Origin of the sequence: Cupriavidus cauae, assembly GCF_026210475.1 — a bacterium.
Lineage (GTDB): Bacteria > Pseudomonadota > Gammaproteobacteria > Burkholderiales > Burkholderiaceae > Cupriavidus > Cupriavidus cauae.
This window is the reverse complement of record NZ_CP080293.1, coordinates 2,893,082-2,950,752: the sequence shown is the minus strand read 5'-3', so window position 1 is coordinate 2,950,752 and position 57,671 is coordinate 2,893,082. Positions and strand designations below refer to the sequence as shown.

The 57,671-nt window shown below is 68.2% G+C and carries 46 protein-coding genes, 1 tRNA gene and 1 pseudogene (2 of these 48 running past the window's edge); 36 read left to right on the top strand and 12 right to left on the bottom strand.

The window, feature by feature from the left end:
* The 8 genes and pseudogenes from der to KZ686_RS13150 all read left to right on the top strand — a co-directional run.
* A protein-coding gene (gene der / locus KZ686_RS13185) for a ribosome biogenesis GTPase Der (RefSeq protein WP_226108660.1) crosses the window boundary here: on the top strand, window positions 1-1,085 show its 3' portion. It extends 259 nt beyond the left edge of the window; 1,085 of the gene's 1,344 nt are visible here — the last part of the coding sequence; its start codon lies off the left edge, out of view; the stop codon is at window positions 1,083-1,085.
* A 230-nt stretch (window positions 1,086-1,315) separates the two neighbouring features.
* Entirely contained in the window at window positions 1,316-1,555 is a 240-nt protein-coding gene (gene hfq, locus KZ686_RS13180; protein ID WP_006577126.1) for an RNA chaperone Hfq, read from the top strand.
* Window positions 1,556-1,728: 173 nt separating this feature from the next.
* Window positions 1,729-2,898 (top strand): annotated as a pseudogene (hflX, locus tag KZ686_RS13175) (GTPase HflX); the annotation flags it as partial.
* Window positions 2,899-3,246: 348 nt separating this feature from the next.
* Window positions 3,247-4,605 (top strand): FtsH protease activity modulator HflK, encoded by a 1,359-nt coding sequence (gene hflK / locus KZ686_RS13170; protein ID WP_149319158.1) that lies wholly within the window; start codon window positions 3,247-3,249, stop codon window positions 4,603-4,605.
* Window positions 4,606-4,618: 13 nt separating this feature from the next.
* Window positions 4,619-5,509 (top strand): protease modulator HflC, encoded by an 891-nt coding sequence (hflC, locus tag KZ686_RS13165; RefSeq protein WP_265632600.1) that lies wholly within the window; start codon window positions 4,619-4,621, stop codon window positions 5,507-5,509.
* 201 nt (window positions 5,510-5,710) lie between these two features.
* On the top strand, window positions 5,711-6,862 hold the full coding sequence (locus KZ686_RS13160) for an ATP phosphoribosyltransferase regulatory subunit (protein ID WP_265632599.1): 1,152 nt from the start codon (window positions 5,711-5,713) through the stop codon (window positions 6,860-6,862).
* 96 nt (window positions 6,863-6,958) lie between these two features.
* Window positions 6,959-8,299 (top strand): adenylosuccinate synthase, encoded by a 1,341-nt coding sequence (locus KZ686_RS13155; RefSeq protein WP_149319155.1) that lies wholly within the window; start codon window positions 6,959-6,961, stop codon window positions 8,297-8,299.
* A gap of 131 nt (window positions 8,300-8,430) precedes the next feature.
* Complete coding sequence (locus KZ686_RS13150) at window positions 8,431-8,994, top strand: phosphoribosyltransferase (protein WP_006577131.1); 564 nt, start codon at window positions 8,431-8,433, stop codon at window positions 8,992-8,994.
* A 171-nt stretch (window positions 8,995-9,165) separates the two neighbouring features.
* Here the strand turns inward: KZ686_RS13150 and KZ686_RS13145 are convergent, their stop codons facing one another.
* The 4 genes from KZ686_RS13145 to KZ686_RS13130 form a co-directional block, all read right to left on the bottom strand.
* Window positions 9,166-9,786 (bottom strand): NAD(P)-dependent oxidoreductase, encoded by a 621-nt coding sequence (locus tag KZ686_RS13145; RefSeq protein ID WP_149319154.1) that lies wholly within the window; start codon window positions 9,784-9,786, stop codon window positions 9,166-9,168.
* 109 nt (window positions 9,787-9,895) lie between these two features.
* On the bottom strand, window positions 9,896-10,330 hold the full coding sequence (locus tag KZ686_RS13140) for an Rrf2 family transcriptional regulator (RefSeq protein WP_149319153.1): 435 nt from the start codon (window positions 10,328-10,330) through the stop codon (window positions 9,896-9,898).
* A gap of 49 nt (window positions 10,331-10,379) precedes the next feature.
* Window positions 10,380-10,970: a hypothetical protein gene (locus KZ686_RS13135; protein ID WP_265632598.1), complete on the bottom strand. Its 591-nt coding sequence runs from the start codon at window positions 10,968-10,970 to the stop codon at window positions 10,380-10,382.
* Window positions 10,930-11,016: transfer RNA gene (locus tag KZ686_RS13130), tRNA-Leu, on the bottom strand. The genes KZ686_RS13135 and KZ686_RS13130 overlap by 41 nt, the downstream gene beginning before the upstream one ends.
* 70 nt (window positions 11,017-11,086) lie before the next feature.
* Between KZ686_RS13130 and rnr the strand changes: the two genes are divergently transcribed.
* From rnr to KZ686_RS13115, 3 genes are all read left to right on the top strand, one after another.
* Window positions 11,087-13,732 (top strand): ribonuclease R, encoded by a 2,646-nt coding sequence (gene rnr, locus KZ686_RS13125; RefSeq protein WP_149319152.1) that lies wholly within the window; start codon window positions 11,087-11,089, stop codon window positions 13,730-13,732.
* Between the two features lie 110 nt (window positions 13,733-13,842).
* Window positions 13,843-14,589, top strand: a complete 747-nt coding sequence (rlmB, locus tag KZ686_RS13120; RefSeq protein ID WP_149319151.1) for a 23S rRNA (guanosine(2251)-2'-O)-methyltransferase RlmB — start codon at window positions 13,843-13,845, stop codon at window positions 14,587-14,589.
* Between the two features lie 26 nt (window positions 14,590-14,615).
* On the top strand, window positions 14,616-15,359 hold the full coding sequence (locus tag KZ686_RS13115; RefSeq protein ID WP_150084103.1) for an SIR2 family NAD-dependent protein deacylase: 744 nt from the start codon (window positions 14,616-14,618) through the stop codon (window positions 15,357-15,359).
* A gap of 121 nt (window positions 15,360-15,480) precedes the next feature.
* Here the strand turns inward: KZ686_RS13115 and tal are convergent, their stop codons facing one another.
* Window positions 15,481-16,434 carry a transaldolase gene (gene tal, locus KZ686_RS13110; protein WP_149319150.1) on the bottom strand — a complete coding sequence of 318 codons (954 nt, stop codon included), beginning with the start codon at window positions 16,432-16,434 and terminating at the stop codon, window positions 15,481-15,483.
* 262 nt (window positions 16,435-16,696) lie between these two features.
* Here tal and rpiA point away from each other — a divergent pair, with 262 nt between their 5' ends.
* Window positions 16,697-17,383 (top strand): ribose-5-phosphate isomerase RpiA, encoded by a 687-nt coding sequence (gene rpiA, locus KZ686_RS13105; protein WP_149319149.1) that lies wholly within the window; start codon window positions 16,697-16,699, stop codon window positions 17,381-17,383.
* Window positions 17,384-17,507: 124 nt separating this feature from the next.
* Here the strand turns inward: rpiA and KZ686_RS13100 are convergent, their stop codons facing one another.
* Complete coding sequence (locus KZ686_RS13100; RefSeq protein ID WP_149319148.1) at window positions 17,508-17,780, bottom strand: oxidative damage protection protein; 273 nt, start codon at window positions 17,778-17,780, stop codon at window positions 17,508-17,510.
* A gap of 185 nt (window positions 17,781-17,965) precedes the next feature.
* Window positions 17,966-19,315, bottom strand: a complete 1,350-nt coding sequence (argA, locus tag KZ686_RS13095; protein WP_187829255.1) for an amino-acid N-acetyltransferase — start codon at window positions 19,313-19,315, stop codon at window positions 17,966-17,968.
* A 215-nt stretch (window positions 19,316-19,530) separates the two neighbouring features.
* On the opposite strand from argA, the gene hrpA reads away from it, so the two are divergent.
* The 6 genes from hrpA to KZ686_RS13065 all read left to right on the top strand — a co-directional run bounded on the left by hrpA (window position 19,531) and on the right by KZ686_RS13065 (window position 28,969).
* Complete coding sequence (gene hrpA, locus KZ686_RS13090; protein ID WP_265632597.1) at window positions 19,531-23,841, top strand: ATP-dependent RNA helicase HrpA; 4,311 nt, start codon at window positions 19,531-19,533, stop codon at window positions 23,839-23,841.
* A gap of 257 nt (window positions 23,842-24,098) precedes the next feature.
* Window positions 24,099-25,079, top strand: a complete 981-nt coding sequence (locus tag KZ686_RS13085; protein WP_149319146.1) for a YVTN family beta-propeller repeat protein — start codon at window positions 24,099-24,101, stop codon at window positions 25,077-25,079.
* An 88-nt stretch (window positions 25,080-25,167) separates the two neighbouring features.
* The gene (locus KZ686_RS13080; protein ID WP_407648489.1) at window positions 25,168-25,998 is read left to right on the top strand and encodes a polysaccharide deacetylase family protein; all 831 of its coding nucleotides are present in this window, start codon (window positions 25,168-25,170) and stop codon (window positions 25,996-25,998) included.
* Window positions 25,998-26,972, top strand: a complete 975-nt coding sequence (locus KZ686_RS13075) for a sterol desaturase family protein (protein WP_265632596.1) — start codon at window positions 25,998-26,000, stop codon at window positions 26,970-26,972. Before KZ686_RS13080 ends, KZ686_RS13075 begins: the two co-directional genes overlap by 1 nt.
* A 286-nt stretch (window positions 26,973-27,258) precedes the next feature.
* Window positions 27,259-28,131 (top strand): EI24 domain-containing protein, encoded by an 873-nt coding sequence (locus KZ686_RS13070; RefSeq protein WP_006579613.1) that lies wholly within the window; start codon window positions 27,259-27,261, stop codon window positions 28,129-28,131.
* 13 nt (window positions 28,132-28,144) lie between these two features.
* A complete protein-coding gene (locus KZ686_RS13065; RefSeq protein WP_265632594.1) occupies window positions 28,145-28,969 on the top strand; it encodes a competence/damage-inducible protein A in 825 nt (274 codons plus the stop codon).
* A gap of 116 nt (window positions 28,970-29,085) precedes the next feature.
* On the opposite strand, the gene KZ686_RS13060 is transcribed toward KZ686_RS13065, so the two are convergent.
* The gene (locus KZ686_RS13060) at window positions 29,086-29,550 is read right to left on the bottom strand and encodes a rhodanese-like domain-containing protein (protein WP_265632593.1); all 465 of its coding nucleotides are present in this window, start codon (window positions 29,548-29,550) and stop codon (window positions 29,086-29,088) included.
* A gap of 531 nt (window positions 29,551-30,081) precedes the next feature.
* Here KZ686_RS13060 and KZ686_RS13055 point away from each other — a divergent pair.
* From KZ686_RS13055 to ntrC, 4 genes are all read left to right on the top strand, one after another.
* The gene (locus tag KZ686_RS13055) at window positions 30,082-31,497 is read left to right on the top strand and encodes a 3-hydroxylaminophenol mutase (RefSeq protein ID WP_149319140.1); all 1,416 of its coding nucleotides are present in this window, start codon (window positions 30,082-30,084) and stop codon (window positions 31,495-31,497) included.
* A gap of 138 nt (window positions 31,498-31,635) precedes the next feature.
* Window positions 31,636-32,265, top strand: coding sequence for a DUF4124 domain-containing protein (locus tag KZ686_RS13050; RefSeq protein WP_265632592.1), 630 nt, complete (start codon window positions 31,636-31,638; stop codon window positions 32,263-32,265).
* A gap of 10 nt (window positions 32,266-32,275) precedes the next feature.
* The gene (gene glnL, locus KZ686_RS13045) at window positions 32,276-33,427 is read left to right on the top strand and encodes a nitrogen regulation protein NR(II) (protein ID WP_226108672.1); all 1,152 of its coding nucleotides are present in this window, start codon (window positions 32,276-32,278) and stop codon (window positions 33,425-33,427) included.
* Window positions 33,428-33,639: 212 nt separating this feature from the next.
* The gene (gene ntrC / locus KZ686_RS13040) at window positions 33,640-35,295 is read left to right on the top strand and encodes a nitrogen regulation protein NR(I) (protein WP_265632591.1); all 1,656 of its coding nucleotides are present in this window, start codon (window positions 33,640-33,642) and stop codon (window positions 35,293-35,295) included.
* 78 nt (window positions 35,296-35,373) lie between these two features.
* Here the strand turns inward: ntrC and KZ686_RS13035 are convergent, their stop codons facing one another.
* The gene (locus KZ686_RS13035) at window positions 35,374-36,075 is read right to left on the bottom strand and encodes a fumarylacetoacetate hydrolase family protein (protein ID WP_265632590.1); all 702 of its coding nucleotides are present in this window, start codon (window positions 36,073-36,075) and stop codon (window positions 35,374-35,376) included.
* Between the two features lie 32 nt (window positions 36,076-36,107).
* Window positions 36,108-36,239, bottom strand: a complete 132-nt coding sequence (locus KZ686_RS13030; protein WP_265632589.1) for a hypothetical protein — start codon at window positions 36,237-36,239, stop codon at window positions 36,108-36,110.
* A 192-nt stretch (window positions 36,240-36,431) separates the two neighbouring features.
* On the opposite strand from KZ686_RS13030, the gene KZ686_RS13025 reads away from it, so the two are divergent.
* Together KZ686_RS13025 and KZ686_RS13020 are read left to right on the top strand one after the other, a co-directional pair.
* A complete protein-coding gene (locus KZ686_RS13025) occupies window positions 36,432-37,499 on the top strand; it encodes a Bug family tripartite tricarboxylate transporter substrate binding protein (protein WP_265632588.1) in 1,068 nt (355 codons plus the stop codon).
* A gap of 114 nt (window positions 37,500-37,613) precedes the next feature.
* On the top strand, window positions 37,614-39,434 hold the full coding sequence (locus KZ686_RS13020; RefSeq protein WP_265632587.1) for an IlvD/Edd family dehydratase: 1,821 nt from the start codon (window positions 37,614-37,616) through the stop codon (window positions 39,432-39,434).
* Between the two features lie 142 nt (window positions 39,435-39,576).
* Here the strand turns inward: KZ686_RS13020 and KZ686_RS13015 are convergent, their stop codons facing one another.
* Window positions 39,577-40,473, bottom strand: coding sequence for a LysR family transcriptional regulator (locus tag KZ686_RS13015; RefSeq protein WP_265632586.1), 897 nt, complete (start codon window positions 40,471-40,473; stop codon window positions 39,577-39,579).
* 279 nt (window positions 40,474-40,752) lie between these two features.
* Here KZ686_RS13015 and KZ686_RS13010 point away from each other — a divergent pair, with 279 nt between their 5' ends.
* The 3 genes from KZ686_RS13010 to KZ686_RS13000 all read left to right on the top strand — a co-directional run bounded on the left by KZ686_RS13010 (window position 40,753) and on the right by KZ686_RS13000 (window position 44,614).
* Window positions 40,753-41,721 (top strand): dihydrodipicolinate synthase family protein, encoded by a 969-nt coding sequence (locus tag KZ686_RS13010; RefSeq protein ID WP_226108682.1) that lies wholly within the window; start codon window positions 40,753-40,755, stop codon window positions 41,719-41,721.
* Between the two features lie 125 nt (window positions 41,722-41,846).
* A complete protein-coding gene (locus KZ686_RS13005; protein WP_265632585.1) occupies window positions 41,847-42,881 on the top strand; it encodes a Bug family tripartite tricarboxylate transporter substrate binding protein in 1,035 nt (344 codons plus the stop codon).
* A 185-nt stretch (window positions 42,882-43,066) separates the two neighbouring features.
* Window positions 43,067-44,614, top strand: coding sequence for a UxaA family hydrolase (locus KZ686_RS13000; protein ID WP_265632584.1), 1,548 nt, complete (start codon window positions 43,067-43,069; stop codon window positions 44,612-44,614).
* 130 nt (window positions 44,615-44,744) lie between these two features.
* On the opposite strand, the gene KZ686_RS12995 is transcribed toward KZ686_RS13000, so the two are convergent.
* On the bottom strand, window positions 44,745-45,569 hold the full coding sequence (locus KZ686_RS12995) for an HAD-IIB family hydrolase (RefSeq protein ID WP_265632583.1): 825 nt from the start codon (window positions 45,567-45,569) through the stop codon (window positions 44,745-44,747).
* 220 nt (window positions 45,570-45,789) lie between these two features.
* Here KZ686_RS12995 and ugpB point away from each other — a divergent pair, with 220 nt between their 5' ends.
* From ugpB to zapE, 9 genes are all read left to right on the top strand, one after another.
* Window positions 45,790-47,121 carry a sn-glycerol-3-phosphate ABC transporter substrate-binding protein UgpB gene (gene ugpB / locus KZ686_RS12990; protein ID WP_149319131.1) on the top strand — a complete coding sequence of 444 codons (1,332 nt, stop codon included), beginning with the start codon at window positions 45,790-45,792 and terminating at the stop codon, window positions 47,119-47,121.
* Window positions 47,122-47,287: 166 nt separating this feature from the next.
* Complete coding sequence (ugpA, locus tag KZ686_RS12985) at window positions 47,288-48,169, top strand: sn-glycerol-3-phosphate ABC transporter permease UgpA (RefSeq protein WP_149319130.1); 882 nt, start codon at window positions 47,288-47,290, stop codon at window positions 48,167-48,169.
* 36 nt (window positions 48,170-48,205) lie between these two features.
* Window positions 48,206-49,054, top strand: coding sequence for a sn-glycerol-3-phosphate ABC transporter permease UgpE (gene ugpE, locus KZ686_RS12980; protein WP_149319129.1), 849 nt, complete (start codon window positions 48,206-48,208; stop codon window positions 49,052-49,054).
* A gap of 98 nt (window positions 49,055-49,152) precedes the next feature.
* Window positions 49,153-50,265, top strand: coding sequence for a sn-glycerol-3-phosphate import ATP-binding protein UgpC (locus KZ686_RS12975; RefSeq protein WP_150082925.1), 1,113 nt, complete (start codon window positions 49,153-49,155; stop codon window positions 50,263-50,265).
* A 127-nt stretch (window positions 50,266-50,392) separates the two neighbouring features.
* Window positions 50,393-51,136, top strand: a complete 744-nt coding sequence (gene ugpQ / locus KZ686_RS12970) for a glycerophosphodiester phosphodiesterase (RefSeq protein WP_265633484.1) — start codon at window positions 50,393-50,395, stop codon at window positions 51,134-51,136.
* Between the two features lie 402 nt (window positions 51,137-51,538).
* On the top strand, window positions 51,539-54,391 hold the full coding sequence (locus KZ686_RS12965; protein WP_149319126.1) for a 2-oxoglutarate dehydrogenase E1 component: 2,853 nt from the start codon (window positions 51,539-51,541) through the stop codon (window positions 54,389-54,391).
* A gap of 204 nt (window positions 54,392-54,595) precedes the next feature.
* Window positions 54,596-55,852, top strand: coding sequence for a 2-oxoglutarate dehydrogenase complex dihydrolipoyllysine-residue succinyltransferase (gene odhB, locus KZ686_RS12960; protein ID WP_149319125.1), 1,257 nt, complete (start codon window positions 54,596-54,598; stop codon window positions 55,850-55,852).
* A gap of 19 nt (window positions 55,853-55,871) precedes the next feature.
* Window positions 55,872-57,308 (top strand): dihydrolipoyl dehydrogenase, encoded by a 1,437-nt coding sequence (gene lpdA, locus KZ686_RS12955; RefSeq protein WP_265632582.1) that lies wholly within the window; start codon window positions 55,872-55,874, stop codon window positions 57,306-57,308.
* A 278-nt stretch (window positions 57,309-57,586) separates the two neighbouring features.
* A protein-coding gene (gene zapE, locus KZ686_RS12950; RefSeq protein ID WP_149319123.1) for a cell division protein ZapE crosses the window boundary here: on the top strand, window positions 57,587-57,671 show its 5' end (the start). It continues 1,013 nt past the right edge of the window; the window shows 85 of its 1,098 coding nt (coding positions 1-85); it begins with the start codon at window positions 57,587-57,589; its stop codon lies beyond the right edge, outside the window.

Below are 57,671 nucleotides of genomic sequence, written 5' to 3'. Positions count from 1 at the left end.
TCTTCATCGTCGACGGCCGCCTGGGCCTGGCGCCGCAGGACCTGGTCATCGCCGACTATCTGCGCAAGACCGGACGCCGCGTGATGCTGGCCGTCAACAAGGCCGAGGGCATGAAGTACACCGCGGTCGCGGCCGACTTCTACGAGCTCGGCATGGGCGACCCCTATGCGATCTCGGCCACCCATGGCGACGGCGTGCGCGAACTGGTCGAGGAGGCGCTGGAGGCCGCGGTCGAGCAGCGTCCCGAGCTGGCCGAGCCCGAGGACCAGAACACGCGCGGCATCAAGATCGCGATCGTCGGCCGCCCCAACGTGGGCAAGTCCACGCTGGTCAATACGCTGATCGGCGAGGAGCGCGTGATCGCCTTCGACATGCCGGGCACCACGCGCGATGCGATCTATGTCGAGTTCGAGCGCGGCGGCAAGCCCTATACGCTGATCGATACCGCGGGCCTGCGCAAGCGGGGCAAGGTGTTCGAGGCGATCGAGAAGTTCTCGGTCGTCAAGACGCTGCAGTCGATCGCCGATGCCAACGTGGTGGTGCTGCTGCTCGACGCCCAGCAGGACGTCTCCGAGCAGGACGCGCATATCGCCGGCTTCATCGTCGAGTCGGGGCGCGCACTGGTGGTCGGCGTCAATAAATGGGACGGGCTGGACGGCCATACCCGTGACCGGATCAAGCACGATCTGCAGCGCAAGCTGCAGTTCCTGGATTTCGCCAATTTCCATTTCATCTCTGCCCGCGAACGCAGCGGCATCGGCCCGCTGCTGCGCTCGGTCGACGACGCGTACGCCGCGGCGATGATCAAGATGCCGACGCCCAAGCTCACGCGCGTGCTGCACGACGCGGTGGAGTTCCAGCAGCCGCGCCGCGTCGGTGCGACGCGCCCCAAGATGCGCTACGCGCACCAGGGCGGTTCCAATCCGCCGATCATCGTCGTGCACGGCAATTCGCTGAACGCGGTGCCCGAGACCTATCGGCGTTTCCTGGAAGGGCGTTTCCGCGCGGCCTTCAACCTGAAGGGCACACCGCTTCGAATCGAATTTCGTACGAACAAAAACCCGTACAAGGACTCGAAGGATTGAGTCGGAAAAGGCGGCCAGATGGGGGCGCCGCAGCCCCGTCTGTGGCGCCGAAGTTTCGTTTGCGTTCGTTTGGAACTGCGGCTAAATTCACACTAGCGGGAGCCCCCGCTGGTTGATGCCGGCCTGGTACCGTTTTGATTTTTTTTGACGCGATCTTGCGTCGTCCGACTTGAAACCGGGGATATCGATCCCCATCATTGATCACTAAATCTATAAATTTGGAGTGTGCCATGAGCAACAAAGGGCAATTGCTACAAGACCCGTTCCTGAACGCGCTGCGCAAGGAGCACGTGCCGGTTTCCATCTACCTCGTCAATGGCATCAAGCTGCAAGGTAATATCGAATCCTTCGACCAATATGTCGTCCTGCTGCGTAACACGGTGACGCAGATGGTCTACAAGCATGCGATTTCCACTGTCGTTCCCGCGCGCGCGGTCAATTTCCGCGTCGACGACTCCGCGGAAGGCTGATTCCGACGCCGCTCGCATTTCCGGCCGCGCGCATGCGCGGCAATCACGCTCCGACGCCGCGCCAGCGCCCTCCGGTGCTGGCGCGGCATCGTTCTTTGTATCGTCGCGTTTTGCGGAGCGCGCCTTCCTGTTTCTGATCCCGGTTTTTTCCCGCGCCGCTGTGCGCCCCAAGCTTGCAACCTAGAGCCACTTCCCCCTCCGAACCCACCCGCGCCATTCTCGTCGGCGTCGATTTCGGCAAGCACGATTTCGAAGAGAGCCTGAGCGAGCTGGCGTTGCTGACGTCCACCGCCGGTTCCACGCCGGTGCATACCCTGACCGGCAAGCGTTCGCGTCCGGACCCGGCGCTGTTCATCGGCTCGGGCAAGGCCGAGGAACTGAAGGAAGCGGCCGACGCGCTCGATGCCGACGTGGTGGTGTTCAACCACGCGTTGAGTCCCGCGCAGCAGCGCAATCTCGAACGCTTCCTGAACCGGCACGTGATCGACCGCACGGGCCTGATTCTCGATATCTTCGGCCAGCGCGCGCAGAGCCATGTCGGCAAGGTGCAGGTCGAACTTGCCCAGGTGCAATACCGCGCCTCGCGGCTGGTTCGCGCCTGGAGCCACCTGGAGCGGCAGAAGGGCGGTATCGGCATGCGCGGCGGCCCCGGCGAGCGTCAGCTCGAACTGGACCGCCGCATGCTGGACGACCGCGCCAAGCGGCTCAAGACGGATCTGTCGCGGCTGCAGCGCCAGCACAGCACGCAGCGCCGTGCCCGCGCGCGCAACGAGACGCTGAGCATTTCGCTGGTCGGCTATACCAACGCGGGCAAGTCGACGCTGTTCAACGCGCTGACCAAGGCCCGGGCCTATGCCGCCGACCAGCTGTTCGCGACGCTCGATACGACCTCGCGCCGGCTCTATCTGGACGGCCTGGGCAATGTGGTGCTGTCCGATACGGTCGGCTTCATCCGCGACCTGCCGACCCAGCTGGTGGCGGCGTTCCGCGCCACGCTCGAGGAAACCGTGCATGCCGATCTGCTGCTGCATGTGGTCGATGCCGCCAGCCCGGTGCGCCACGAGCAGATCGAACAGGTCAATCGGGTACTGGCCGAGATCGATGCGGCCGACATTCCGCAGATCGTCGTGATGAACAAGATCGACGCGGCGCCCGAACTGCTCGAGCATGGCCCGCGCATCGAACGCAATGAGGACGGCGTGCCGGTGCGGGTCTTCATCAGCGCGCGCGACGGCATCGGGCTGGACGGCCTGCGCGATGCGATCGTCGAGGCCGCGCGCTGGCTGGCGGAGCGGCCCGCCGCGCCGGAAGCCGCCGATCCGCGGCTGCAGGATCTGCACGAACGCCGCCAGTGGGAGGGCGATGGCGCCGATGGTGCCGATGGCGCGGACGGAGGCGACGGCGTCGGGTTTGCCGATCGCAACGCCGAGGCGGATACCGTTGCCCGGGACGCCGATCCCGCTTCGGACGCCGATTCCGGTCCGGCGTCCAACCCGGCGTCCGACCCGGCTTCCGCTCTCGACTCCGACCCCGATTCGACCCCCGAAGCACCGGCCCCTCGCCGCCTTCCCGATCGCGGCGCGGACTGATGCGGGCGGCGTCAGGCGCCGCCTCCGGCATCAAATGAGCAAAAGTGGCGTCGATGACTGCTAGAATCCCCTCGTTACAACTTTCCCGGAACCGTGCCCTACATGCCCCAGTTCTCCCGGACCTCTGATACAAGCCTTGCCCGAGGCGCCCGTCGGCCGAGCAGCTGGCAGCGTCTGCGCGCGATTCTTTCGCTGAACGATCCCCGCTGGGGCCGTGGCGACAAGGACGACGAGGACAAGGATGGGCGCGACGGCGGACGCGACAACGGCCGTCAGAACCAGCGCCCGCAGGATGGTCCGCCGGACCTGGACGAGCTGTGGCGCGACTTCAATCGCCGCCTGAACAGCCTGCTGGGCCGCAAGGACAACGGCGGCGGCAACAACAACCAGAACTTCGGCGGCGGCACGCGCACGCCCGGCAAGGGTTCGGGCATCGGCGCCGGCGTGATCGCGGTCGCGGTGATCGCGATCTGGCTGGCCAGCGGCTTCTTCATGGTGCAGGAAGGCCAGACCGCGGTGGTGCTGCAGTTCGGCAAGTTCAAGTACACCACGGGCCCCGGTATCAACTGGCGCATGCCGTGGCCGATCCAGTCGGCCGAGATCGTCAACCTGTCGGCGGTGCGTTCTGTCGAGGTCGGCCGTTCGACCTCGATCAAGGACAGCAATCTGAAGGACTCGTCGATGCTGACGCAGGACGAGAACATCATCGACGTCCGCTTCACGGTGCAGTACGACATCCAGGACGCGACCGAATTCCTGTTCTTCAACAAGACCGACCGCGGCGGCGACGAGGAGCTGGTGACTCAGGCGGCCGAGACCTCGGTGCGCGAGATTGTCGGCCGCAACAAGATGGATTCGGTGCTGTACGAGAACCGCGAGCAGATCGCGCAGGGCCTGGCCAAGTCGATCCAGGCGATCCTGTCGGCGTACAAGACTGGCATCCGCGTAATCTCGGTGAACGTGCAGAGCGTGCAGCCGCCCGAGCAGGTGCAGGCCGCCTTCGACGACGTCAACAAGGCCAGCCAGGACCGCGAGCGCGCCATCAGCGAAGGCCAGGCCTACGCCAACGACGTGATTCCGCGCGCCCAGGGTACCGCCGCGCGCCTGGCCGAAGAGGCGCAGGCCTACAAGGCCCGCGCGATCGCGCAGGCCGAGGGCGATGCCTCGCGCTTCCGCCAGGTGCAATCCGAGTACGCCAAGGCGCCGCAGGTCACGCGCGACCGCATCTATCTGGAAACGATGCAGCAGATCTACGCCAATACCAGCAAGGTCCTGGTCGATACGAGCCAGGGCAACAATCTCCTCTACCTGCCACTCGACAAGCTGATGGCGCAGTCGCAGGCCGATCCCCGCGGGGCGGGCGCGGTGCCGCCGCCGGCCACGCCGGCCCCGGTGCCGGACGCCAGCGCCGATACGCGGTCGCGCGAAGCGCTGCGCAATCGCGATCGCGATTCCCGTTGAGGAGAGAACCCAGATGAACCGACTGATTTCCTATGCCATCGGCCTCTTCATCGTGTTGGCGATTGCCTCCTCGATGGTGTTCGTGGTCGACCAGCGGCAGTACGCCGTGGTGTTCGCCTTCGGCGAGATCAAGCAGGTCGTGCGCGACCCCGGCCTGCATTTCAAGCTGCCGCCGCCGCTGCAGAACGTGGTCTTCATGGACCGCCGCCTGCAGACCATCGACGTGGCCGCCGGCGAGCGTTTCCTGACGGCCGAGAAGAAAAGCATGATGGTGGACTGGTTCGTCAAATGGCGAATCACCGATCCGCGCAATTTCTTCGTCGCCTTCGGCGGCAACCTGCGCGGCGCGCAGGACCGCATGACGCAGCGGATCGACGCCGCCGCGCGCGAGGAGTTCGGCCGCCGCACCGTCGCCGAAGTGGTGGCGGGCGAACGCGAGCAGGTCATGCAGAACATCCGCAACAGCATGACCGAGTACGGCAAGTCGGTCGGCGTCGAGATTCTCGACGTGCGCCTCAAGCGCGTCGACCTGTTGCCGGCGATCAGCGAGTCGGTCTATCGCCGGATGGAAGCCGAGCGCAAGCGCGTCGCCAACGAACTGCGCTCGACCGGCGCGGCCGAGGGCGAGAAGATCCGCGCCGACGCCGACCGCCAGCGCGAGGTGGTGCTGGCCGAGGCCTATCGCGAGGCGCAGAAGATCAAGGGCGAGGGCGATGCCCGCGCTTCGCAGATCTACGCCGAGGCGTTCGGGCGCGATCCGCAGTTCGCGCAGTTCTGGCGCAGCATGGAAGCCTATCGCAATACCTTCCGCGACAAGCGCGACGTGCTGGTGCTGGAGCCGGACTCCGAGTTCTTCCGCTACATGCGCTCGTCGGGCGGCACGCAGACGGCGACCCGGCGCTAGCGAGCGTGCCGGCCTCCGCGGGTGCGATGGCGCGATAGCGCGATCGCGCGACAGTGCGGTAGTCCGCTGTGCCCGAACCCCGGCTTGCCGGGGTTTTGTTCGCCCGCGGGACGGTGCGCCATCGATGCCGTCCACTGACCGATCCATTTTGTGCGAGCCGCCCGCGCCCGGCCCGCGACCCACACGAATCAGAGAAGCACCATGTCCAACCACTGGCTCCTGCCCGAGAATATCGCCGACGTGCTGCCGTCGGAGGCCCGCAAGATCGAGGAGCTGCGCCGCCGCATGCTCGATCTGTTCCGCACCTACGGCTACGAGCTGGTGATGCCGCCGCTGCTGGAATACATCGAGTCGCTGCTGACCGGCACCGGCCACGACCTGGACCTGCGCACCTTCAAGCTGGTCGACCAGCTGTCGGGCCGCACCATGGGCCTGCGCGCCGATATCACGCCGCAGGTGGCCCGTATCGACGCCCACCTGCTGAACCGGCCCGGCGTGACGCGGCTGTGCTACGCCGGCAACGTGCTGCACGCGCGCCCGGCGGGCTTTCACGCGACGCGCGAGCCGATCCAGGTCGGCGCCGAGATCTACGGCCATGCCGGCCTCGAGGCCGACGTCGAGATCCAGAACCTGATGCTGGCCGCGCTGCAGTCGGCGGGGCTGGGCGAGGTGCGGCTGGACCTGTGCCATGCCGGCATCGTCGCGGCGCTGCTCGACGGCCTGCCGCCCGCGCGCAGCAACGAACAGGTCCTGTTCGACGCGCTGGAGAACAAGGATGTGCCGGCCTTGCGCGAGCTGACCGCCGGTTTCCCCCAGGTCGAGCGCGACGCGCTGCTGGCGCTGCCCACGCTGTATGGCGGCCCCGAGGTGATCGAGCGGGCCCGCGCGGTGCTGCCCGCCAGCGCGGCCATCGGCCGCGCCCTGGACGAGCTGGCCTTCCTGGCCGGCGAGGTGCGCGATGCCACGGTCAACATCGACCTTGCCGATCTGCGCGGTTACCACTATCACAGTGGAGTCATGTTCGCGGCCTACGTGGCGGGCCTGCCCAACCACGTTGCCCGCGGCGGCCGCTACGACAAGGTGGGCGAGGCCTTCGGCCGCGCGCGTCCGGCCACCGGCTTTTCGCTGGACCTGCGCGAGGTCGCGGCGCTGTCGCCGGTCGAGGTCCGCGCGCTGGCGATCTTTGCGCCGTGGGACGCCGATCCCGCGCTGCGCACCGCGATCGCGGCGCTGCGCGAGGGCGGCGAGATCGTGATCCAGTCGTTGCCGGGCCACACGCACGAGCTTGACGAGTTCAATTGCGACCGCCAGCTGGTGCGCGACGGCGGCCGCTGGGTGGTGGTGCCGCGCTGAGCGCCGGTTCGCCGGACTGAGCGGTTCTCCCTGCAAAATCGGGGATCGGCCCGCAACAAGAGTAGAATACGTTTTTAACCTTCTGACCAGTTCAACATGTCCGCTTCAGCAGTAAGCCAGGGACGCAACGTCGTCGTGATCGGCACCCAGTGGGGTGACGAAGGCAAAGGAAAAATCGTCGATTGGCTTACCGATCATGCAAAGGGCGTGGTGCGGTTTCAGGGTGGCCACAACGCCGGCCACACCCTGATCATCGGCGGCAAGAAAACGATTCTGCGGCTGATCCCGTCGGGGATCATGCGCGAAGGCACCGTCTGCTACATCGGCAACGGCGTGGTGCTGTCGCCCGAGGCGCTGTTCCGCGAGATCGAGGAACTGGAAGGGGCCGGCCTGCAGGTGCAGAACCGCCTGCGCATCTCCGAAGCGGCCACGCTGATCCTGCCGTACCACGTCGCGATCGATCGCGCGCGCGAGACGCGCCGCGGCGCCGGCAAGATCGGCACCACCGGCCGCGGCATCGGCCCGGCTTACGAGGACAAGGTGGCCCGCCGCGCGCTGCGCGTGCAGGACCTGTTCGATCCGCAGCAATTCGCCGAGCGCCTGCGCGAGAACCTCGACTTCCACAACTTCATGCTGACCCAGTACCTGGGCGCCGAGGCCGTGGACTTCCAGCAGACGCTGGACGAGGCGCTGGCCTATGCGCCGCGCCTGGCGCCGATGGTCGCCGACGTGTCGGCCGAGCTGTACGCGGTCAACGCCGCCGGCCAGAACCTGATGTTCGAGGGCGCGCAGGGCACGCTGCTCGACGTCGATCACGGCACCTATCCGTTCGTGACCTCGAGCAACTGCGTGGCGGGCGCCGCCACCGCGGGCGCCGGCGTGGGTCCCGGCCGCCTGCACTACATCCTGGGCATCACCAAGGCGTATTGCACCCGCGTCGGTTCGGGCCCGTTCCCCAGCGAGCTGTACGACAACGACAACCCGCGCCGCCAGGACCCGGTCGGCGTGCGCCTGGCCAATGTCGGCAAGGAGTTCGGTTCGGTGACCGGCCGTCCGCGCCGCACCGGCTGGCTCGATGCCGCCGCGCTCAAGCGCTCGGTGCAGATCAACGGCGTGTCGGGCCTGTGCATGACCAAGCTGGACGTGCTCGACGGTCTCGACACGATCCGCCTGTGCGTCGGCTACATGCTGGACGGCAAGCAGATCGACATGCTGCCGCGCGGCTCCGACGCCGTGGCGCGCTGCGAGCCGATCTACGAGGACTTCCCCGGCTGGAACGAATCGACCTTCGGCATCAAGAGCTGGGATGCGCTGCCCGAGGCCGCGCGCCAGTACCTGAAGCGCATCGAGGAAGTGGTCGGCATTCCGATCGACATGATCTCGACCGGTCCGGACCGCGACGAGACCATTCTGCTGCGCCATCCGTATCTGATCTGATTCGGTGATCTGATCCGACGCAGCCGCGGCCCCGCCGCGGCGATCGATGGAAATCCGGCCCGCGCAAGCGGGCCTTACTGTATCCCCCGCACGGGAAGACCCCATAACAAAGCAGCAACGAAGAGCAAGCGATGACCCTGCCTCAGAACGATGACGAGAACCTGTGGATCTCGTGGGACGAATACCACCGGCTGATTGCCCGCCTGTCACTGAACGTGCACGAGTCGGGCTGGCGTTTCGACAAGATCCTGTGTCTCGCGCGTGGCGGCCTGCGCGTCGGCGACCAGATGTCGCGCATCTTCGACGTGCCGCTGGCCATCCTGGCCACCAGCAGCTACCGCGAGGCGGCCGGCACGGTGCAGGGCGATCTCGATATCGCGCAGTACATCACGATGACGCGCGGCGAGCTGAGCGGCCGCATCCTGCTGGTCGACGATCTGGTCGACTCGGGCGTGACGCTCGAACGCGTCGGGCGCCATCTGCAGGAGCGTTACCCCGCGGTGACCGAGGTCCGTTCGGCGGTGCTGTGGTACAAGGCCTGTTCGAAGGTCAAGCCCGACTACCACGTCAGCTTCCTGCCGACCAATCCCTGGATCCATCAGCCGTTCGAGGAATACGACACGCTGCGTCCGCATAATCTCGCCGCGTGGCTCAAGCGCGGCAAGCGGGCCGAGGGCGAGGGCGGTCAGGGCTGATCGGCGTTCGGACCTCTCCCTTTCCCCGGCCCTCGCCGGCAATCGGGAGAGGGGGAACACCATAGGCAGAGCCGAGGGTCCCCCGGTTTTCTCGCCTCTGCCGCTTGCGGGAGAGGGGCCGGGGGAGAGGGCGGCGCACCACCTGCGCCCACGCTCCATCCCCCCATCCCTTCAATATCCCACCGTAAACCGCTCGCGCGAATGCGCGTGCCGTTCCAGTTCGTCGACCAGCGCGACGGCGAAGTCCTCCATCGAGATCCAGCTCTTGCCGTTGGCGTCGGCCAGCAATTCGTCCTTGCCGATCCGATAGCTGCCGGTGCGCTCGCCCGGTTCGAGCAGCGCGGACGGTGACAGGAAGGTCCAGTCCAGTTCCTGTTCCGCCCGCAGCGCGTTCAGGAAGTCGCGGCCGGCGAGGGCTTCGGCCTTGTAGGCCTCGGGAAACGTCGGCGTGTCGACCAGTTGCACGCCCGGCGCGACATACAGGCTGCCCGCGCCGCCGACCACCACGACACGCTTCACGCCCGCCTGGCGGGCCAGCTGCAGCAGCGGCTCGGGACCGGCCTGCGCGAAACGCACCGCGCTGACCAGCGCGTCGTGGCCAGCCAGCGCCGGCGCCAGCTTCGCGGTGTTGGCGAGATCGGTGATATCGGCGTCCAGCCGTTTCAGGCCGGGGCGATCGGCCAGCGTGCCGGCGTGGCGCGCGATGGCGGTGACGGTATGGCCGCGGCGCAGCGCTTCGTCGGCGATGCGGCTGCCGACGCGTCCGGTGGCACCCAGGATGGCGATTTGCATGGTGGAACTCCTTCACAGGTTGGCTTCGCGAGGAAGCAGAACGAAAGACGAAGCGAGGCGACGCACGCACATATGAAACCAGCGTAGTTACATATGCGGACAAAAAAATTCAGCGCCGCCGCGCGCGCGCCGACCGCTCGACGTCGGCCAGCATGCCGGCGATCGTGGTCTGCGCCAGGTTTTCCTCCATCGCGGCCTGCGCCTTGTCGGTGATGCGGGTCAGCGCGCCGGTGATCTCGCGTCCGACCATGCAGGCCGGATTCGGCGCGCCGGCATGCAAGGCGATCAGGCTGTCGGACTCCACCGCGCGAAATACGTCGCGCAGCGTGATGGTGTCCGCGGGCCGCGCCAGCGAGGCGCCGCCGGCCGCGCCCATCGCGGTCGAGACCAGTCCGGCCTGCGCCAGCACGCCGATCAGCCGGCGGATCAGCGCCGGATTGGTGCCGACGCTGCCGGCGATCAGCGAGGACGGCAGCGGCGCGTCGGCGCTGGCCAGCAAGGTCAGGATATGGACGGCAACGGCGAATCGGCTGCTGGTCGACATGGCGGGAAGCGTTGAAGTGAAACCATTGTAGTTACATATGCGCGCGCTGTCAACCATGACGCGGATATTTGGGCCGGGGAGTCGGTCGAGCAGCGGGGAATACTGCGCGGAAGGAGGCGCGAAAGGAGGCGCTGAAGAGGGCGCTGAAGAAGGCGCGGAATAGGGCGGGGAAGAAGGCGCGGAAGAAGGCGGGCAATCGGCATGGGATCCAAGCCGCCGCCATGTCAAAGGAATGCCGGAAGCGCCACTGAAGCTGATACACTGCGCCTTGATGTCGAGGTGCGGCGATGACGGTCGCGCCCGGCGCAAGGGGCGGTGCAGTCGCGATCGGTTCGAGCGGTGGTTCGAACGCTGGTTCGGCCGGCAGCAGGCGCGCCGCAAGCAGTGAAAGATGGTCGTCGGCCGCGCAAGGTCGGCACATGGTCGGAATTTTTCGGGACGCGATCCCGGGGATCCGGGGCAACCGGCGCACACGGCGCCGAACTGGAGCGCCAATGGCCCGATCAAAGCAGAACGCGCAAGCGATCCGGATGGAAATGCAGATGCAGGCGGGAAAGAAAAAACCCGCAGCGCCGGAAAGCGATGCGGGTTTTTTGATCTGGTGCCCAGGAGAGGACTCGAACCTCCACAGTGTTGCCACCGCTAGGACCTGAACCTAGTGCGTCTACCAATTCCGCCACCTGGGCAGGTGTCGAAACAACCGAAGCGCTCATTATAGCGACGACAATCGATTTGTCAAATCCTCTTTAGAAGAAATTGAATCAGAACAACTATCCGATCCCGAGTCGGGAAGAAATCCTCGGCGTCCTGCGTACCTCCGGTTCGCCACTGTCGGCCGGCGATATCGCCAAGGCCCTCGCCGTCACGCGCAAGGAGCATGACGGCTTCCAGAAACGGCTGGCCGCGATGGAACGCGACGGCCAGATCGAACTGAACCGCAAGGGCCGCTACGAGCTGGCGCACCAGCCCAACTTCGTGGTCGGCCGCGTGCAGGGACACCGCGACGGCTTCGGCTTCCTGATCCGCGACGACGGCGAGGACGATATCTTCCTGCCCGAGCGCGAGCTGCAGAAGGCGATGCACAACGACCGCGCCCAGGTGCGCGTGATCGGCTACGACCGCCGCGGCCGCCCCGAAGGGCAGATCGTCGAGATTGTCGAGCGCGCCAACCGTTTCGTCATCGGCCGCCTGCTCAGCGAGGGCGGCGTGCTGGTGGTGGCGCCCGAGGACAAGCGCATCAGCCAGGACATCCTGATCCCGCCGCGCGCGCAGGGCAAGGCCAAGGTCGGCCAGGTCGTCAGCGTCGAGATCGTCGAATATCCGGACCGCTATGTGCAGCCGGTCGGCCGCGTGGTCGAGGTGCTGGGCGAGATCGACGACCCCGGCATGGAGATCGAGATCGCGGTGCGCAAGTACGGCGTGCCGCATGCGTTCTCGCCGGCCGCGCTGAGCGAGGCCGCCGCGCTGCCCGACGAGGTGCGCGATGCCGACCTGGAACACCGCATCGACCTGCGCGACGTGCCGCTGGTGACGATCGACGGCGAGGACGCGCGCGACTTCGACGACGCGGTCTACTGCGAGCCGGTCAAGATCGGCCGCGCCAAGGGCTGGCGCCTGATCGTCGCGATCGCCGACGTCTCCCACTACGTGCGTCCCGGCACGCCGCTGGACGCCGATGCGCTGGACCGCGCCACCTCGGTCTACTTCCCGCGCCGCGTGATTCCGATGCTGCCGGAGAAGCTGTCGAACGGCCTGTGCTCGCTGAACCCGCTGGTGGACCGGCTGTGCATGGTCTGCGACGCGGTGGTCACCGCCAAGGGCGAGCTGAAGGCCTACCAGTTCTATCCCGCCGTGATGCATTCGGCCGCGCGCCTGACCTACAACGAGGTCTGGGCGGTGCTGTCCAACACCAAGGGTCCGGAAGCCCACAAGCGCGCCGAGCTGGTGCCGCATCTGCAGAACCTGTACGAGCTGTACCAGGTCCTGCTGAAGGCGCGCCGCGAGCGCGGGGCGATCGACTTCGACACTACCGAGACCTATATCGTCTGCAATGCGCAGGGCAAGATCGAGCAGATCCTGCCGCGCACGCGCAACGACGCGCACCGGCTGATCGAGGAATGCATGCTGACCGCGAACGTCTGCGCGGCCGACTTCCTCGAGCGCTTCAAGCACCCGGCGCTGTATCGCGTCCATGCCGGGCCCAGCGAGGAAAAGCTCAAGGCGCTGCGCGAGTTCCTGAAGACCTCGGGCCTGTCGCTGGGCGGCGGCGACAAGCCGCAGGCCTCGGACTACGCCGAGGTCATGGACAAGATCAAGGCGCGTCCCGACGCCCCGCTGCTGCAGACCATGCTGCTGCGCTCGATGCAGCAGGCGGTCTACAGCCCCGACAACATCGGTCACTTCGGCCTGGCCTACGAGGCCTACGCCCACTTCACCAGCCCGATCCGGCGCTACCCGGACCTGCTGGTGCACCGGGCGATCAAGGCGGTGCTGGCCCATACCAAGTACCAGCCCGCGTTCGCGCCGGGCACCGCGCTCAATACCGCGATCTCGCCGAAGGCGCGCCGCATGCAGGCCAAGGACGAGGCCGCGCGCGCCGAGAAGATGGCCGGCCGCGCGCGCCGCAACGAAGCGGTGTGGGACGAGCTGGGGCTGCACTGCTCGGCCAACGAGCGGCGCGCCGACGAGGCCTCGCGCGACGTCGAGGCCTGGCTCAAGTGCTATTTCATGCGCGACAAGCTGGGCAACGAGTTTGCCGGCACGGTCAGCGCGGTGACCTCGTTCGGCATCTTCGTCCAGCTCGACGAGCTGTATGTCGAAGGGCTGGTCCACGTGACCGAACTTGGCAGCGACTACTTCGAGTATGACGAGGCGCGCAACGAGCTGCGCGGGCAGCGCACCGGCATCCGCTACCGGCTGACCGACCGCGTGCGCGTGCAGGTCTCGCGCGTCGACCTCGACGCCCGCAAGATCGACTTCCGCCTGGTGCAGGAGCCGTCGGCCAAGAGCCTGCGCGCGCGCCCGACCACCGAGCCGGCGCCGCATGTGCCCGCCGCGCACGCGCTGCCGGCGCGCAAGAAGGGCCGCCAGCTGGCCGCGCTGCTGGGCGGCACCTCCAAGCCGGAGGAGTCGTTCGACGAGACGCTCGATCGCGTGTTCGAGGAGCAGCCGGTGTTCGAGGCGGTGATCACGCCGGTCAAGGCGCGGCCCGAAGGGGGCACCGGCGGTACCGGCAAGCCGTCCAAGCGCGCGGCCAAGCCCAAGCCGGCCGGCGTGGGGCGCAAGGCAAGCGGCAAGACCGCGGCCAAGTCGACCGCCAGGTCGACCACCAAGCGGACCGGCAAGGCCGCCGGCAAGACGGCCCACAAGACCGCGTCGAAGAAGTCGACGCGGACGCGCTGAGGCGGGCCGTGAGCCGGCAATAAGCCAGCGGCAGGCCGATGGCAGGCCTGCGGCAAGCCGGCGCCAGGGCCGCGCCGGCCGGCGGGCCATGGGCGGGTACAATCCCGCCCATGGCCAAACAAAAACTTCTGATCGGCTTTCACGCCGTCACCGCGCGCCTGCGCCAGGACGCGGCCGGCGTCTCCGACGTCTATATCGAGTCCGCCCGGCGCGATCGCCGCATGCAGGACTTCATCCGCCTCGCCGAGGGACTCGGCGTGCGTCTGCACCCGGTCGATGCCGAGCGCCTGCGCGGCATGGCGGGCACCGACCGCCACCAGGGCGTGGTCGCCCGCGCCGAGGACGTGTCGCTGGCGCTCAATCTCGACGAACTGCTCGACGGCATCGAAGGCACGCCGCTGCTGCTGGTGCTCGACGGTGTCACCGATCCGCACAATCTCGGCGCCTGCCTGCGCGTGGCGGATGGCGCCGGCGCCCATGCGGTGATCGCACCCAAGGACCGCAGCGTCGGCCTGAACGCGACGGTCGCCAAGGTCGCCAGCGGCGCGGCCGAGACCGTGCCGTATATCACTGTCACCAATCTGGCGCGCACGCTGCGGGAACTGCAGGAGCGCGGCATCTGGGTGGTCGGCACCGCCGACGGCGCCGAGCGCACGGTCTACGACATCGAGCTCAAGGGCCCGACCGCGCTGGTGATGGGCGCCGAAGGCGAGGGCATGCGGCGCCTGACGCGCGAGACCTGCGACGAGCTGGTGTCGATCCCGATGGCCGGCGGCGTCGAAAGCCTGAACGTGTCGGTCGCCAGCGGCGTCTGCCTCTATGAAGCGGTGCGCCAGCGCCGCGCGGCGGCGCGTTGAGCGGACCGTCCGATGAAGGGGGCGCGATGCTGATCGATGCCGCCGGCCTGGCCGACGCGCGGCGACGCATCGCGGCGGCCAGCGACATCCTGGTGCTGACCGGCGCCGGCATTTCCGCCGAGTCCGGCGTGCCCACCTTCCGCGATGCGCTGACGGGCCTGTGGGCCCGCTTCGATCCCGAGCAACTGGCCACCGAGGATGCCTACCGCCGCCAGCCCGGCCTGGTGTGGGACTGGTACCAGCATCGCCGCGCGCTGGTCGCGGCGGCGCAGCCCAATCCCGCGCATCACGCGATCGTCGCGCTGGCCGCGCAGAAGAAGGTGACCCTGGTCACGCAGAACGTCGACGGGCTGCACCAGCGCGCCGGCAGCACCGACGTGATCGAGCTGCACGGCAACCTGTTCGCCAACAAATGGCTAGACGGCTGCGGCCGCTGCGAGGCCGCGCCGGACGACGGCCGCAGCCCGCCGCGCTGCATCCATTGCGGCGCGCTGATGCGACCCGGCGTGGTGTGGTTCGGCGAGGACCTGCCGCGCGTGGCGCGCTACCGCGCCGAGCATGCGGCGCAGACCTGCGACCTGTGCCTGGTGGTCGGCACCTCGGGCATGGTCTATCCGGCGGCGGGGTTGCCGGGCCTGGCCAAGGACCATGGCGCGGGCGTGATCGTCGTCAATCCGCAGCCATCGGCGCTCGACGCCACCGCGGACCTGGTGCTGTCGGCCCCGGCGGGGCAATGCCTGCCGATGCTGTGGGACCGGGCGGACGGCTGACGCGAGCCCCGGCAAGTCCAGGCCCGCCTGGGGCAAGGCAAAGCGCGCCTGGGGCAAGCCCGGACGCGCGTGGCCAGGTCAAAGGGCCCCGGGGGCGAGGCGGGGCCTCGCCCGTCATCCTTCAGGAGAAGGTCTCGGCGATCAGCCGTTCCAGCTTGATCGCATCCGCCGCGAAGGCGCGGATGCCCTCGGCCAGCTTCTCGGTCGCCATCGCATCCTCGTTCAGCTGCCAGCGGAAGGCCGGCTCGTCGCAATGCACGCGCGCGATATGGCCCGCCTGGGCGTCGTCCACCGACAGCTTGCGCTCGACCGGCGCCGTGCTGGCCGCCAGCTGCTCCAGCAGCTCGGGGCTGATCGTCAGCAGATCGCAGCCGGCCAGCGACAGGATCTGGTCGGTGTTGCGGAAGCTCGCGCCCATCACTTCGGTCTTGTAGCCGAAGCGCTTGTAGTAGTCGTAGATCTGCCGCACCGAATGCACGCCCGGATCGGCATCGCCGCTGTTGGCGTCGGGGTTCCACTTGTCGCCGGCCTGCTTGCGGTACCAGTCCAGGATGCGGCCGACGAAGGGCGAGATCAGCTGGGCGCCGGCCTCGGCGCAGGCCACCGCCTGCACCAGCGAGAACAGCAGCGTCATGTTGCAGCGGATGCCTTCGCGCTGCAGCACCTCGGCGGCGCGGATGCCTTCCCAGGTCGAGGCGATCTTGATCAGCACGCGCTCGCGCGGCACGCCGGCGCGTTCGTACAGCGCGATCAGATGGCGCGCTTTCTCCACGGTCGCCGCGGTATCGAAGGACAGCCGCGCATCGACCTCGGTCGACACCCGGCCCGGCACGATCTTCAGGATCTCGCCGCCGAAGGCGATCAGCAGCGCGTCCATCACGGCATCGACGCCGGCGTCGTGATGATCGCGCACGGCCTTCTCGAGCAGCGGCCGGTACTCCGGCTTCTGCACGGCCTTCAGGATCAGCGACGGATTGGTGGTGGCGTCCTGCGGCGTGTACTGCTTCATCGCCTGGAAGTCGCCGGTATCGGCCACCACGGTGGTGAACTGCTTCAGTTGCGCTAGCTGGTTCATGATGGATTGCGTCGGACGGGAAAGAAATCGGAACGGGGACACCGCGTAGGGGCCAGGTCATGGCTGCATCGGTGCAAGGCCATATCGGTGCAGCGTGTCGTGGGTCCACCTCGGGGACCGCGTCGGCTCATTGTACCGGCCCATTGTGCGACCCCTGGCGGCCCCGGCGCAATCCGTTACACTACGCGGTTTCCGCAACCGACTTTTCCGGCTCCGCACCGTACCGCACCGCGGTACACGGTGGGACCCAAGGCAGCAGGCAATGACCCAGGATGAACTGAAGGCGCAGGTGGCGCAGGCCGCCGCGGACTATGTCGAGAAGGAAGTCCCCGAAGGGGCGGTGCTCGGTGTCGGCACCGGTTCGACCGCCAACCTGTTCATCGATGCGGTGGCGCGCTTCAAGGACCGCTTCGCCGGGGCGGTATCGAGCTCCGAGGCCTCGACGCGCCGCCTGCAGCAGCACGGCTTCAAGGTGCTGGACCTGAACGAGGTCGACGAGATTCCGGTCTACGTCGACGGCGCCGACGAGATCGATGCCAGCGGCGCGATGATCAAGGGCGGCGGCGGCGCGCTGACGCGCGAGAAGATCGTCGCCTCGGTGGCGCGCACCTTCGTCTGCATCGCCGACGCCAGCAAGCTGGTTGGCGTGATGGGCCAGTTCCCGCTGCCGGTCGAGGTGATTCCGATGGCGCGGGCCGCGGTCGCGCGCCAACTGGCGGCGCTCGGCGGCCAGCCGCGCCTGCGCATGACCAAGGAAGGCGGCATCTACAAGACCGACAACGGCAATGTGATCCTGGACGTCAGCGGCCTGGCCATCGGCGACCCGAAGGGCATGGAGCAGGCGATCAACCAGCTGCCCGGCGTGGTGACGGTGGGACTGTTCGCGCTGCGCGGCGCGGACGTGCTGCTGCTGGGCACGGCCGACGGCGTGCGGCGCACGGACTTCTGAGCCCGCGGCAGCGCGAAAGCGCACGCCCAAACTAAAAAAGGCGCCGCAAGGCGCCTTTTGTTCTTCCCACCCCTCTTTCCCGATCGGCGGGGAAAAGGGGCAGGGGACAGGCCGGGCAGCCGGCTCAGCCCTGCGGCGGCACATACCCCGCCGCCTGGTCCGCGCCCTCGCCGAAGAAGTACTTCTCGGTCTGCTTCAGCAGATACTGGCGCGCACGTGCGTCGGCCATGTTCAGGCGGTTCTCGTTGATCAGCATGGTCTGGTGCTTGAGCCAGCCGGCCCAGGCCTCCTTCGACACGTTCTGCCAGATCTTCTTGCCCAGTTCGCCGGGCAGCGGCGGGAAATCGAGGCCCTCGGCCTCCTTGTTCAGCTTGACGCAATGGACCATGCGGGCCATGGGGGACTCCTTCTGTCTTCTGTTCGTGGGATCGCGGCGAGCCGCGCCGTGGGGCGCGCTATGGTGGGCGATGCCGTGGGCGCTCTCGTGCGCAATGCCGTGGGCTTGCCGGCGGCGTTCGTACGGCGGCTATTGTAACGAAGCGGCCGCGTCCGCCGCGGGCCGCCCCTACCGCGCTTGCAGTTTTACAGTTTCTTCATCAGCACCATCGACTTGCGCTGCCAGTTGTACAGCTTGCGCTTGTCCTCGGGCAGGTCGTCGACGCTGGCGCGCACGAAGCCGCGCTTCAGGAACCAGTGCTCGGTGCGGGTCGTCAGCACGAACAGCCGATCCAGGCCGAGCGCGCGCGCGCGCCGCTCGATGCGCTTGAGCAGCCGTTCGCCGTCCCCGGTGCCCTGGGCATCGGGCGACACCGTCAGGCAGGCCATCTCCGCCATGCCTTCGCGCGGATAGGGATAGAGCGCGGCACAGCCGAACAGCACGCCGTCGTGCTCGATCACCGAGAAGTTGCCGATGTCGCGCTCGATCAGATGGCGGCCGCGCGGCACCAGCGTGCCGTCCTGCTCGAGCGGGGCGATCAGCTGCACGATCGCGCCGACATCGTCCAGCGTGGCCTCGCGCAGGCTCTCCAGGTCGGTGTCCGAAATCATCGTGCCGACGCCGTCGTGCAGGAACAGCTCCAGCAGCACCGAGCCGTCCAGGTCGAACGGGATCAGGTGCGCGCGCGGCACGCCGCCCTTGAGCGCCTTGACCAGATGCTGCAGGTAGTAGGCCACGTCGGGCGGCAGGTGGTTGTTCTGCAGACGCTCGACCGCGGTGCGCAGCGACATCTCGGGCATCAGCTTGCCGACCGGGTCGAGCACGCCCGGCACCTCGGTGATGAAGATCAGCTTGTCGGCCTTCAGCGCGGTGGCGGTCGCGCTGGCCACGTCCTCCATCGACAGGTTGAAGGCCTGGCCCGTGGGCGAGAAGCCCAGCGGCGACAGCAGCACGATCTTGCCGTGCTGCAGCGACATGCGCACCGAGTCGCCGTCGATCTTGCGAACGAGACCGGTGTGCTGGTAATCCGTGCCCTCGACGATGCCGACCGGCCGCGCGGTGACGAAGTTGCCGGACACCACCGACAGCTGCGCCCCGGCCATCGGCGTATTGGGCAGGCCCTGGCTGAAGGCGGCCTCGATATCGAGGCGCAGCTCGCCCGAGGCTTCCTTCGCGCATTCGAGCGCGGCGTTGTCGGTGATGCGCAGGCCGTCGACGAAGCGCGATTCGACCTGGCGCAGCGCCAGCTGTTCCTCGACCTGCGGGCGCGAGCCGTGGACCAGCACGATCTGCATGCCCATCGCGTGCAGCAGCGCGACGTCGTTGACCAGCGCGTTCAGCATGCCGGCCTTGACCAGCTCGCCGCCGAAGGCGATCACGAAGGTCTTGCCGCGGAAGGTATGGATATACGGCGCGACCGCGCGCAGCCAGTCGACGAACTGCTGGCGGTCCGGTCCGGGCGCGGCGCGCTCGGGCGTGGCCGGGGCCTTCGTCAGGCTGGGCACATCGGGCGTGCTGGCAGGAACGGCCACGGTCGCGGCCGGCGGATCGGCAGAGTGGGCTGCGGAGTCGGCGGCAGGGGCCACGGCAGGGTCGGCGGCAGGGGCCACGGCGGGGTCGGGCAGGGGATCGCCGGCCGCGTCGTTGTGCGCGCCGGGTGTTGGGGTCGTGGCGGTTCTGGCGTTCATGGCGCGGATTATAATCCCCGCCAATGTCCGAACAACGCCCCGTCCCACCCGCAGCCCCGCGCCGCAGGCCGTCCCGACCGCAGTCCGCACGCCAGTCCCAGGGTCCATCCCACGGCTCGTCCCAGGGCCCGACCGAAGACAAGTCCGAACGCCCGTCCGAACGCTCGTCCGAACGCAAGCCCGAGCGTCGCTCAGAAGGCCAGCCCGAACGTCGCCCCGACGGCCAGCCCGGACGTCGCTCCGACGGCCAGCCTCAACGTCGCCCCGAAGGTCAGCCCGCACGTCGCCCCGAAGGTCAGCCCGCACGTCGCCCCGAAGGCCAGCCTGCACGTCGCCCCGAAGGCCAGCCTGCCGGTCAAGCCAGCCGCCGGTCGCCGCGCCGCACCGCGCCGGCCAATCCGCTGCCGCCGATCACCTTCCCCGAGGCGCTGCCCGTGTCGGCGCGGCGCGACGAGATCGCGCGCGCGATCGAGCAGCACCAGGTGGTGATCGTCTCGGGCGAGACCGGTTCGGGCAAGACCACCCAGCTGCCGAAGATCTGCCTGTCGATCGGCCGCGGACCGGCACGCGCCGATGCCGCCGAGACTGCAGATGCCGCAGAGGGCAACGACGCTACCGATGCCGCCGATGCCCCGGAGGGCGGACGTACCGCCGGCGGCAAGGACGGCCAGGCCAGGCGCCAGGGCGGCCTGATCGGCCACACCCAGCCGCGACGCATCGCCGCGACCTCGACCGCCAAGCGCATCGCGCAGGAGCTCGGTTCGCCGGTGGGCGAGCACGTCGGCTACCAGGTGCGCTTCAACGACACCATGTCGCCGGGCGCGTCGATCAAGCTGATGACCGACGGCATCCTGCTGGCCGAGACGCAGACCGATCCGCTGCTGCGCGCCTACGACACCATCATCATCGACGAGGCCCACGAACGCAGCCTCAACATCGATTTCCTGCTGGGCTACCTGAAGGAGATCCTGCCGCGCCGCCCGGACCTGAAGGTGATCATCACCTCGGCGACGATCGACGCGCAGCGTTTCGCCGAACATTTCGGCAGCGGCGGCAAGCCGGCACCGGTGATCGAGGTCAGCGGGCGGCTGTATCCGGTCGAGATCCGCTATCGGCCGATCGCCGAGGACGGCGGCCGCGGCGACAAGGGGGCCGACAAGGGCGGCGACAAGGGAACCGACAAGGGCAGCAGGTCGGGCGACGGTCCCTTCAAATCGGCGCAGGCGCGCGAGCGCGACCTGTACGACGGCATCGTCGACGCCGTCGACGAGCTGAGCCGGCTCGGTCCCGGCGACGTGCTGGTGTTCCTGCCGGGCGAGCGCGAGATCCGCGAGGCCGCCGAGGCGCTGCGCAAGCACCATCCGCCCCACACCGAGATCCTGCCGCTGTTCGCGCGGCTGTCGGTGCAGGAGCAGGAGCGCGTGTTCAAGCCCTCCAACGCGCGCCGCATCGTGCTGGCCACCAACGTCGCCGAGACCTCGCTGACGGTGCCCGGCATCCGCTATGTGGTCGACACGGGCCTCGCGCGCGTCAAGCGCTATTCGTATCGCAACAAGGTCGAGCAGCTGCAGATCGAGCCGATCTCGCAGGCCGCCGCCAACCAGCGCGCCGGCCGCTGCGGCCGCGTCGCCGACGGTGTCTGCATCCGCCTCTACGACGAGGCCGATTTCGCCGCGCGCCCGCGCTTTACCGATCCCGAGATCCTGCGCTCGTCGCTGGCCGCGGTGATCCTGCGGATGAAGGCGCTGCGCCTCGGCGCGATCGAATCGTTTCCCTTCATCGAGCCGCCGCTGGGCCGCGCGATCGCCGACGGCTATCAGTTGCTGCAGGAGCTCGGCGCGGTCGACGAGGGCAATGCGCTGACCCCGCTGGGCCGCCAGCTCGCGCGCCTGCCGCTGGACCCGCGCGTGGCCCGCATGATCCTGGCCGCGCGCGACCAGCATTGCCTGCGCGAGATGCTGATCATCGCCAGCGCGCTGTCGGTGCAGGACCCGCGCGACCGGCCGCAGGAGGCACAGGAGGCCGCCGACCAGGCGCACCGCAAGTTCATGGACGAACGATCGGAATTCCTCGGCTGGGTCAAGCTGTGGAAGTGGTTCGAGGACGCGGTCGCGCACAAGAAGAGCAACCGCCAGCTGCAGGACCAGTGCCGCGCCAACTTCCTGTCGCACCTGCGGCTGCGCGAATGGCGCGACGTCCATTCGCAGCTGCTGACCACGGTCGCGGAGCAGGGCTGGAAGCTCAACGACAGCGAGCCGACCTACGAGCAGGTCCACAAGGCGCTGCTGACCGGCCTGCTCGGCAATATCGGCCAGAAGCTGGACGAGGCCGACGGCCGCGGCCGCGAGTACCTGGGCGCGCGCGGCATCAAGTTCCATCTGTGGCCCGGCTCGCTGGTGGCGCGCAAGATGGGCCGGTGGCTGGTGGCCGCCGAACTGGTCGAGACCAGCCGGCTGTTCGCCCGCACGCTGGCGCGCATCGAGCCGGACTGGCTCGAGCAGGTCGGCCGCCATCTGCTCAAGGTCAGCTGGAGCGATCCGCACTGGGAAAAGAAGGCCGGCCAGGTGCTGGCGATGGAGCGCGCCACGCTGTACGGGCTGACGGTCTACCAGCACCGGCGCGTGCACTACGGCCCGATGAATCCGCGGGAGGCGCGCGAACTGTTCATCCGCCGCGCGCTGGTCGAGGGCGAGTTCGATACGCGGCTGCCGTTCTTCGCGCACAACCAGCGCCTGGTCCGGGAAATCGAGAACCTCGAGCACAAGGCGCGCCGGCAGGACGTGCTGGTCGACGACGAGCTGATCTACGCCTTCTACGACCGCCACATCCCGGCCGACATCCATCAGCAGACCAGCTTCGAGCAGTGGTACCAGGCCGAGAGCGCGCGCGACCGCAAGCTGCTGTACCTGAACCGCGAAGAGCTGATGCGGCACGAGGCGGCCGGCATCACCACCGACCTGTTCCCGAAGACGCTGAACGTCGCCGGCGTCGACATGGGCTTGAGCTACCACTTCGAGCCCGGCAGCCATCGCGACGGCGTCACGCTGACGGTGCCGCTGTACGCGCTGAACCAGATCCGGCCCGAACGCGCCGACTGGCTGGTGCCGGGCATGATCAAGGAGAAGGTGCACCTGCTGCTCAAGTCGCTGCCGCAGAAGCTGCGCCGCCATTGCGTGCCGCTGCCCGACTATGCCGGGGGCTTCGTCGAGCGCCGGCCGTTCGCCGAGGGCGAGCTGATCGACGTGCTGATCGCCGATATCCGCGAGCAGACCGGCACCATGATCCGGCGCGCGGACTTCAAGCTGGAGACGCTGCCGGCCCACCACTTCATGAACTTCAAGGTGGTCGACGAGCACGGCCGCCAGCTCGACATGGGCCGCAACCTGGCGCAGCTGCGCGCCGAGCTCGGCGGGCAGGCGCAGCAGTCGTTCCAGAGCCTGGTCGCGCGCGAGGCGCCGGTCGCCGAGGCGGGGCAGTACGAAGGGCTGACCGGATGGACGTTCGGCGAGCTGCCCGAGCTGCTGGAGATCCGCAAGGGCAACCGCACGCTGTTCGGCTATCCGGCGCTGGTCGATCGCGACACCCACTGCGACGTCGAGGTGTTCGACGACCCGCAGGAGGCCGAGCGGCTGCACCACGCCGGGCTGCGGCGGCTGTTCGCGCTGCAGCTGCGCGAGCAGGTCAAGTTCGTGCAGAAGAACATCCCCGGCCTGTCGCAGATGGCGATGCAGTACATGACGCTGGGCACGCAGGACATGCTGCGCGACCAGATCGTGACGCTGGCGCTGGAGCGCGCCTGCATGCAGGCGCCGCTGCCGCGCAACGAGGCCGAGTTCGCCGCGCGCAAGGAGGAGGGCCGCGGGCGGCTCGGCCTGCTGTCGCAGGAGATCGCCCGGCTGGCCGGCACCATCCTGGCCGAATACGCGGCGCTGCCGCGCAAGCTGCTGCAGGCCAAGCCCTTCGCCGCCGCGCATGCCGACATGCAGGCCCAGCTGTCGCAGCTGATGGGCAAGCATTTCCTCAGCGAGACCCCCTACGACAGGCTGGTGCATTTCCCGCGCTATCTGAAGGGCATCGCGATGCGGATCGACAAGCTCAAGGGCGATCCGGCCCGGGATACCCAGCGGCAGCAGGAGATGGCGCCGCTGCTGCAGCAGTGGCAACGCGCGGACAAGCAGCGGCGGCAGGCCCGGGGCGGCGAGGATGCCCGGCTGGAGGAATTCCGCTGGATGCTGGAGGAGCTGCGCATCGCGCTGTTCGCGCAGGAATTGCGAACGCCGGTGCCGATGTCTGTCAAGCGTCTGCAGAAGGTGTGGGAGTCGATGCAACGGTAGGACGGCCTGCGCACGATTTTGGCGCGTCCGGTCATCGAAACGGTGGGGCTCGACGTTAGAATGCGTGGGCCTTGGCGGTCGCATGAGCGGCCGCCTGGACGGCCGGTCAGGCGGGCGCGCTTTGGAGCGAGATTCCCGGCCGGACCCCCGCCGTTCCACCCGTTCCGTTTCCTTGCTCGATTCCTGTTCGATTCCTTGTTCGAACCCTTCCGCCGACCGTCCAGAACGGTCCGCCAACCGTTCCGTTCGCCCTGCATATGCCCGCCTTTCGCCGTGTCGTCGCTGCCTGTTTCACCTGGGCCTGTCTTGGCGCGGCGGCGCTTCCAGCCCACGCCGAAGTGGTCGTGGTGCTCAATTCGGGTGATGCAACCGTAACCCTGATCGACCGCGACAGCCAGAAGGTGCTGGAGACCTTTCCGGTCGGCAAGGAGCCCCACCACCTGATCGCCACGCCCGACGACCGCTCGCTGATCGTCGCCAACGCGGTCGGCAACGACCTGGTCTTCCTCGATCCGGTCAGCGGGCGGGTCCAGCAGCGCGTGCCGGACATCGACGACCCGTATCACATCGGCTTCTCGCCAGACCAGAAATGGTTCGTCGTGACCGGCAACCGGCTCGACCGCGTCGACCTGTACCGCTGGGACGGGCGCGCGCTGAAGGCGGCCAGGCAGCTGCCGCTGGGCCGCACCCCCAGCCATATCGCCTTCACCGCCGACAGCCGCATCGCCTTCGTGACGCTGCAGGACTCGAACGAGGTGGCGGCGATCGACCTGCCGACGCAGACGCTGCTGTGGCGCATGGAAGCCGGCTCGGCGCCGGCCGGCATCTGGCTGACGCCGGACCAGCGCTATCTACTGGTCGGCATGACCGGCGCCGACTATGTCGCCGTGATCGACTGGCGCACCCGCGCGGTGGTCAAGCAGATCCAGACCGGCAAGGGCGCGCACAACTTCCGCGCGCTCGGCGACAAGCGCCATCTGCTGCTGACCAACCGGGTCTCGGGGACCATCAGCATCCTGGACCAGCAGACGCTGACCAAGGTCGGCGACATCACCGGCCTGCCGCCGGGGCCGGACGACATGGAGCTGGCCGCCGACGGCAAGACGCTGTGGGTGACCTTCCGCTGGGCGCGTTCGGTCGGCGTGATCGACGTGCCGAGCCGCAAGCTGGTCAAGACCATCCGCGTCGGCCGCTCGCCGCACGGCATCTATTTCCGCACGCGGGCGCCGCTGTATTGACGAGGGCGGCATGAGGCTCGGTAACGCGCATTCCCCGGCAACCCTGGCGGTTTGCCCGTCTCTGCCGCCGCTGGGAGAGGGAAGATCGGTGGGCAGAGGCCAGCGGCTGGCGCGAGTGCTGCTGGCCGCGCTGACCGCGCTGGCCGCGCTGGCTTGCGTCGCCTCGCCATCCGCCCATGCCGCTCCCGACGACTGCCGCGCCGGCACCCTGTACCTGACCTTCGACACCGGCAGCATGAGCCAGGCGCAGCTGATCGCCGACGTGCTGCGCCGCCAGCGCGTGCGCGCGACCTTCTTCCTCGCCAACGAGCCGACCGTGCGCGGCGACCATTCGCTTGACGCGGGCTGGGCGCCGTACTGGAAGGCGCTGGCCGCCGACGGCCATGCGTTCGGCTCGCATACCTTCGATCACGTGTACCTGCGCAGCACGCGCGGCGGCAAGGTAGTGATGCGGCCGCAGTTCGGCCCCAGGGCCGGCCAGGACATCGCGATGGACCAGGCCGCCTTCTGCGCCGAGCTGGACCGCAGCGCCGCGGCGCTGCGGCGGCTGGCCGGCGTCGGCATGGAGCCGCTGTGGCGTGCGCCGGGCGGCCGCACCGCGCCGCAGACGCTGGCCTGGGCGCGCCAATGCGGCTATCGCCATGTCGGCTGGGCGCAGGCGGGCTTTCTCGGCGACGAACTCGACTCCGACCGCTATCCGAACACGGCGCTGCTGAACCGGGCGCTGCGCGACCTGCGCGACGGCGATATCGCGATGGCGCATCTGGGCATCTGGTCGCGCCGCGATCCGTGGGCGCCGGCCGTGCTGGAGCCGCTGATCGAGGGGCTGCGCCGCAAGGGCTTCTGCTTCGCCACGCTGCGCGAGCATCCGGACTACCGCCAGGCCAGGCCGGCCGGCGCCAGGGGAGGGCCCAACTGATGCTGCAGACATTGGACGCCTGGCTCGGCGATCTCGAGGGCGCGCTGTTCCAGCACGTGGTGCTGCCGGTGGTCTACGCGCTCGGCCTCGGCGGCTATGCCGAGGACGCCTTCACCGGCACCGAATGGTTGGTGGTCGGGTTGCTTCAGCTCACGGTGATGGTGGCGCTGCTGTGGCCGCTGGAGCGGCTGCGTCCCGTCGAGCCGGTCACCGATCGCGCCGCGATCCGCACCGACATGCTCTACACGATGATCCACCGGCTCGGCCTGTTCCGGCTGGTGCTGTTCTTCACGCTCGATCCGGTGGTCGACGCGATCGAAGGACGCCTGCACCTGGCCGGCTGGCAGCGCGTCAATGTCGAGGACTGGTGGCCGGGGGTCACCAGCGAGCCGCTGGTCAGCTTCCTGGTCTATCTGCTGCTGTTCGATCTGCTCGGCTACTGGTATCACCGCCTGTCGCATACCGTGCGCTGGTGGTGGTGCCTGCATGCGGTCCATCACAGCCAGCGCCAGATGACGCTGTGGAGCGACAACCGCAACCACCTGCTCGACGATCTGCTGCGCAGCCTGGTGTTCGCGGTGACCGCGCTGGCGATCGGCGTCGAGCCGTCGCAGTTCCTGCTGCTGGTGGCGCTGTCGCAGCTGATGCAGAGCCTGCAGCATGCCAACGTGCGGCTGCATTTCGGCCGCATCGGCGAGCGCCTGCTGGTGTCGCCGCGCTTTCATCGCACGCACCATGCGATCGGCATCGGGCACGAGGCGCACGGACAGCCGGCGCGGCTGGGCGGCTGCAACTACGGCGTGCTGTTCCCCTGGTGGGACATGCTGTTCGGCACCGCCCGCTTCGTCGACGACTACCAGCCCACCGGCATCCGCGACCAGCTGCCGCCGCCGGCCGGACGCGGGCGCGACTACGGCGCCGGCCTGCTGCAGCAGCAGTGGTACGGCATCAAGCGCTGGTTCCGGCGGGCCTAGGCGGTGGCCGCGGCCGTCTCCCCGCGGAGATCGCCGCCACGGAGATCGCCGCCACGGAGGTCGCTGCACGGACGTCGTCTGCGCGGACGATGCCGCTCCGACACGATGCGTTGCCGGCACGTGTGCTAGTCTGTCCCACCTGAATCGGCCCCGATGGCGAGCCGTTGCCGCGCCGCCGCGCGCGGCGCGCGCCGCCCGACGTGGACAGCTGACCGGGGCGTCCGATCTGATCGACCGACCCGGTCGGCGGACCCGCAGCCGCTCCGTCTCCACCTTCGCATTACGCATGAACGACCTCGTCCGCTCCTTCGTCCGCGCGCTGATCAGCCAGCTGCATCCACGCATGCTGGCGCTGACCGTGATTCCCTTCGTGCTGGCCACCGTGTTCTGGGGCGGCCTGCTGTATTTCACCTGGGATCCGGTGATGACCGCCGCGCGCGGCTTCCTCGAAACCTCGATCTTCACCAGCTGGATCTACGGCGCGCTCGACTGGTTCGGCCTGTCGTCGCTGCGCGCGGTGGTGGCGCCGCTGTTCGTGGTCGCGCTGACGATTCCGCTGGCGGTGGCCTCGCTGCTGCTGTTCATCGGCCTGTGGTCGGTGCCCGCGGCGGTGCGTTTCCTCGAGCGCAGCTATCCGGAACTGGCCAAGAGCAAGGGCGGCAGCGTGCTGGGCAGCGTCTGGCATTCGCTGTCGAGCACCGGCGTGTTCCTGCTGCTGGTGCTGATCTCGCTGCCGCTGTGGCTGGTGCCGCCGTTCTTCGCGCTGGTCCCGCCGCTGCTGTGGGGCTGGCTGACCTATCGCGTGATGACCTACGACGCGCTGGCCGACCATGCCAGCGCCGACGAGCGCAAGGCCATCATGCGGCGCCACCGGATGCCGCTGCTGATCATCGGCGTGGTGGTCGGCCTGCTGGGCTCGGCGCCGACGCTGCTGTGGGTGTCCTCGGCGGCGATCATCTTCCTGTTTCCGTTCGTGCTGGCCGGCGCGCTGTGGCTCTACGCGCTGATCTTCATCTTCTCGGCGCTGTGGTTCGGCCACTACTGCCTGCACGCGCTCGGGCAGCTGCGCGCCGAGCGGCAATCGGTGGCGCCGCCGCCGGCCGGGCCGGACGTCATTGAACTGGCGCCGTCTGACGTGCGCCGCATCGAATCATCCTGAAAAGAGGGGCATCATGGGTTTCGGCCTGATCGTGATCGGCGACGAGATTCTGTCGGGACGACGCGAGGACAAGCACATGCGGCGCGCGATCGCGCTGCTGGCCGAGCGCGGACTGGCGCTGCAATGGGCCGAGTATGTCGGCGACGAGCGCGAGCGCATCACCGCGACGCTGCGCCGCACGCTGGCGGGCCCGGACGTGGTGTTCTGCACCGGCGGCATCGGCGCCACGCCGGACGACCATACGCGCCAGTGCGCGGCGGCGGCGCTGGGCGTGCCGCTGGAGCTGCATCCCGAGGCGAGGGAGCTGATCGCGCAGCGCATCGCCGAGACGGCGGGCGGCGATCCGGTCAAGGCCGATCTGTCGCTGCCGGAGAACCAGCATCGCTTCAAGATGGGCGAGTTTCCGCGCGGCGCCCGCATCATCCCCAACAGCTACAACCGGATCCCGGGCTTCTCGATCGGCGACCACCATTTCATGCCGGGCTTCCCGGTAATGGCGTGGCCGATGATGGAGTGGGTGCTGGACAACCAGTATTCGCACCTGTTCCACCAGGTGCAGCACGTCGAGCGCGCCTTCCTGGTGTTCGAGGCGCCGGAGTCGACGCTGACGCCGCTGATGGAGCAGGTCGAGACCGCCTTCCCGGGCGTGCGCGTGTTCAGCCTGCCGTCGGTCGGCGACGCCCAGCGCGGCGAGCTGTACGCGCGGCGGCATATCGACCTGGGCGTCAAGGGTGCCCCAGCCTTGGTGGAGGCCGCCTACGCGATGCTGCGCGACGGCGTGCGGGCGATGGGATTCGAGGTGGTGGAGAACGCGGGAGCGGGCGTCAGCGCGGGGTGAGATGGCATTGCGCCACTGCGCTGCAAGATGCGGTGGGTTTGCTCCCCTCTCCCGCGTGCGGCAGAGGGGACTCACTGGCCAAGAGTCTGCGCCTTCAGTGCGCCTTCAGTGCGACCTCAGGCCCCGTGCCACGGCAGCCCGCGCACGCACCAGCCCTCGACCGTCTTGCGGTGGTGGTGCTCGTCGCGCGGGCCTTCGAAGCCTTCCAGCACATCGATCGCGTAACGGTAGCCGGCCTCGGTGGCGACGCGAGCGGCGTGCTTGGAGCGCGCCGCGCTGCGGCACAGGAACAGCACCGGCGCGTCCTGCGGCACCTTCGCCTTCAGTTCCTCGACGAAGCGCGGATTCTGCGCGCCGCCGGGATAGCCCGACCATTCCACATGCAGCGACTGGCGCTCCGGCACGTCCGGGCCGCCGACCCAGTCCAGCTCGGCCTGGGTGCGCACGTCGACCAGCACCGCGTTCGGGTCGACCATCAGCAGATCGTAGGCTTGCTGCGGCGTCAGCGCGCCGTAGTAGGGCAGTTGGTCCTGTTGTTGCCGCGCGTTGGCGGCCTGCAGAAGCGCGTCTCGGGTGGTCATTGCAAGGGACGGTTTGGATCGATGGAAGACGTGACGCCGATCGCGGCCACGCCTGCTGCAAAGATCGTTATTCTACTCCGCCGGGCGCGGGGGCCGCGGTGCAACCGCAGTGGCAGGCCGGCGAGCCGGCTCGAAAACCGGCGCTGGCGCCAGCATGGTGCTGATGGCACCATGTCGGTGCATTCGAACGCGGCGATGCACCGGGTTGGGGTTTGCGGCCGGTGCCGATGCCGCTGGCACCCGCGCCTTCGAGCCGCCGTCGCGGCGCGTGCGGCATCCGTCGGAGCCTTGCGCCAACGCGGTGCAACGGCGCCTTTCCGCGCCGATGCACAGATTGCGGGAACGGGCGGGCTGCTGCGCGGCGCCGGCGTCACCGTCGCGCCAAATCCGTGCGGACGTTGGCATGCTTTCTGCTAACATGCTTCGTCCTTTTGATGGCCGGTCGCCGCCGGCAGGCGGCAGCGATGCGCCCCCGGCGGCCGGCACGTGAATGGCTCCAACTGAACTCAGCCGAATTACCAGGAGATAGGCATGGCGCAGAGCGTTGCAGATGTGATGAAGCTGGTGAAGGAAAACGACGTCAAGTTCGTCGACTTCCGTTTCACCGACACCAAGGGCAAGGAGCAGCACGTGTCCGTGCCGACCTCGCACTTCGGTGACGACAAGTTCGAGAGCGGCCATGCTTTCGACGGCTCGTCCATCGCCGGCTGGAAGGGTATCGAGGCATCGGACATGCTGCTGATGCCGGATCCGAACACCGCCCATATCGACCCGTTCTACGAAGAGCCGACGCTGGTGCTGACCTGCGACGTGGTCGAGCCGTCCGACGGCAAGGGCTACGACCGCGACCCGCGTTCGATCGCCAAGCGCGCCGAAGCCTATCTGAAGAGCACCGGCCTGGGCGACACTGCCTACTTCGGTCCCGAGCCCGAGTTCTTCATCTTCGACGGCGTGACCTGGAACATCGACATGCAGGGCTGCTTCGTCAAGATCCATTCGGAAGAAGCGCCGTGGTCGTCGGGCCGCGAGTTCGAGCACGGCAACAGCGGTCACCGTCCGGGCAAGAAGGGCGGCTACTTCCCGGTCGCCCCGATCGACACCTTCCAGGACATGCGTTCGGAAATGTGTCTGATCCTCGAATCGCTGGGCATCCCCGTCGAAGTCCACCACCACGAAGTGGCCGGCCAGGGCCAGAACGAGATCGGCACCAAGTTCAGCACGCTGGTGCAGCGCGCCGACTGGACGCAGCTGCAGAAGTACGTGATCCAGAACGTCGCCCACACCTACGGCAAGACCGCGACCTTCATGCCGAAGCCGGTGGTCGGCGACAACGGCTCGGGCATGCACGTGCACCAGTCGATCTGGAAGGACGGCCAGAACCTGTTCGCGGGTAACGGCTACGCCGGCCTGTCGGAGTTCGCGCTGTACTACATCGGCGGCATCATCAAGCACGCCCGTGCGCTGAACGCGATCACCAACCCGGGTACCAACTCGTACAAGCGTCTGGTGCCGGGCTTCGAAGCCCCGGTCAAGCTGGCCTACTCGGCCCGCAACCGCTCGGCCTCGATCCGCATCCCGTACGTGGCGAACCCGAAGGGCCGCCGCATCGAGACCCGCTTCCCGGATCCGCTGATGAACCCGTACCTGGGCTTCGCCGCGCTGATGATGGCCGGCCTGGACGGCGTGCAGAACAAGATCCACCCGGGCGAGGCCGCGGACAAGAACCTGTACGACCTGCCGCCGGAAGAGGATGCGAAGATCCCGACCGTGTGCTCGAGCCTGGATCAGGCCCTCGAGTACCTGGACAAGGACCGCGAGTTCCTGACCCGTGGCGGCGTGTTCAGCAACACGATGATCGACGCCTACATCGAACTGAAGATGGAGGAAGTGACCCGCTTCCGCATGACCACCCATCCGCTCGAGTTCGAGATGTACTACTCGCTGTAAGCAGGCGCTGTCAGCACCCGCTGCAAGTACACCGTGCTTGTTGCACCAGGAAGGGGCGGCCTCGGCTGTCCCTTTTTGTTTGGCTCGCTAGAATTGGGCTTCCTCCGACCTCGATCCCTGCCGATGCGACGCCCGTCCATGACCGCGACCCTGTCTTCGTCCCGCCCGCCGCACCGCCCCGGTGCCGAACCGGCGCCGCCACCCCGGACCGGTGCATCGGCCGCCCTGTTGCTGGGCATCGCGGCGGGTGTGGCGGCGGCGTTCGGCGCGCTGGGCACGGCGCCCGCAGCGGCACAGTCCTCGGCGCAGTCCGCGTCGAACGGCTCGGAGATCTACGTCTGCAGCGGCCCGAAGGGCGTGCCCGAATACCGCAACGGCAATGGCGGCAAGGGCTGCAAGCGGCTGGACCTGCCCGACGTGCTGACCGTGCCGGTGACCCGGCAGGCGGCGCGGGGCGGTGGCGGCGGCGGTGTCAATCCGGCGCCGATCGATGGCGCCACCGCGGCGAACTTCCCGCGCATCGACGCGGCCACGCAGCGCCGCCGCGACGGCGAACGCCGCGCCGTGCTGGAAGAGGAGCTGCGCAGCGAGCAGGCCAAGCTGGCCACGCTGCGCGCGCAATTCAACGAGGGCCAGCCGGAGCGGCAGGGCGACGAACGCAACTACCAGCGCTATCTGGACCGCACCGCCGCGCTGCGCGAGGACATCGCCCGCAGCGAGGCCAATGCGGCCGCGCTGCGGCGCGAGCTGGCCAACCTGAAGGATTGAGGATCGATCGATGCGCCGCCTGATTCGCAGCGTTTCACGCAAGGTCGGCGGCGCCGACCGCGCGCCGGCCGACGAGGACAGCGCGTCCCCGACGTCGCCGGCGCTGGCCGCGCTCGCCGCGGGGCTCGACATGATGCCGAACCCCGTGCTGCTGGTCGCGCAGCCCGGCATGCGCATCGTCTACGCCAACCCGGCCGCCGAGGCCAGCTTCGGCCTCTCGCGCAAGTCGATGCTGGAGCTGTCGCTGTCGGCGCTGTTCGGCCGCGCCGACGAGCTCGACGCGATGATCGATTCGGTGCTGGCGCGCCAGGTCGATGCGCGGCGCCAGGACGTGGTCCTGCAACCGCCGCTGCGCGAGCCGATGCACGCGCATGTGGTGATCGGCGGCATCGACGCGAGCCCCGGCACCGCGCTGGTCGAGGTACTGCCCAACGAGCAGAAGGTCCGCAGCGAAAGGGAGGAACGCATCCTCGACCTGACCTCGGCCAACAAGGAGCTGATCCGCAATCTGGCCCACGAGATCAAGAATCCGCTGGGCGGCATCCGCGGCGCGGCGCAGCTGCTCGAATTCGAATTGCCCGAACGCAGCCTGCGCGAATACACCCAGGTCATCATCAAGGAATCGGATCGCCTGCAGACGCTGGTCGACCGCCTGCTCGAGCCGCACCGGCATCCGCATATCGTGCGCGAGCTCAATATCCACGAGGTGCTCGAGCGCGTGCGCTCGGTGGTGCTGGCCGAATTCCCCAACGGCCTCGAGATCGTGCGCGACTACGACGCGAGCCTGCCCGAGCTGTCCGGCGATATCGAGCAGCTGATCCAGGCGGTGCTCAACATCGTCCATAACGCGGCGCAGGCGCTGGCCGAGCGCATCGCGCGCGGCGATGCGCAGATCGTGCTGCGCACGCGGGTCGCGCGGCAGGTCACGATCGCCAAGCGGCTGTACAAGCTGGCATTGGACTTGCATGTGATCGACAACGGTCCGGGCATTCCCGAGGATATTCGCGAACGCATCTTCTACCCGCTGGTATCGGGCAGGGATGGCGGCAGTGGGCTCGGTCTGACACTGGCGCAGACCTTCGTGCAGCAGCACGAGGGTCTGATCGAATGCGAGAGCCGGCCCGGCTGTACCGATTTCCGCATCCTGCTGCCGCTGCGCTGAACGACCCGGGACGGCCCCGGACGGGCTTGAGGGCTTGAGGGCCTGAGGGCTTGAGGGCTTGAGGCCTTGAGGGCTTAAGGGCTTAAGGGCTTAAGGACTCGAGGGCTTGAGGGGGCTTGAGGGCTTGCGGCCTTACGGCCCATGGCCCCCACGCCGGGTGGACAGCGCAGCGAAGGCGGACCTCCGAAACACCGAGCAGACAAGCGACGCACATGAAGCCGATCTGGATAGTCGACGACGATCAATCTATTCGCTGGGTCCTGGAAAAGGCCCTGGCCCGGGAGAGCCTGCTGTCCCGCAGCTTTACCAACGTGCGCGACGTCCTGTCGGCGCTCGAGGACGACGAGCCCCAGGTCCTGATCTCGGACATCCGCATGCCCGGCGGTTCGGGCCTCGATCTGCTGCAGGCGATCAAGGGCCGCCATCCGGGGCTGCCGGTGATCGTGATGACCGCCTACTCCGATCTGGACAGTGCGGTGGCGGCCTTCCAGGGCGGCGCCTTCGAATACCTGGCCAAGCCCTTCGACGTCGACAAGGCCGTCGAACTGATCCGCCGCGCGCTGGAGGAAAGCCTGCGCGAGGAGGAGATGGACGACCGCCTGCTCGACGCGCCCGAAATCCTAGGCCAGGCGCCGGCAATGCAGGACGTGTTCCGCGCGATCGGCCGGCTGTCGCAGTCGAACGTGACGGTGCTGATCACCGGCGAGTCCGGCACCGGCAAGGAGCTGGTCGCGCGCGCGCTGCACAAGCACAGCCCGCGCGCCAACGGCCCCTTCATCGCGCTCAATACCGCGGCGATTCCGAAGGACCTGCTCGAGTCCGAACTGTTCGGCCACGAGCGGGGCGCCTTCACCGGCGCGCAGACCATGCGCCGCGGCCGCTTCGAGCAGGCCGAGGGCGGCACGCTGTTCCTCGACGAAATCGGCGACATGCCGTTCGACCTGCAGACGCGGCTGCTGCGCGTGCTGTCGGACGGCAACTTCTATCGCGTCGGCGGCCACAACCCGCTGCGCGCCAATGTGCGCGTGATCGCCGCCACCCACCAGAACCTCGAAACGCGCGTCAAGGAAGGGCTGTTCCGCGAGGACCTGTTCCACCGCCTGAACGTGATCCGGCTGCGGCTGCCGCCGCTGCGTGAACGGCCCGAGGACATCACGCTGCTGGCGCGGCATTTCCTGCAGAAGAGCGCCAAGGAACTGGGCGTGGAGCCGAAGCGCATGTCCGACGAGGCGCTGGCCTATGTCAGCACGCTGCCGTTCCCGGGCAACGTGCGGCAGCTGGAAAACCTGTGCAACTGGCTGACCGTGATGGCGCCCGCGCAGACCATCGAGGTCAAGGACCTGCCGCGCGAGATGATCGGCGGCGCGCCGGAAGGGCAGGCCGGCATGGCGAACTATGGCGTCGCGCGCGTCGCCGAGCCCGGCGGCGATGCGGCCGATGCGGGCGCCATGGTTGGCGCTTCGGCTGGCGGCATGGCCGGTGGCATGGCCGCCGCGGGGCCGGGCGGGTTTGCCGCCGACGGCGCGGCCACGCTACCAAACGATGCGGAAGCGCCGGGCTACGGCGGCCGCATGGCGCCGACGGGGGCGTTTGGTACCGCGGGCACCCCCGGCATGGCGGGCTTGGCGGGCTCGGCCTCGGCCGCCGCGCCCGCGCCCGGCTGGGAAACCCTGCTGGCGGGCGAGGCCCGCGCGATGCTGGAGGCGGGCCAGCCCGAAGTGATGGACGCGCTCACGCGCCGCTTCGAGAAGGCGGTGCTGGAGGCCGCGCTGGGCGTCACCCGCGGCCGCCGCGTCGAGGCCGCGACCCGGCTCGGCATCGGCCGCAACACCATCACGCGCAAGCTGCAGGAACTGGGCTTCGATTGAGCGGCGCGAGCGATCGCGCAATACAAAACGCCACGGTGCAAGCCGTGGCGTTTTTGTTTGGGAGGTCCGCGTCGGTGTTCAGCCCCGGCGCGTTCCAACCGTGAAGGCGAACTCGCCCAGTCCCGCCACGCCGCCGCGCACCGCATCGCCCGGCTGCAGTTTGCCGACGCCGGCCGGCGTGCCGGTAAAGATCAGGTCGCCGGGAGCCAGCGCCACGCTCTGCGAGATATAGGCGATGACATCGGCCACCGGCCAGATCATCTCGTTCAGGTCGCCCTGCTGCCGCACCTCGCCGTTGACCTCGAGCCAGATGCGGCCCTGGGCCGGATGGCCGACCGCGCCGACTGGCTGCAGCGGCCCGCACGGACCGGACGCGTCGAAGGCCTTCGACCAGTCCCACGGCCGGCTCATCGACTTGGCGACGTCCTGCAGGTCGCGGCGCGTCAGGTCCACGCCGACGCCATAGCCCCACACATGCTCCAGCGCGCGCTCGACGGCGATGTCGGTGCCGCCCTTGCCGATCGCCACCACCATTTCGATCTCGTGGTGCAGGTTGTCGGTCAGCGGGGGATAGGGCACGGTCCCTTGCGCGGGCACCACCGCATCGGCCGGCTTGGTGAAGAAGAACGGCGGCTCGCGGTCCGGATCCTTGCCCATCTCGCGCGCATGGGCGGCGTAGTTGCGTCCCACGCAGAACACGCGGCGGATGGGGAAGCGGGCGTTGCTGCCGGCGACGGCCACGCTGGCCTGCTCGACGGGCGGAATCACGAATTCGGTCATGGTGTGATGGGATGAAGAAGGGATGCGGGGCGTCAGGCGATATCGACCACTGGACGATATTGGCGATATCGCAAGACGGCGAAATCGGCGACATCGACAGGATCGGAGCCGATTGTACTGAGCAGGACTCGCAATATGAAACGAATCATTTTGGGGCTGAGCATCGAAAACTCCGATGGATGATGCGCGGACTGGGCTGGCCCCAAACCAAAATAATTTTTTGGTTAATCGGTGCGGCAACCGCTTCTTCCGCGTCCCGCTCGTCTCCACACTTGCCGTCACGGCGACCCGTGCCTCCATGCGTTCGCACGCGAGGCACGAGGACCGCCCCGGCATAACGAGATCAGGAGACCCCCATGACCACCAAGCCGCCTCCGGCATCCAGCGCCACATCCCGCCCCCGCCCCACATCCCGCGCCGCAGCCCGTCCGGTACTCCGCCGAACCTGGCTGCGCGCCGGCCTGCTCGCGCTGTCCGCGCCGCTGTGGGCCGCGCTCGCGCCCGCCGCCCTGGCCGCCTACCCGGACAAGCCGGTGCGCCTCGTGATTCCCTATCCGCCGGGCGGCGCCACCGACGTGATCGGCCGCATCGTCGCCGCCCGGCTCGGCGAGGCGCTGGGCCAGCAGGTCGTGGTGGAGAACCGCGGCGGCGCCGGCGGCAATATCGGCGCCGAGGCCGTGGCCAGGAGCGCGCCGGACGGCTACACGCTGCTGATGGGCGCGCTGACCTCGCATTCGACGATGGCCACGCTGGAGAAAGGGCGGCTGCGCTACGATCTGCTGAAGGACTTCGTGCCGGTGATGGTGGTCGGCTCGGTGCCGCTGGTCGTGGTGGTCAATCCGCAGCTGCCGGTCACCACGCTGCAGCAGTTGATCCAGTACGGCAAGGCCCATCCGGGCAAGCTGAACTATGCGAGCTCGGGCGCCGGCGCGCCGCAGCGGATGGCGGCCGAGATCTTCCGCAAGGAGGCAAGCATCGACATGGTGCACGTCCCCTACAAGGGCAGCGGCCCGGCGATGACCGACCTCGTCGCCGGGCAGGTCAACATGATGGTCGAGACCGTGCCGGCGGCGCAGCCCTTCATCAAGAGCGGGCAACTGCGGCCGGTTGCGGTGGCGGCGGCAAAACGGATCTCGATGCTGCCCGACGTGCCCGCGGCCGGAGAGAGCGGCATGCCGGCGCTCGACGTCAGCTCGACCTTCGGCGTGCTGGCGCCGGCCGGCACGCCGGCGCCGGTGGTGCAGCGCCTGAATGCCGCGCTGGCGAAGATGCTGGAGATGCCGGCGGTCAAGGCGCAGTTCCTGCAGCAGGGCGTCTACGCCTTGCCCCCGAGCTCGCCCGACAAGGCCGCCGAGCGCCTGCGCGACGAGGTGACCCGCTGGCAGAAGGTCATCACCGAGGCCGGCATCGAGTCGGATAGTTGAGGCCCGGCGCCGGCCCGATGCCACGCCTCCCATGCCACTGCACCGACCCCGCCTCCAGGCAACGACGCAAGCAACGACGAAAGCAACGACGAAAGCCACGACCAATCAACGACGATGAGCACCACGCCCAGCAATCCCGCAACCCCCAAGTCTCCCGCATCCACCGATGACAGCCAGCGCGACACCGGAAGCGATACCCGCAGCGATGTTCGCCCCGACGCCGGCCTGCGCAAGGGCCTGACCAACTACGGCGACCAAGGCTTCTCGCTGTTCCTGCGCAAGGCCTTCATCAAGGGCTCCGGCTATACCGATGCCGCGCTCGACCGGCCGGTGATCGGCATCGCCGATACCGGCAGCGCCTTCAATCCCTGCCACGGCAACATGCCGCAGCTGATCGAGGCCGTGAAGCGCGGCATCCTGCTGGCGGGCGGGTTGCCGATGCCGTTTCCGACCATCTCGATCCACGAGAGCTTCGCCGCGCCGACCAGCATGGTGCTGCGCAACCTGATGTCGATGGATACCGAGGAGATGATCCGCGCGCAGCCGATGGATGCGGTGGTGCTGATCGGCGGCTGCGACAAGACCGTGCCCGCGCAGCTGATGGGCGCGGCCTCGGCGGGCGTGCCGGCGATCCAGCTGGTGACCGGCGCGATGCTGACCGGCTCGCATCGCGGCGAGCGCGTGGGTGCCTGTACCGATTGCCGCCGCTACTGGGGCAAGTTCCGCGCGGGCGAGATCGACGCGCACGAGACCGCGCAGGTCAACGACCAACTGGTGGCCAGCGTCGGCACCTGTTCGGTGATGGGCACCGCCAGCACGATGGCCTGCCTGACCGAGGCGATGGGCATGAGCCTGCCCGGCGCCGCCACGCCGCCGGCCGTCACCGCCGACCGCATCCGCATCGCCGAACTGACCGGCACGCGCGCGGTGGCGATGGCGCGCGAGCGGCTGACCATCGACAAGGTGCTGACGCCGGCCGCGTTCGAGAACGCGATGCGCGTGCTGCTGGCGATCGGCGGTTCGACCAACGGCATCGTGCATCTGGCCGCGATCGCGGGACGCATGGGCCTGGACATCGACATGCAGGCGCTGGACCGCATGGGCCGCGAGACGCCGGTGCTGCTCGACCTGAAGCCCAGCGGCCAGCATTACATGGAGGACTTCCACAAGGCCGGTGGCATGGCCACGTTGCTGCGCGAGCTGCGGCCGCTGCTGCGGCTCGACGCGCTGACCGTGACGGGACGCACGCTGGGCGAGGAACTCGATGCCGCCGGGCCCGGCTTCGCGCAGGACGTGGTGCGCCCGATCGCCGATCCGATCTATCCGCAGGGCGGCATCGCCGTGCTGGGCGGCAACCTGGCGCCGGGCGGCGCGATCATCAAGCAGTCCGCCGCCGACGCCGCGCTGATGGAGCACGAGGGCCGCGCGGTGGTGTTCGAGAACTCGCAGGACCTGGTCGAGCGCATCGACAGCGACGATCTCGACGTCCATGCCGACGATGTGCTGGTGCTGAAGAACATCGGTCCGAAAGGCGCCCCCGGCATGCCGGAGGCGGGCTATATCCCGATCCCGCGCAAGCTGGCGCGCGCCGGGGTCAAGGACATGGTGCGCATCTCGGATGGACGCATGAGCGGCACCGCGTTCGGCACCGTGGTGCTGCATGTCACGCCGGAGGCCGCGGTGGGCGGACCGCTGGCGCACGTGCGCACCGGCGACCGGATTCGCCTGAGCGTCAGCCGCCGCGAGCTGAGCCTGCTGGTGGCGGAGGACGAGCTGGAGCGGCGCCGTGCGGCCAATCCGGTGCGCGAGCCCAGCGCGCCGCGGGGCTACCTGAAGCTGTTCCTGCAGACGGTGACGCAGGCGGACCGGGGCGTCGATTTCGACTTCCTGCGCGCCGCCGAATCGCGCGGCAAGACGCCGCAGGCGCCGGAGTAGATTGCAGGTCGATAGAAGTCGCCGCGGCGCGGGCGGCCCCTGGGCTGCCCTTGGCGTTCCCCTTGGCGCCGCCATGGAGCGCCACCCTTGGCGTCTCGCTAGCGCACCCTTCGCGCCCGGTGAGCACACCGTTAGCGCCCAGTTAGCGCCCAGTTAGCGCCCCTTGGCGCTGCCCGGTCGCGCTCGCCGCATGCTGGAGCAGCGTGCGCGCCAGCGCGCCGTGCGCGGCGTGCGGCGACCACAGCAGGCCGACCTGCCGCACCGGCGCGCGGCCCGGCAGCGCAATGCGCGCGACGCGAATGCCTTCGGGCCAGGGCGGTGTCCAGTCCGGTACCAGCGACACGCCGATGCCCTGGTGCACCATCGTCGCGATCGCGTTCAGCGCGTCGATCTCGAGCCGCTCGTGCGGCACGATGTTGTGCTCGTGCAGATAGCGGTCGGCCACCATGCCGCCCCACATGCCGCGGTCGTAGCGGATGAACGGCTCGGTGGCGAGCAGTTCGTGCGCGCCGCGCTCGGCCATCGATTCGGGCGCCAGCACGATGAACGGTTCGCGCACCAGCACGTGCCACTCGAACGCCTTCGGAATCGCGAACTGCGGCGCCACGATGATGCCGGCATCGAGATCGCCGCCGACGATGCGGCGATACAGGTGCGAGGACGAACCCGGTTCGACGAAGATCTTCAACTGGGGATGCGCGGCGTAGACGCGCTTGAGGATCGGCGGCAGCAGACCCGTCAGCGCCGAGGTCGACACGCCGAGCCGCAGTTCCCCCAGCAGGCTGTCGTCGTGCGCGACCGCGTTCAGGTCGCGCACATCGCGCACCACCGCGCGCGCCTTCGGCAGGATGCGCAGCCCGCCCTGGGTCGGCACCACGGTGCGTCCGGCGCGCTGCACCAGCGGCGTATCCAGCGATTCCTCCAGCGCCTTGACGCGCGCCGCGATGGCGGCCGGCGTCAGGCCCAGGCGCCGTGCCGCTTCGGCGAACGAGCCGTGCTCGACCACGGCGACGAAACTCTGCAGGTAGCGAATGTCCACGGCGGGGCAGGCCTCTTGTTGTCGTAGGGAGTCGTAAGGGGGCAGCGGGACGCAGCAGCACGCAGCGGGGCGTAGCGGCGCGGCAGATGTTAGCAAAGCGCGGTCGGGATACCGGGCTGTTCGCCCCGGTGGAACCCAAAAAACATTATCGTTTGAAGCAGCCGTTCGATGCTGTTTTCGCGGATTGGCGGTTCCTAGAATGGCCCCATTCCTTGATCGCCATTCGTCGAGCCCGATCCATCGGGCCAGCCGCCCAGGCGCCCATCCCCGGAGACAGCCATGACCGAGTCCGCCCGCCCACGCGGCGTCTTTTCCCCCGTGCTCACGCCGTTCACCGACGGCTATGCGCCCGACGCGCGGCGTTTCGTGCGGCATTGCCGCTGGCTGATCGAGCAGGGCGTCGGGCTGGCCGTGTTCGGCACCAATTCCGAGGCCAACTCGTTGTCGCTGGACGAGAAGCGCGGCCTGCTGGACCGGCTGCTGGACGCCGGCATTCCGCCGGATCGCCTGATGCCCGGCACCGGCGCCTGCGCGCTGCCGGACGCCATCGCGCTGACGCGCCACGCGGTCACCGCGGGCTGCGCCGGCGTGCTGATGCTGCCGCCGTTCTACTACAAGGGCGTCAGCGACGATGGCCTGTTCCGCGCGTTTGCCGAGGTCATCGAGGCGGTCGGTGGCACGGCCGGCGAGGCGGCCGACGAGACGGCCCGCAATGCGCGCCTGCGCGTCTACCTGTACCACATCCCCGCGGTCAGCCAGGTGCCACTGGGCCTGGACCTGATCGACCGGCTGCTGACCGCCTATCCCGGCATCGTCGCCGGCATCAAGGACAGCTCCGGCGATCTCGCCAACACGCGTGCCATGATCGAGCGCTTCGGCGCGCGCGGCTTCGATGTCTTCGCCGGAACCGAGGCGATCCTGCTGGAAACCATGCGTGCGGGCGGGGCGGGCTGCATCACCGCCACCGGCAACGTCAATCCCGCGCCGATCGTCGACCTGTACGCCAACTGGCAGGCGGCCGATGCCGATGCGCGGCAGGCCGCGCTGAACCGCACGCGCGCGGCCTTCCAGCAGTTCCCGATGATTGCCGCGATGAAGGAAGCGATCGCGGTGCAGAGCGCCGACGGCGGCTGGCGCACGGTGCGGCCGCCGCTGACCGAGCTGCAGGAAGGGCAGCGCGCGCTGCTGGGTCAGGCGCTCGATGCGCTGGGCTTTGCGATGCCGGGGGCGGAACGGCTCGCGGCCTGATGGCATCCGCATCTCGGCGCCGACTCGGGCACCGAACCGGGCTTCGATCCGAGCTGCGACCCGGGTATGCCACGGCATGCCTGAAACCCGCACAACAACATACAACGACACCCCAGGAGACGACCATGACCTTCACCAACCAGCCATGCCGGCCATCCCGGCGCATCGCCGGCCTTCGCCACACCCTGTACGCCCGAGCGGCCGGATTGGCCACGACGGCCCTGATGGCCCTTGCGGCCGGCCCCGCCGCGGCCGCCACCGACGCCTTTCCCAGCAAGCCGATCCGCGTGGTGGTCGGCTTCGCGCCCGGCGGCGGCGCGGACATCGTCGCGCGCCAGCTCGGCGCGCAGCTGTCGAAACAGATGGGTCAATCGGTGGTGGTCGAGAACCGGCCCGGCGCGACCGGCACCATCGCCGCGTCGAACGTCGCGCAGTCGCCGGCGGACGGCTATTCGATGATGCTGGCCTCGCAGTCGACCATGGTGATCGCGCCGAGCATGTACGCGAAGCTGCCGTTCGATCCGCTGAAGGACTTCATTCCGGTGACGCAGGTGGTATCGATGCCGCTGGTGATGGTGGTCAATCCGTCGGTGCCCGCCACCACGGTGAAGGAGGTGGCCGAGCTGGTGCGTGCCGGCAAGCTGACCAGCTATGCCTCGTCCGGACCCGGCGGCCCGCAGCATATCGCCGGCGAACTGTTCAACACCATGAGCGGCATCAAGCTGACGCATGTGCCTTACAAGGGCGAGTCGGCCGCGCTGACCGATGTGATCGCCGGCAATGTGCCGGTGATGTTCGCCAACGTGCCGGTGGCGGCGCCGTTCATCAAGTCGGGCAAGCTGAAGGCGATCGCGGTCTCGAGCCTGGCCCGCGCCCCGAGCCTGCCGCAGGTGCCGACGGTGGCCGAAGCGGGGCTGAAGGATTTCGAGGTGCTGACCTGGTACGGCTTGTTCCTGCCCGCCAGCACGCCGCGCCCGATCGCCGCGCGCATCAGCGACGAGGTCGCGCAGGCACTGAAGGAGCCGGGCCTGCGCGCCAAGTTCGCCGAGCAGGGCCTGAATATCCTGGGCACCAATCCCGAGCAGTTCGGCAAGTTCATGACGGGCGAAGTCCCGAAATGGGCGGCGGTGGTGAAGGCGTCGAATATCCGGCCGGAGTAAGCCCGACCCCGCCTTCGCGCCGAAACGCCGAAACGCCAAACGCCGAAACGCCAAACGCCAAACGCCAAACGCCAAACGCCAAACGCGAAACGCGAAGCGCCGAAGCGCCGAAGCGCCGAAGCGCCGAACGCGGGTCTCTATCCCAATCCCATTTCTCTGACACGCAACACGGAAACAAGCGCCGTATGGAAGCTCGCCACGACAAGACCCTGCTGGGCCCCTGCATCCGCCTGCATCCCGCCGACAACGTCCTGGTCGCGCGCATGGATGTCGGCATCGGCGCGCAGGTGCCGGGCCAGCCCTGGACCACGCGCGCCCAAGTGCCGGCCGGCCACAAGATCGCCGCGCGGGCCATCCGCGCCGGGGAGCCGATCGTCAAGTACAACGTCTGCATCGGCTTCGCCGCGACCGACATCGCGCCGGGCAGCTATGTCCATTCGCACAACGTCAGCTTCCAGGAGTACGAGCGCGACTACGCCTATGGCCGCGACTATGTGCCGGTGGAGCGCGTGCCGGCGTCGCGCCAGGCGATGTTCGACGGCATCGTGCGGGCCGATGGCCGCGTCGCGACGCGCAACTATGTCGGCATCCTGTCGACCGTCAACTGCTCGGCCACCGTGGTGCGCAAGATCGCGGAGTGGTTCACGCCCGAGCGGCTGGCCGACTATCCGAATGTCGACGGCGTGGTGGCCTTCAGCCATTCGCTGGGCTGCGGCATGGAGATGACCGGCGAGCCGATGGACCTGCTGCGGCGGACCATGGCCGGCTACGCGCGCCATGCCAACCTTGGCGGCGCGCTGATCGTCGGGCTGGGCTGCGAGCGCAACCAGTTGAAGGGCCTGCTGGAGACGCAGTCGCTGCAGGACGGCCCCTTGCTGCGCACCTTCGTGATGCAGGACAGCGGCGGCACGCGCAAGACCATCGAGGCCGGCATCGCCGCGGTGATGGCGCTGCTGCCCGAGGCCAACCGCGTCGAGCGCCGGCCGGTGCCGGCCAGCCACCTGACCGTCGGCCTGCAGTGCGGCGGCTCGGACGGCTTTTCGTCGATCACCGCCAATCCGGCGCTGGGCGCCGCGGTGGACCTGCTGGTGCGCCACGGCGGCACCGCGATCCTGTCGGAGACGCCGGAGATTTATGGCGTCGAACACACGCTGACGCGGCGGGCGGTCAGCCGCGCGGTCGGCGAGAAGCTGGTCGAGCGGATCCGCTGGTGGAAGGACGAGTATTCGGTCGGACGCGATGTGCAGATCAACGGGCAGGTCAGCCCCGGCAACCAGATGGGCGGGCTGGCCAACATCTTCGAGAAGTCGCTGGGCTCGTCGATGAAGGGCGGCACCGGGCCGCTGATGGCGGTCTACCGCTATGCCGAGCCGGTGACCGAACATGGCCTGGTCTTCATGGATACGCCGGGCTATGACCCGGTGTCGGCCACCGGGCAGATCGCCGGCGGCGCCAACCTGATCGCGTTTACCACCGGGCGCGGCTCGATGTTCGGCGCCAAGCCGGTGCCCAGCGTCAAGCTGGCCACCAACTCGCCGATGTACCGCCGGCTGGAGGAGGACATGGACCTGAACTGCGGCACCATCCTCGACGGCGAGAAGACCATCGAGCAGGTCGGCGAGGAGATCTTCCAGCTGATGCTGCGCACCGCGTCGGGGCAGCGTTCGAAGAGCGAGCTGCTGGGGCTGGGCGACAACGAGTTCGTGCCTTGGCACATTGGCATCATGAGTTGATGCCAGAGGCCGGTGTCGGCGCCGGGCCGGGCGGCGGTGCGGTAGTACGGTAGTACGGCGGTGCGGCGGTGCGAACGTGCGGTGGCGCGGCAGTGCGCCAGTGCGGCAGGGCCCCTGGGCGGCTCGGCGCCTAGCCGGCGTCCCGCGCCGCCAGCAGCGCGTCCACCATCTCGGCAAAGCCTTCGCCGCCGGCGGCCTCGGTCACATAGGCCGGCGGCACCGGCAGCGGCAGGATCTCGCGCACATTGGCCACGCCGACGGACAGCGGGAAGTGGGCGAACATCGCGGCGTCGTTGGCCGAATCGCCGATGAACACCCATTCGTCGCGCTGGGCGTCCAGGTCGGCGCCGAGCAGTTCGGCCGCGCACAGGCGGCTGGTGCTGAGCTTGTCGTGCCGGCCGAACCAGCCGTTGACATGGATCGAGCTGACGGTGGCGGTCATGCCGGCCTCGCGCATCAGCGCGACGATGCGGTCCACCGCCGCGGGCGGCAGCGGCGCGACATCCTCGGCATGGTCGATCGCCAGGTCGGCCGCGTGCCAGTGCTGGTCGGACGCCAGCGCGCAGCCGGGCACCTCCCGCAGGATCCGCTGCGCCAGTTCGTCGATGCGCCGCAGGTTGCGCGCGCGCGTATCGGCGTCGTCGATGAAGCGCGTGACCAGGCGCCCGTCGCGCAGGTGCGAGTAGAACGCGCCGTTCTCGCCGATGATCGCGTCGACCGGCCACAACCGCGTCAGGATTTCCGCCCAGGCGATGCAGCGCCCGGTGACCGGAATCACCTGCAGGCCCGCGTGCCGCAGGCGTTCGATGGCCAGATAGGTCTGCGCCGGCAGGCGGCCGGCGGTGGTCAGCGTGCCGTCGATATCGGTCAGCACGCCGCGCACGCGGCGCAGCGCCGCGGCGGGCAGCGCAGCCGGAAAGACGGGGAGGTCGGGGAGGGTTTGCGGGGTCGGCATGGCGGCGCATTGTACCTCGCAAGTTGCGTCGCCTAAGCTATGTCACGGCGCTGTCATCTTGCCTTCGCCCGGGGCCGATTGGGCCCGAAGCCGCGTGGACATTGGTAGAAACGCTCGGTTTCTCGGCGCGCGCTGGCGGAGTAACATCCGCTTGTCACAAAAAATGCATACATTCAGCCGGTTTCCGACTGGATGACGCAATAAACGAGGAGAGCCGTCGATGACCATCCCCCGCACCATCACCATCAAGCTTGCCGCCGCGGCCGCCGCCGTGGCCGCGCTGTCCGCCACCGGCGCCGCGCACGCCGCCGTCGAAGTGCAATGGTGGCATGCCATGCAGGGCGCGTTGAACGACAAGGTCAACGAGGTTGCCAGCAAGTTCAACGCCAGCCAGACCGAGTACAAGATCGTGCCGGTCAACAAGGGCAACTACGATGAAACCCTGGCGGCCGGCATCGCCGCCTTCCGCGCCGGCGGCGCGCCGGCGATCCTGCAGGTGTTCGAGGTCGGCACCGCCACCATGATGAGCGCCAAGGGCGCGATCAAGCCGGTCTCGACCGTGATGAAGGAAGCCGGCGAGAAGTTCGACCAGAAGGTCTACATCCCGGCGGTGGCGGGCTACTACACGTCCGCCAAGGGCGAGATGCTGTCGTTCCCGTTCAACAGCTCGACCACGGTCTTCTACTACAACAAGGACGCCTTCAAGAAGGCCGGCCTCGATCCCGAGAAGCCGCCCAAGACCTGGCCCGAGGTGATGCAGTACTCGGCCAAGATCAAGGCCTCGGGCGGCAACTGCGCCTACACCACCGACTGGCAGGGCTGGGTTCACCTGGAGAGCTTCTCGGCCTGGCACAACACGCTGTACGCGACCAAGAACAACGGCTTCGGCGGCACCGATACGCGCCTGGTGTTCAACAGCCCGCTGCACGTCAAGCACATCTCGAATCTGCAGGACATGGTCAAGAAGGGCTACTTCAGCTACGGCGGCCGCAAGGCCGAGTCGGGCGCGAAGTTCTTCAACGGCGAATGCGCGATGTTTACCGGCTCGTCGGCGACGCTGGCCAACGTGCGCAAGAACGCCAAGTTCGCGTTTGGCGTGTCGCAGCTGCCGTACTACCCGGACGTGCCGGGCGCCCCGCAGAACACCATCATCGGCGGCGCCTCGCTGTGGGTGATGGCCGGCCGCAAGCCCGAGGAATACAAGGGCGTGGCCAAGTTCTTCACCTTCCTGTCGCGCCCGGAGATCCAGGCCGACTGGCACCAGGCCACCGGCTATCTGCCGGTCACGATGGCGGCGTATGAGCTGACCAGGAAGTCGGGCTTCTACGAGAAGAATCCGGGCGCCGACGTGTCGGTGCAGCAGATGGTCGTCAAGACCACCGACAAGTCTCGCGGCGTGCGGCTGGGCAATATGGTCCAGGTGCGCACCGTGGTCGACGAGGAACTGGAAGCGGTCTGGGCCGGCAAGAAGGAGCCCAAGGAAGCCCTCGATACCGCGGTCAAGCGCGGCAACGAGCTGCTCGAACGCTTCCAGCGCACCGCCAAGGAATAAGCGGCGGCCAGCGGGCGGCGGCCCCTTCCGGTTTGCCGCCCGCGATTCGTTCCGGCTTCTGCCGCCGCGCCGCCGTGCCGCCGTACCGATGCGGCGGGCGGCCGGTCCGAGGCAGGTCCAATTTCCCCCGGGGCGCCGCGACGGCGCTCCTTTGTCATCGCCACGCATGGAAAAACGCGTCGTCTTCCGTTCGCCCTGGCTGCCGTATCTGCTGGTGCTGCCGCAGATCGCGATCACGCTGATCTTCTTTTTCTGGCCCGCGGGCCAGGCGCTGTACCAGTCGGTGCTGCAGCAGGACGCCTTCGGCATCAGCCTCGAATATGTCGGCGCGGCCAACTTCATGACGCTGTGGAACGACCCGAACTACATCGAGTCGTTCCGCGTGACCGCGATCTTCGCGGTCGGGGTGGCGCTGCTGGGCATGTCGTTCGCGCTGCTGCTCGCCTATTTCGCCGATCGCGCGCTGCGCGGCGCGGTCGCCTACAAGACGCTGCTGATCTGGCCCTATGCGGTGGCGCCGGCGGTGGCCGGCGTGCTGTGGATGTTCCTGTTCAATCCGACACTGGGCATCGTCTCGTACGTGCTGCGCCAGATGGGCGTGGACTGGAACTTCCTGCTCAATGGCGACCAGGCCATGCTGCTGGTGATCATCGCCGCGGCGTGGAAGCAGGTCAGCTACAACTTCCTGTTCTTCCTGGCCGGGCTGCAGAGCATCCCGCGCTCGCTGATCGAGGCCGCGGCGATCGACGGTGCCGGCCCGTGGCGCCGCTTCTGGTCGATCGTATTCCCGCTGCTGTCGCCGACCACCTTCTTCCTGATGGTGATCAACGTGGTGTACGCGTTCTTCGACACCTTCGCCATCATCGACGCGGTGACGCACGGCGGGCCGTTCAATTCGACCAACACGCTGGTCTACAAGGTCTATCACGACGGCTTCCGCGGCATGGACATCGGCGGCTCGGCGGCGCAGTCCGTGATCCTGATGGCGATCGTGATCGCGCTGACGGTGGTGCAGTTCCGCTACGTCGAGCGGCGCGTCCAGTATTGAACGTCGACGAATGCAGACCGCAGACAGGTATCCCTCATGGTAGAACGGCGTCCCTTCCTCGATTTCCTGACCCACGTGGTGCTGATCATCGGCATCCTGATCGTGGCCTTTCCGGTCTATGTGACCTTCGTCGCCTCGACGCTGACCGCGGAGGAGGTGCTCGACGCGCCGATGACGCTGATCCCCGGCCCGCACCTGCTGGAGAACTACCGCACCGTGCTGTTCTCCGGCGTCGGCGTGGCGGCGGCCCCGGTGTCGACCATGCTGATGAACAGCATGATCATGGCGCTGGGCATTTCGCTGGGCAAGATCGCGATCTCGATCATCTCGGCCTTCGCGGTGGTGTACTTCAAGTTCCCGCTGCGCAAGACCTTCTTCTGGATGATCTTCATCACGCTGATGCTGCCGGTCGAGGTGCGCATCCTGCCGACCTACGAGGTGGTGTCGGACCTGGGCATGCTCGACAGCTATGTCGGCCTGACGGTGCCGCTGATCGCGTCGGCCACCGCGACCTTCCTGTTCCGGCAGTTCTTCCTGACCGTGCCGGACGAACTGGCCGAGGCCGCGCGCATCGACGGGGCGGGGCCGATGCGGTTCTTCCTCGACGTGCTGCTGCCGCTGTCCAAGACCAGCATCGCGGCGCTGTTCGTGATCCAGTTCATCTACGGCTGGAACCAGTACCTGTGGCCGCTGTTGATCACCACGCAGAAGTCGATGATCCCGGTGGTGGTCGGCGTCACGCAGATGATCTCGCGCTCGGGCGATGCCGCCACCGAGTGGAACCTGGTGATGGCGACCGTGCTGCTGGCGATGATCCCGCCCGCGGTGGTGGTGATCCTGATGCAGAAGTGGTTTGTGAAGGGATTGGTGGAGACCGAGAAGTAGCGGAATCCCGCACTGTGTTCCTCGCCTTTCCCGTACCCGGGGAGAGGGGAAAGCCTACCGACAAAGATCGGGCAACACCCATCGAACAACAGAAACACATGGCAAAACTGTCGCTCCGAAACGTACAGAAGACCTACGCCGGCAATGTCGCCGCCGTGCATGGCATCGACATGGAGATCGACGATGGCGAGTTCATCGTGATCGTCGGCCCGTCGGGCTGCGGCAAGTCGACGCTGCTGCGGATGGTCGCGGGGCTCGAGACCATCACCGGCGGCGAGGTCCATATCGGCGATCGCGTGGTCAATCGGCTGGAGCCGGCCGAGCGCGATATCGCGATGGTGTTCCAGAACTACGCGCTCTATCCGCACATGACGGTCTACGACAACATGGCGTACGGCCTGAAGATCCGCGGCATGCCGAAGGCCGAGATCGAACAGCGCGTGCGCCATGCCGCCGGCATTCTCGAGCTGGCGCCGCTGCTCGAGCGCAAGCCGCGCCAGCTGTCGGGCGGCCAGCGCCAGCGGGTGGCGATGGGACGCGCGATCGTGCGCGAGCCGGCGGTGTTCCTGTTCGACGAGCCGCTGTCCAACCTGGACGCCAAGCTGCGCGTGCAGATGCGGCTGGAACTGAAGGAGCTGCATCGGCGCCTGCGCACCACCAGCCTCTATGTCACGCACGACCAGGTCGAGGCGATGACGCTGGCCGATCGGATGATGGTGCTCAACGGCGGACGCGTGGAGCAGATCGGCACGCCGCTCGAGGTCTATGCGCGGCCGGCCAGCATCTTCGTTGCCGGCTTCATCGGCTCGCCGCCGATGAACCTGATTCCGGTGCAGCGCAACGAGGCGGGGCAGGGCACGGTGCCATCGGATGCGCAGATGCGCGTGCTCGGACCGGACGGCCAGCCATCCGAGGCCACGCTGGGCCATCTGCCGATGGGCCTGCATCTGCCGCAGCAGGCGCTGCTGGGTTTGCGGCCCGAGCATGTGGAACCGTGCGCCCCGCACGAAGCCATCGCACAGATCGACGTGCGCGTGGTCGAGGCGCTGGGCGCGGACTCGTTCGCCTACGGCACGCTCGGCGGCCAGCAGGTGGTGGTCCGGCTCGACGGCCATATGCAGGTGCGGGCGGGAGAGAAGCTGCCGGTCACCGCATCGAGCGAGCACCTGCACTTCTTCGACCACGCCAGCGGCAAGCGGATCGAGGCCTGAGATGGCAGCCGAGCGCCAGTCCACCGAGGCCGGGACCGCAGCCGGCCAAACCGCAGTTGCTCGGACCGCGGCGGCCGGGACCGCAGCCGCCGCGACCGCAGTCGGCGCGACCGCAGCCGCCGGCACGCTGCCGCCCTGGCCCTATCCGCGCACGATCGCCCATCGCGGCGCCGGCAAGCTGGCGCCCGAGAACACGCTGGCGGCCTTCCGCCACGGCGCCTCGTTCGGCTATCGGATGTTCGAGTTCGACGTCAAGCTGTCGGCCGACGGCAAGGCGGTGCTGCTGCACGACGCGACGCTCGAGCGCACCACCAGCGGCCGCGGCCGCGCCGATGCGCTGACGCTGGGCGAACTCGCCCAGCTCGACGCCGGCAGCTGGCACAGCCCGGCCTATGCCGGCGAGCCGATCCCGACGCTGGCGGCGATCGCGGCCTACACGCGCGCCAACGGCCTGCACGTCAATATCGAGATCAAGCCGGTGCCGGGGACCGAGGCCCGCACCGGCGCGGCGGTCGCGCTCGACGCGCTGGCGCTGTGGGCCGGCGCCGCCGTGCCGCCGCTGCTGTCGTCGTTCTCCGAGGCGGCGCTGGAAGCCGCGCGCCGGGTCGCGCCGGACCTGCCACGCGCGCTGCTGCTCGACACGCTGCCCGCCGACTGGCTGGACCGGCTGGCGCGGCTGGGCTGCGTCGCGCTGGACGCCAATCATCGGGAATTGAATCAAGATGTGATTGAAGCGGCGCACCGGGCCGGCTATCGGGTCGCCTGCTATACCGTCAACGAGCCTGACCGTGCCGCGGCGCTGCTGGGGTGGGGCGTCGACGCGGTGATTACCGACGCGGTCGACCGGATCCCCCCGCGCGACGGAACATGAAGCGGTGAAAGCGGTAAAGGCGGAGCGGTAAAAAGCAGAATGAAAGCCGTCTGAAAGAAAGCGACGGCATTTCGCAACAGCCATTCCCCGCTGCGAACGGGGTTTTCGGCTGGGAAAACCGGCAAGGCGCGCAATACCGCGGGAAATCGTTGGATCGGTGTTGCACTACCGGAAAAGAGCGGTGGACGTTTGCGCAAACGTGCTATTCTTACGCGCAGTGAAGACTTAGGTCCTTCCCCGCACAACTTGCCCTTCCGGGCTTCTGCGCGCCGGCACCCCAGTGGTGCCGTTTGCTTAGGGGCCTTCAAGAGTTGTTTGCAATCCGCTAACCGGTCAAGCCGTGTCGCGGAAGGTTGATAAACCCGCTTAACTTCGGCATACCCGAAGAATAGTGAGCGCCCCATGATGCAGCAGTATCAGAGCAATTCGTACCTCTTCGGCGGCAACGCGCCGTACGTGGAAGAGCTGTACGAAGCCTACCTCCAGAATCCCGCCTCCGTCCCCGACAACTGGCGCGCGTACTTCGACGCGATGCAGAACGTGCCGGCCGCGAACGGCACCGCCTCCCGAGACATTCCCCACGCACCGATCGTCGCCTCGTTCGCCGAGCGCGCCAAGCAGGGCCCGATCCGCACCATCGTCGCCTCGGCCGATGCCGACATGGGCCGCAAGCGCGTCGCCGCGACCCAGCTGATCGCCGCCTACCGCAACATCGGTTCGCACTGGGCCGACCTCGATCCGCTCAAGCGCCAGGAGCGTCCGCCCCTGCCGGATCTGGATCCCGCCTTCTACGGCTTCTCCGAGGCCGACCTCGACATCGTCTTCAATGCCAGCAACACCTATTTCGGCAAGGAGTCGATGAGCCTGCGCGAGCTGCTGCAGAACCTGCGCGAGACGTATTGCAGCAGCATCGGCGCCGAATTCATGTACATCAGCGACCAGGCGCAGAAGCGCTGGTGGCAGGAGCGCCTGGAGTCGACGCGCGCCCGTCCGGTGTTCACGGCCGAGAAGAAGAAGCACATCCTCGAGCGCCTGACCGCCGCCGAAGGCCTGGAGCGCTTCCTGCATACCAAGTACGTCGGCCAGAAGCGCTTCTCGCTGGAAGGCGGCGAGAGCTTCATCGCCGCGATGGACGAGCTGATCCAGCGCGCCGGCAAGCAGGGCGTGCAGGAAATCGTCATCGGCATGGCCCACCGCGGCCGCCTGAACGTGCTGGTCAACACGCTGGGCAAGATGCCCGCCGACCTGTTCGCCGAATTCGAAGGCAAGCACGTCGACGATCTGCCGGCAGGCGACGTCAAGTACCACAAGGGCTTCTCCAGCGATGTGTCGACGGAAGGCGGCCCGGTCCACCTGTCGCTCGCCTTCAACCCGTCGCACCTGGAAATCGTCAACCCGGTGGTCGAGGGCTCGGCCAAGGCGCGCCAGGAGCGCCGCGGCGAAGCCGGCCATCGCGAGGTGCTGCCGGTGCAGGTGCACGGCGACGCGGCCTTCGCCGGCCAGGGCGTCGTGATGGAAACGCTGAACCTGGCCCAGACCCGCGGCTACGGTACCGGCGGCACGATGCACATCGTGATCAACAACCAGATCGGCTTCACCACCTCGGACCCGCGCGACGCCCGTTCGACGCTGTACTGTACCGACGTGGTCAAGATGATCGAAGCGCCGGTGCTGCACGTCAACGGCGACGATCCCGAGGCCGTCGTGTTCGCGATGCAGCTGGCGGTCGACTACCGCATGGAGTTCAAGAAGGATGTCGTCGTCGACATCATCTGCTTCCGCAAGCTGGGCCACAACGAGCAGGACACCCCGGCGGTCACGCAGCCGCTGATGTACAAGAAGATCTCGGCGCACCCGGGCACCCGCAAGGTGTACGCCGACAAGCTGGCCACGCAGAACGTGGTGCCGGCCGACTTCGGCGACGAGCTGGTCAAGGCCTACCGCGCCGCGATGGACGCGGGCAAGCACACGGTCGATCCGGTGCTGTCGAACTTCAAGAACAAGTTCGCCGTCGACTGGATGCCGTTCCTGAACCGCAAGTGGACCGACGCCGCCGACACCGCCGTGCCGGTGACCGAGCTCAAGCGCCTGGCCGAGCGGATCACCACGATCCCCGAACAGTTCAAGCTGCATCCGCTGGTCGAGAAGGTGATCAAGGACCGCGCCAACATGGGCCGCGGCGACCAGCCGCTGGACTGGGGCATGGGCGAGCATCTGGCCTTCGCCTCGCTGGTGGCATCGGGCTATCCGGTGCGCATCACCGGCCAGGACGCCGGCCGCGGCACCTTCACGCACCGCCACGCCGTGCTGCATGACCAGAACCGCGAGCGCTGGGATGCGGGCACCTACGTGCCGCTGCAGAACGTGTCGGAAGGCCAGGCCCCGTTCACCGTGATCGACTCGGTGCTGTCCGAGGAAGCGGTGCTGGGCTTCGAGTACGGCTACTCGACCGCCGAGCCGAACGCGCTGGTCATCTGGGAAGCCCAGTTCGGCGACTTCGTCAACGGCGCGCAGGTCGTGATCGACCAGTTCATCTCGTCGGGCGAAGTCAAGTGGGGCCGCGCCTCGGGCCTGACGCTGATGCTGCCGCACGGCTACGAAGGCCAGGGCCCGGAACACAGCTCGGCGCGCATCGAGCGCTTCCTGCAGCTGTGCGCGGACCACAATATGCAGGTCTGCCAGCCGACCACGCCGGCGCAGATCTTCCACCTGCTGCGCCGCCAGATGATCCGGCTGTTCCGCAAGCCGCTGGTCATCATGACGCCGAAGTCGCTGCTGCGTAACAAGGACGCGGTGTCGCCGCTGTCGGATCTGGCCAAGGGCCATTTCGAGACCGTGATCGGCGAGCACGAGGAACTGAACGCCAGCAAGGTCAAGCGCGTGATCATGTGCTCGGGCAAGGTCTATTACGACCTGGTCGCGACGCGCAAGGAGCGGGGCGCCAGCGATGTCGCCATCATCCGCCTCGAGCAGCTCTATCCGTTCCCGCACAAGGCGGTGGCCGCCGAACTGAAGAAGTATCCGAACGCCACCGAGATCGTGTGGTGCCAGGACGAGCCGCAGAACCAGGGCGCCTGGTTCTTCGTCCAGCACTACATCATGGAGAACATGACGGAAGGGCAGAAGCTGGGCTACGCCGGCCGTCCGGCGTCGGCTTCGCCGGCCGTGGGCTACTACGCCAAGCACAACGAGCAACAGAAGGCGCTGCTGGACGCGGCGTTCTCCAAGCTCAAGGGCTTCGTGCTGAGCAAGTAAGCGCCAGTGCGGGCAGGGCGCGCCGTTGGCGGGCCCTGTCGCGCTGCGCTTGCCGCTTTGCTTGCACCTGCGCCCCGCAATCCCCGATCGCATCGCATTGCTTCGAACCGCATCGGACCGCGCCAGTCGCCTCCCTTGATCACGACTGCGCCGGTTCGCCCCGAATACCGCTGAATACACGCATCTAGCGAGGAAACTCCCACCATGGCCATTGTTGACGTCAAGGTCCCGCAACTGTCCGAATCCGTCGCCGAGGCGACCCTGCTGAACTGGAAGAAGAAGCCCGGTGAAGCGGTCGCGCAGGACGAAATCCTGATCGAAATCGAGACCGACAAGGTCGTGCTCGAAGTGCCGGCACCCTCCGCGGGCGTGCTGTCGCAGATCGTCAAGAACGACGGCGACACCGTGACGGCCGATGAAGTCATCGCCAAGATCGATACCGAAGCCACCGCCGGCGCCGCCGCTCCGGCCGCCGCCGCGCCGGCCCCGGCCGCTGCTCCGGCACCGGCTCCGGCCGCCGCACCGGCCGCTGCCGCGCCTGCCGCCGCCGGCGCCGTGGCGATGCCGTCGGCCGCCAAGCTGATGGCCGAGCAAGGCCTGTCGGCCGGCCAGGTCGCCGGCACCGGCAAGGATGGCCGCATCACCAAGGGCGACGTGCTCGCCGCCGGTTCGGCGCCCGCCGCCAAGGCCGCCCCGGCCCCGGCCGCCAAGCCGGCCCTGCAGCAGGTCTCCGCACCGGTCGACTTCGCCGCGCTGGGCGATCGTCCGGAAGAGCGCGTGCCGATGAGCCGCCTGCGCGCCCGTATCGCCGAGCGTCTGCTGCAATCGCAACAGACCAATGCCATCCTCACCACCTTCAACGAAGTCAACATGAAGCCGGTGATGGATCTGCGCAACAAGTACAAGGACCGCTTCGAGAAGGAACACGGCGTCAAGCTGGGCTTCATGTCCTTCTTCGTCAAGGCGGCCGTGCACGCGCTGAAGAAGTACCCGATCATCAACGCCTCGGTCGACGGCAACGACATCGTCTACCACGGCTACTTCGACATCGGCATCGCGGTCGGTTCGCCGCGCGGCCTGGTGGTGCCTATCCTGCGCAACGCCGACCAGATGAGCCTGGCCGACATCGAGAAGAAGATCGCCGAGTTCGGCGCCAAGGCCCGTGACGGCAAGCTGTCGCTGGACGAGCTGTCGGGCGGTACCTTCTCGATCTCGAACGGCGGCGTGTTCGGCTCGATGCTGTCGACCCCGATCATCAACCCGCCGCAATCGGCGATCCTGGGCGTGCACGCCACCAAGGACCGCGCCGTGGTCGAAGACGGCCAGATCGTGATCCGTCCGATGAACTACCTGGCGATGTCCTACGACCACCGCATCATCGACGGCCGGGAAGCCGTGCTGGGCCTGGTGGCGATGAAGGAAGCGCTGGAAGATCCGGCCCGCCTGCTGCTGGACCTGTAATCGACGCCGAGGAATCCTGATGAGCAAACAATTCGACGTGCTGGTGATCGGCGCCGGCCCCGGCGGCTATATCGCCGCGATCCGCGCCGCCCAGCTGGGCATGAATGTCGCCTGCTGCGAAGACAATCCCTATGACGACCCGAAGGGCGAGCCGCGCCTGGGCGGCACCTGCCTGAACGTGGGCTGCATCCCGTCCAAGGCGATGCTGGCCTCGTCGGAGGAAGTCGAGAACGTGCAGCACCATCTCGGCGACCACGGCATCACGGTCGGCGACGTCAAGGTCGACGTGGCCAAGATGCTCAAGCGCAAGGACGACATCGTCGGCAAGATGACCAAGGGCATCGAGTTCCTGTTCCGCAAGAACAAGATCACGCTGCTCAAGGGCCATGGCAAGTTCGTCGGCAAGGGCGCCGAGGGCTTCCAGGTCGAGATCGCCGGCAAGGCCGGCAGCGAAACGGTGACGGCGAAGCAGGTCATCATCGCCACCGGCTCGAAGGCCCGCCATCTGCCGGGCATCGCGGTCGACAACAAGCTGGTCAACGATAACGAGGGCGCGCTGAAGTTCGCCGAAGTGCCGAAGAAGCTGGGCGTGATCGGCGCGGGCGTGATCGGCCTGGAGCTGGGTTCGGTGTGGCGCCGTCTCGGTGCCGACGTGACCGTGCTCGAGGCGCTGCCGTCGTTCCTCGGTGCCGCCGACGAAGGCGTCGCCAAGGAAGCGCAGAAGCTGCTGACCAAGCAGGGCCTGAAGTTCAGCCTGGGCGTCAAGGTCAACGAGGTGAAGACCGGCGACAACAACGTCACCGTCAGCTACACCGACAAGGACGGCAACGCGCAGACGCTGGAAGTCGATCGCCTGATCGTGTCGGTCGGCCGCGTGCCGAACACCGACAACCTGGGTCTGGACGCCGTTGGCCTCGCCACCGACGAGCGCGGCTTCATTCCGGTCGACGACCATTGCGCGACCTCGGTGCCGGGCCTGTGGGCGATCGGCGACGTGGTGCGCGGCCCGATGCTGGCGCACAAGGCCGAGGACGAAGGCGTGGCCGTGGCCGAGCGCATCGCCGGCCAGAAGCCGCACATCGACTACAACTGCATTCCGTGGGTCATCTACACCTACCCGGAAATCGCCTGGGTCGGCAAGACCGAGCAGCAGCTGAAGGCCGAGGGCCGCGAGTACAAGTCGGGCCAGTTCCCGTTCGTGGCCAACGGCCGCGCGCTGGGCATGGGCGCCTCGGACGGCTTCGTCAAGATGCTGGCGGATGCCAAGACCGACGAGATCCTGGGCGTGCACGTGGTCGCCGCCAATGCGTCGGACCTGATCGCCGAAGCCGTGGTGGCGATGGAGTTCAAGGCCGCCAGCGAGGATATCGGCCGGGTGTGCCACCCGCACCCGTCGATGTCCGAGGTGATGCGCGAAGCCGCGCTCGCGGTGGACAAGCGTCAGCTCAATATGTAAGCCGCGGCACGGCTCTTCGTGGAGCCGTGTTCGCTCTCGTGCGGGCGAGGATGGTCTTTCCCGTTCGCGAGAGCGCCCTGGTGTTCTCCCTCTCCCGCTTGCGGAAGAGGGTCGGGGAGAGGGCGGGGCGCTTGCCTTGCGCCGGCGGTCGATCGACCGCCGGCTGCCCTCTCCCCAGCCCCTCTCCCGCTCGTGGGAGAGGGGAGCCCTCGCGGCGCGCCGTGATGGCCATGCCATGCCCTTCGCGGCGAATCCGCCGTTACCTTTCCTTCCCCCCGATGAACGTCACCGAGTACTACCACCACGAATTGCAGCAGCGCGGCTATCGGTCCGACGAAGCGCAGTTGCGCGCGGTGGCGCGGC

Excerpts from the sequence above, each read along its gene's own strand:
- KZ686_RS13155 (WP_149319155.1), top strand. The coding sequence starts at position 6,959 with ATGTCCGCTTCAGCAGTAAGCCAGGGACGCAACGTCGTCGTGATCGGC.
- KZ686_RS13060 (WP_265632593.1), bottom strand. The coding sequence starts at position 29,550 with ATGACCACCCGAGACGCGCTTCTGCAGGCCGCCAACGCGCGGCAACAA.
- KZ686_RS13085 (WP_149319146.1), top strand. The coding sequence starts at position 24,099 with ATGCCCGCCTTTCGCCGTGTCGTCGCTGCCTGTTTCACCTGGGCCTGT.
- KZ686_RS12975 (WP_150082925.1), top strand. The coding sequence starts at position 49,153 with ATGGCAAAACTGTCGCTCCGAAACGTACAGAAGACCTACGCCGGCAAT.
- KZ686_RS12995 (WP_265632583.1), bottom strand. The coding sequence starts at position 45,569 with ATGCCGACCCCGCAAACCCTCCCCGACCTCCCCGTCTTTCCGGCTGCG.
- tal (WP_149319150.1), bottom strand. The coding sequence starts at position 16,434 with ATGAACCAGCTAGCGCAACTGAAGCAGTTCACCACCGTGGTGGCCGAT.
- hrpA (WP_265632597.1), top strand. The coding sequence starts at position 19,531 with ATGTCCGAACAACGCCCCGTCCCACCCGCAGCCCCGCGCCGCAGGCCG.
- KZ686_RS13005 (WP_265632585.1), top strand. The coding sequence starts at position 41,847 with ATGACCTTCACCAACCAGCCATGCCGGCCATCCCGGCGCATCGCCGGC.
- KZ686_RS13025 (WP_265632588.1), top strand. The coding sequence starts at position 36,432 with ATGACCACCAAGCCGCCTCCGGCATCCAGCGCCACATCCCGCCCCCGC.
- ugpE (WP_149319129.1), top strand. The coding sequence starts at position 48,206 with ATGGTAGAACGGCGTCCCTTCCTCGATTTCCTGACCCACGTGGTGCTG.
- ntrC (WP_265632591.1), top strand. The coding sequence starts at position 33,640 with ATGAAGCCGATCTGGATAGTCGACGACGATCAATCTATTCGCTGGGTC.
- KZ686_RS13035 (WP_265632590.1), bottom strand. The coding sequence starts at position 36,075 with ATGACCGAATTCGTGATTCCGCCCGTCGAGCAGGCCAGCGTGGCCGTC.
- KZ686_RS13050 (WP_265632592.1), top strand. The coding sequence starts at position 31,636 with ATGACCGCGACCCTGTCTTCGTCCCGCCCGCCGCACCGCCCCGGTGCC.
- KZ686_RS13010 (WP_226108682.1), top strand. The coding sequence starts at position 40,753 with ATGACCGAGTCCGCCCGCCCACGCGGCGTCTTTTCCCCCGTGCTCACG.
- KZ686_RS13065 (WP_265632594.1), top strand. The coding sequence starts at position 28,145 with ATGGGTTTCGGCCTGATCGTGATCGGCGACGAGATTCTGTCGGGACGA.
- KZ686_RS13070 (WP_006579613.1), top strand. The coding sequence starts at position 27,259 with ATGAACGACCTCGTCCGCTCCTTCGTCCGCGCGCTGATCAGCCAGCTG.
- KZ686_RS13030 (WP_265632589.1), bottom strand. The coding sequence starts at position 36,239 with ATGCTCAGCCCCAAAATGATTCGTTTCATATTGCGAGTCCTGCTCAGT.
- hfq (WP_006577126.1), top strand. The coding sequence starts at position 1,316 with ATGAGCAACAAAGGGCAATTGCTACAAGACCCGTTCCTGAACGCGCTG.
- KZ686_RS13140 (WP_149319153.1), bottom strand. The coding sequence starts at position 10,330 with ATGTCGACCAGCAGCCGATTCGCCGTTGCCGTCCATATCCTGACCTTG.
- rlmB (WP_149319151.1), top strand. The coding sequence starts at position 13,843 with ATGGCCAAACAAAAACTTCTGATCGGCTTTCACGCCGTCACCGCGCGC.
- KZ686_RS13115 (WP_150084103.1), top strand. The coding sequence starts at position 14,616 with ATGCTGATCGATGCCGCCGGCCTGGCCGACGCGCGGCGACGCATCGCG.
- KZ686_RS13020 (WP_265632587.1), top strand. The coding sequence starts at position 37,614 with ATGAGCACCACGCCCAGCAATCCCGCAACCCCCAAGTCTCCCGCATCC.
- ugpB (WP_149319131.1), top strand. The coding sequence starts at position 45,790 with ATGACCATCCCCCGCACCATCACCATCAAGCTTGCCGCCGCGGCCGCC.
- KZ686_RS13000 (WP_265632584.1), top strand. The coding sequence starts at position 43,067 with ATGGAAGCTCGCCACGACAAGACCCTGCTGGGCCCCTGCATCCGCCTG.
- KZ686_RS13100 (WP_149319148.1), bottom strand. The coding sequence starts at position 17,780 with ATGGCCCGCATGGTCCATTGCGTCAAGCTGAACAAGGAGGCCGAGGGC.
- KZ686_RS13160 (WP_265632599.1), top strand. The coding sequence starts at position 5,711 with ATGTCCAACCACTGGCTCCTGCCCGAGAATATCGCCGACGTGCTGCCG.
- odhB (WP_149319125.1), top strand. The coding sequence starts at position 54,596 with ATGGCCATTGTTGACGTCAAGGTCCCGCAACTGTCCGAATCCGTCGCC.
- KZ686_RS13075 (WP_265632596.1), top strand. The coding sequence starts at position 25,998 with ATGCTGCAGACATTGGACGCCTGGCTCGGCGATCTCGAGGGCGCGCTG.
- hflK (WP_149319158.1), top strand. The coding sequence starts at position 3,247 with ATGCCCCAGTTCTCCCGGACCTCTGATACAAGCCTTGCCCGAGGCGCC.
- glnL (WP_226108672.1), top strand. The coding sequence starts at position 32,276 with ATGCGCCGCCTGATTCGCAGCGTTTCACGCAAGGTCGGCGGCGCCGAC.
- KZ686_RS13055 (WP_149319140.1), top strand. The coding sequence starts at position 30,082 with ATGGCGCAGAGCGTTGCAGATGTGATGAAGCTGGTGAAGGAAAACGAC.
- KZ686_RS13145 (WP_149319154.1), bottom strand. The coding sequence starts at position 9,786 with ATGCAAATCGCCATCCTGGGTGCCACCGGACGCGTCGGCAGCCGCATC.
- KZ686_RS13150 (WP_006577131.1), top strand. The coding sequence starts at position 8,431 with ATGACCCTGCCTCAGAACGATGACGAGAACCTGTGGATCTCGTGGGAC.
- KZ686_RS12965 (WP_149319126.1), top strand. The coding sequence starts at position 51,539 with ATGATGCAGCAGTATCAGAGCAATTCGTACCTCTTCGGCGGCAACGCG.
- lpdA (WP_265632582.1), top strand. The coding sequence starts at position 55,872 with ATGAGCAAACAATTCGACGTGCTGGTGATCGGCGCCGGCCCCGGCGGC.
- hflC (WP_265632600.1), top strand. The coding sequence starts at position 4,619 with ATGAACCGACTGATTTCCTATGCCATCGGCCTCTTCATCGTGTTGGCG.
- ugpA (WP_149319130.1), top strand. The coding sequence starts at position 47,288 with ATGGAAAAACGCGTCGTCTTCCGTTCGCCCTGGCTGCCGTATCTGCTG.
- rpiA (WP_149319149.1), top strand. The coding sequence starts at position 16,697 with ATGACCCAGGATGAACTGAAGGCGCAGGTGGCGCAGGCCGCCGCGGAC.